We start from the raw sequence: 55417 nt of genomic DNA, 5'->3' as shown, positions 1-55417 counted from the left end.
TGCACAACCTGCGGCGAGCGCACGGTCCTCCCCGAATGGGGACGCGACGGCCTCACCGGGGCACGCTGCGACTCGTGCGGGCAAACGTGGGAAGCGAGAGCCCCATGACCTGGTTCACGTATAGGGAGGCCGCCGCACGCGTCCACCGCTCGACCCGCACCATCAAGCGGTGGCGCCGCGACGGCCTCCCCATGACGTTCGATAAGACCGGCCGCCGCATCGTCGAAGAGCGGACACTCCTCACCGAGTACCGACGACGCCTCGCCGCCGATCCCGTACACCAACAGCGAATCCGCTCTATGACAGGCGACACGCCGTCAGACGAGCTTCTTGACCAGCTCTCGGTGTCACCCCCTACAGTGAGTGTTGAGTAAGTGGGCCGGAACGCAGAAGCGTCCCGGCCCTTTCTCATTCCTTCCAGTACTGACCGTGAGCGCGAGCAAGGGGCCCCACAGCTCGCGCTCACGGTCAGCTACATTTACAGCATGACCGAGCCCACTGCCCCGACCGATCCGGCAGCACCCCAGCACGCGCCCCACCAAGCCCCCACCCCGGCAAAGAAGCCGCGCAAACTACTCATCATCGGCACCATCACAGCCGTGCTGCTCGTCGCAGCCGCCGCGATTACGATCCCCTTACTGATCGCGAATAACGGCCGCGCAGAAGCAATACCCAACGCAGCAGACAAGTGCCTCAACCCGATGACATACCGCCTCCTCGACAACGGCAGCGCAATCCACCACCCCGGCCACGGACCCGACAGCCAAGGCTCCGCCCAGCCCCAAGACATCAACTGCCTACTCACAGCACTCGGAGCCTCCGAAGCCACCATCACAACAATCTGGCAAACCCAAACAACCGACGGCACCCGAGAAACCACCTGGGACGGATACCGCGCCCAATGGAGCTACTCACCCGAAGACGAGAACCTAGACCTCCTCCTCCAACAAACCAACTAACCACCAGAACCCCCTCACACGCCCGCACCACCCCACGGGCCACCATGACCGGGAGGACACCCGCAATGGCCCAAACCGCACCGCGCCCAGACGCTGACGAAACGCGCGCTCGCGTGCGAGAACTACACGGGCAGGGGCTGAGCCGGAATGCGATCGCTAGGGAGCTTGGTGTCTCGCCGTCGACGGTGTCGAAGCGGGCGAAGGAGCTCGGGCTCGGGTTCGATCGCACGAAGACTGCCGTTGCTGTTGCAGCGCAGTCGGTTGACCTCGCTGCGCGTCGCGCGGCCCTGGTGGATCGGATGATGAAGACCGCGGAAGATGCTCTCGACGCGATCGATGCTGGTCGGGTGGAGTTGGCGATGATCACGCAGTCGGGGAAGATCGTGCGCACGAAGCGCGACGTCGATATGACGGACCGGCGCAATGCGGTGACGATCTCCGGAATCGCGGTCGACAAAGCGACGAAGCTGCTCGACCGCGATACCGGTGTGGAATCAGCGACATCGACGCTCGATGCGCTCGAGGCCGCGATCGGGGCGGCTGCGCGCGGGCTACTCGACGGGAACTAGGAATCCGACTTTCGGTTCTCGTTCTCCTGCGTGAAGTGATCGATCGAGACGTCCCCACGGAGCCACCCGAAAACAGCTTCCATCTGTTCGAGGGCGATGTGTTTACGCTCGAAGACGCTCGACTCTTCCCCGAGCCCGAGACCGACTGATTTGACGTACTCAGCGACCGGGCCTTCTCCGGGTTCCAAGGTGGCAACAAACCGAGTCCTGGCACGGTCCTCAACAGCGTGGTGATGCCAGTCGCCAGCGCCCACAGCGTCGACAATCGCTTCGCTCAACTTCTCCGCACGCTGAACCTTCAGATCATGGATCTTCGTTCGACGTGAGGCTTCAGCTTGGGCTCTTTGCCTCTCATCTCTGAGTTTCTCAGCGCGAGCAGGCCCATACACAGATCCCAGAAAGCCGAAGAAGGCGACCAACGCCGTCGCGCAAGCACTGAAAAGCGCGACGAGAGCGACGTCACTCATTGATCAGAATCACCTGGGGAGTGAGCTCCTGGCTAAACGAAGCGACAATCTCCTCCGTCCCCGTGGCTGCATTCAGGACAGTGAAGTGGAAGAAGCCATCAGAAGCCGAGTACTTCTCGGCTTCGACCTCCACGAACCGGTTAGTCAATGGATTCGTTACGACCTTGTACTTGCGAAGCGCCATTGCAGATCTCCTTCTAAGCGATAGAGATTTCGACTCTATCGGGAGGCACGGATGTTGAAGCCAAAAACTCCTGCAGGGGCACAGCCGCTAGGCGGGGTGTTCTCCCCGAAGCAGCTCAAGTTTCTCGCAACCTGGCACCTGAAGAAGCACACGATCCTCTCCGGGGCAGTCTCCGCCGGCAAGACGTTCGTGTCTCTATGGGCCTTCCTCCTCGCGATCAAGCGCGCCCCGAAACACGGCCAGATCATCATGATCGGCCGCACCCTCGGCACGCTCAACACGAACGTGCTGCAGCTCCTCCTCGCCGAGAGCATCTTCGGCCGCCTCGCGCTGCAGATCAAGTACACACCAGGCGCGAAAACCGCTCGCATCCTCGGCCGCACCGTGCACCTCTACGGCGCCGGCGATTCGAACGCGGAAACAAAGATCCGCGGCATGACCGTGTGCCTCGCATACATCGACGAGGCGACACTCCTTCCGGAACCGTTCTGGAACATGCTCATCACCCGCCTCCGCGTCCCCGGCGCGAAGCTCATCGCCACCACGAACCCGGGCGGCCGCAACCACTGGCTCCGCATGAAGTGGATCCTGCGCGCCGAGCAGACCGACACGCAGCACTTCTCGTTCACGATGGACGACAACCCGTCGCTCGAGCCCGACTACATCGCGTTGCAGAAGGCCGCGTTTACGGGCGTCTTCTACGACCGGTTCATCCTCGGCAAGTGGACGGCCGCCGCCGGCGTCATCTACCGCGAGTTCGAAGACCAGCGCCACGTCATCCGGCGCCAGGATCTTCCACCGCTCGAACGGTGCCTATCGATCGGCATCGACTACGGGACAACGAACACGACCGCGGCGGTGCTGCTCGCCCTCACGAAAGAGCGCACGCCCCGCCTGGTCGTGCTCGGTGCGTGGGGCTACAACTCCGCCGATCACCTCGGCGTCACCCTCCCGGACGTCGAGCTCTCCCGCCGGCTACGCGCTTGGGCTGACGACGACGGCGAGAAACCGAAGTTCCATTTGGGAGCGTTCGTCACACCTGAGTATTGGTTCCTCGATCCCTCCGCAGCGTCTCTGCGCGCGCAGCTCGCCGCGGACGAGCAGGTGACCTGGAAGGCCGACAACCGCGTCTTGCCCGGCATCGCCGACATCTCGAACCTGCTCGCGAAGGACCGCCTGCTGTTCGTCGGCGAAACCTGCGAAGGAGTCCTCGAAGAGATCACCGAATACGCGTGGGATCCCAAGGCCGCCGAAGAAGGCGAAGACGCCGTCTTGAAAGTCAACGATCACTACATGGACGCGCTCAGATACGCGATCCGATCAACCCGCGGAGTGTGGGCACCCATCTTGGGGTTCGCTCTCGCGGCATAACCGAGAGAGGGGGCCGCCCGCTATGGCGATGCCGACCGAGAATAGCGCCTGGCCGCCGCCCCAGTGGCTCGCCGCGTACATCGCATATGAGGAGAACAACGCCTGGTGGACGGGCGACCGGACAGCCCTCGCTGGCCTGTACGGCACCGGAGGCGGCAAGCGTCCCGGGGTGACCGGGCGATCCTCGAGCAACGTGATCCGTGCGCTCATGCAGTCCATTCGGGAGCGCGGGCGCACGTTCTTCTGGGGCGGCAAAGGGCAGACCCTCACCGACTCACGCCCGGTTCTGCGCTCCCACATCCCCGCGGCGGCGAACCTCGCGACGCTCTCCTCCGATCTGCAATTCGCGCAGTCGCCCCGGTTCCTGATCCCCGGGGAAGAGTCCGACTCGAAGGACGAGGGCGCGGTGCTGCTGCGTGACCTGATGGACGCGGATCGATCACGCGCGCAACTGAACATCTACGGCGAGACCAAGGCCGCGCTCGGAGCCTCGATCTGCATCCCCATGTGGGATGCAGACCTCGCACCTGGTGAGGTGTGGTGGGAGTCTTTCGGCCCCGATACGGCGATCCCCGAGTTCAGGTCTGGTCGTCTCGCCGCGGTCACGCTCTGGTCTGAGTACCAGGATGACCGCCAGTACTACCGGTTGCTCTCCCATCACGGTGTGGACGGGGGCGCCGGTTACGTCGAGCACGCCCTGTTCCTTGGTACTGAGGACAACCTCGGCAAGCGAGTCCCCCTCCAGGATCATCCGCTCGGGGAGCCGTACGCGGACATGGTCGACGCGGACTCGCGGATCCCGACGGGGCTGCACCGCCTCGACGCCGTGTATGGGGTGAATGCTCCCACCGTGGAGTGGAGGCGCGACCCGTTCCTCCGGTACGCCGGACGCTCCGACTTCGCCCAGCTACACGGCCTGTTCGACGACCTCGACAGGTCATGGTCGTCGTGGATGCGTGACCTCCGCCTCGGTGCGGGGCGCACGTTCATGCCGTCGCAGTACCTCACGAGCCTTGGCCGCGGGAAGGGTGCCACGTTCGATGAGGTCGCCGAGTATGTGACGAAGCTCGACATGCCTGGCGACCTCACCGACGGGAAACTCCCGATCCACCATCAGCAGCACGAGATCCGCGTCGAGCAGCACGAGCGCACCCTCATGGCCGGGTACCGGGAGATCCTGCGCAAGGCGGGCTACAGCCCATCGGCCTGGGGAGACAACGCTGGCGAGGGTGGCGGGCAGATCACCGCGACCGAGATCGAGGACCGCAATGCGGCATCGGAGCGCACCCGGGCGAAGAAGAACGTTCATGACCGGCAGACGCTCGGGGAGCTCGCACGCCTCGTGATGGAGGTCCATTCGGTGCAGTACGGCGGCGGGCTGAAGGTGCTCGACGCCCTTCCGATCGTGGAGTTCCCGGAGATGTCGCAGGAGCCACCTCGCGACCTTGCGGAAACCGTCGGACTGCTCGACGCTGCGGGCGCAATTTCGCTGCTGCAGAAGGTCACCCGGGCGAACCCGGACTGGACCTCGACGCAGGTCACCGAAGAAGTCGAACGCATTCGCGGAGAACGTGGGGAGGGCCCTCTCCCTGACCCGGCCGCGCTCGGCCGTGTCGCCTCCGCGATCGAGGAGCAAGACGACATTGAGGACGACGATGGAGACGATGATGAGCGATAGCTCCGGCCCGACGATGAGTCTGCACGACGCGCTGCAGGGTGTTCTTGACGAGCAGGCCGGCGTCGACGTGAATGGCAGCGGTGTCAGGGTTGCCGGTTATGTGGCCGCAGTCATCTACGCGCGGCCCGACGGCAGCACGGGTCTCACCGTGCTCGCACCCTACCCCGAGGCGGAGACGGTCTACGAGCTGCTCGGACACGCGCGCACGCTCGTGCAGAACGACCTACCCGTGCTGGTCGAAGACCACACCGACACGGACGCGGAGCCGCACCTGACTCGGAGGGAGTGATGCCGTGGCCGCCTGGGAAGGCATGACGCCCGCCGAACTGATCGACGACCTCGGCCACGCGATCGCGGAACGCTACCGGCGCATCGCCGACGCCCTCGAGGACCGCCTACGCACGGTGCTCGAGCAGGCGATCGACGCTCCCCCGGACCTCGTCACACGCCTTCGAGTCGCACGCGAGCTCGAACAGCAGGCCCGCACACTGGTCGAGACGATGAAGCCCGACAAGATCGCCCGAATCGTCACCGAGATCATCTCCGGCGAAGCGTCTGCCGAGATCTCCCGTCAGCTGATGCTGATCCCCTCTCTGAGTGGCTCCGTCGTCACCGCGGGAGGCCTGTACGCGGTCGCCGCGGCCGAGATCGACCTGCGTGACGATCTGCGCGCCCTGAACGCGCGGATCCTGCGAGCCCCTGCCGACCTGTACCAGCGCATGACCGCGACCACCGTCGTCGACGTGCTCATCGGCAGGTCAACCTGGCAGCAGTTGCAGCGCCGCCAAGTCGACCAGTACCTCGCCGGCGGCATCACCGGATTCGTCGACAAGAGCGGGCGGAACTGGCGTATCGGCTCCTACGCAGAGATGGCAACTCGCACTGCTGCGGCACGCGCATGGCGGGACCAGTCGGTCGCATCCATGGCCACGGCTGGGATCGAGACGTTCACCCCGATTATCGGGAACGACGCCTGCGCGAACTGTGCGGCGTGGGCGGGCCGCGTCCTCACTGAGGCCCGCACCGAGGTTCTGAAGATGGTCCCGCATGCAATCACTGGCGAACCCACTGCGCTCCGCATTGACGGGACGCTCGAGCAGGCACGCGCAGCGGGGTGGGGGCACCCAAACTGTCGATGCGTGCTCGGTGCGGCACTCCCCGGCCTCGACCGCAGCAACGCGACCACACATGACCCCGAGAGAGAGGCAGCACGCGACAAGCTGCGAGAGCTCGAACGGGACGTGCGCGAGGCGAAACGAAACGGCACACCCGAAGAGATTGGGGAAGCGCAAGCCGCGCTGAGGAAGCACGTTCAAGACACAGGCGCGACTCGCCGGCCCTTCCGCGAGCAACTGCCATTCGCTGACGGCGGGGACATGAACCCTCGGGGTCGCACAATGCCGACCACTCCTCCCAGGGCTCCTGACGGACCTGGACCTCGGATCTCCACCCCGGGCGACGCCGGCGCGCAGCTCCGTATCGCGCGCAAAGCGATCGAGCGGGTGCACGCTTTCCCGGATGTCCGCGGGCCCGAGGTACAGCTCAAGGTCTTCAGAACGAGGGGGATGCAGGGCAGGTACATGCCTGCGCTCGAACGCATCGAGATCAGTCGCACCGGTATGCACCAGGCGCTCACACTCGTGCACGAGTACGGCCACCACCTCGACCACCTGCTCGGCGGCGCCCAAACGTTGCGGATGGCAAGCAGCGGCGCTCACGTTGGCCCCTGGCGGGACTTTTTCACCGCAGTGAATGCGTCTCCCGAGATTGAGCAGCTTCGCCAGCTCCGCACCGATCCTCGCCTCAATGACGGCCAACGCAAGCACGTCGGCTACCTGTTGCACCGCTCGGAGACGTGGGCTCGAGCGTACGCCCAGTACATTGCTGGGAAGTCGCGAAGCAAATCTCTACGCGATGGCGTACGACGTATGCTCGAGGCAGAGAACCCTCTGACCGCGAACCGGCAATGGTCGAGGGCTAGCTTCGCACCGATCAGCGAGACGATCGACGAGATCCTCAGAGAGGCAGGGTGGTTGAAGTGATGATCCCTACCGGAATCACCGACCCCGACAATGCCAGCGACGAGGAAATCATCAAGGCTGCGATCGCCGACGGGAGCACGCAGGAGGAAGCCGAGGCGCTCCTAGCCGCAATTCGTGGCGAACTAGAAGGCGAATACGACTGAGCCCGCCCCGCACCATTCCCGAAGCCCTGTACTCCGTGCGGGGCTTTTTTCATGCCCGCACGCCGGCCGATTTGGCGTGCCAAGAATCTAGGAGGCACATCACCATGAACAGCATTCGTCAGGTCCGCGGCGCCGAGGTCGCGCCCGGTTGGACGATCGGACGCGCCCCACTCTGGCTGCGCGGCATCCGCTGCGCGGAAGCTGGCGACGGCGGGGGCGGTGGCGAAGGAGGGGCCCCGCCCGCGCCCGTGCCGCCTGCCCCGCCCGCGGTGCAGGTAGTGCACGCTGCGGAGCGACCGGCGCAGGACTGGTACCACCCCGACTATGTTCGGGGCCTTCGAGACGAGGCCAAGGGCCACCGCGAACGTGCTGAAGCCACCACGGCTGAGGTAGCAACTGAGAAGCAGCGTGCGGACGCCGCTGAGGCTCGGGTCGCGGAGTTCGAGGCCAAGGAGGCCGCGCGCGAGCGCACGGACAAGATCAGCACGGCGGCGAAGGACATCGCCAACGTTGATGCACTGCTCGATTCGCAGGCCTTCACCAAGGCGCTCGATGGCGTCGACGTGGCAGACGAGAAGGCTCTCGTTGCCAAGATCCAGGAGTTCGTGGACGCGAACCCCTGGTTCGCTGCTCAGGCCGCCGGCCCCAAGCCGCCGAGCCGCCAGCAGTCCGCGCCCACAGGTGGAGGCGCTACCCCCGGAGCCCCCACGTCGATGGCGGGCGCGATCTCCGCACACTACGCGAACCGCTAACCGGCGGCTCGCACATTTGACACAGGAAGGGGCAAATAATGCCCATCACTCTCGCTGAGGCGAAGAACAACACGCAGATGGATTACGACCCGTTCGTGATCGACGAGTTCCGCAAGGAGTCGCCGATGCTTGACCTCCTCACGTTCGACGACGCGGTGAATCCGTCGCCGGCGGGCGGCACGATGGACTACGGGTATCGGCGTCTGAAGACGCAGGCGACCGCGTCGACCCGTGAGATCAACAAGGAGTACACGCCACAGAACGTGACCACCGAGAAGAAGTCCGTCACTCTCGCGGTGATGGGCGGATCCTTCGAGGTGGATCGCGTCGTCGCGCGCAATCTCGGGACCGGTGCAGGGGCGGCTGTCGAGCTCAACCTCGCGCAGAAGATCAAGTCGACTGTCGCTGAGTTCAACGACCAGGTCGTGAACGGTGACGTCGCGGTCGACGCGAACGGCTTCGACGGTCTCGACAAGGCGCTCACGGGCTCCTCGACTGAGGTCGGAGGAACGACGGTCACCGACTGGTCGGATCTCGATACGGTCCAGTCGACGTCGCACCGGGCGCTCGACACCCTCGATGATCTGTTCGACCTGCTGAACGGGCCAGCCTCGATCGTGCTCGGCAATCGCAAGGCTCTGTCGAAGGTCCGCGCAATCGCCCGTCGGATCGGCATGTACAACCGGGATCCGTTCGAGGGTCTGCTCGACCGCAACGGGCGCCCGGTCGTGCGCGAGACCTACGGCAATGTCACGTTCGTCGACGCCGGCGCGAAGGCTGGCACGGCGACCGACGTGATCCCTGTCGAGTCTCGTACCGTCGGCGGGAACACTGTCACCGGTCTCACGGACCTCTACGCTATCCGGCTCGACCTGCTCGACGGTTTCCACGGTGTTTCGACGGTCGGCTCGCAGCTCGTGGAGACCTGGCTCCCCGATTTCTCGACCGCCAAGGCGGTGAAGACCGGCGAGGTCGAGCTCGGGCCGGTCGCTGTCGCGCTGAAGGCAACCAAGGCAGCCGCCGTGCTGCGGAACATCAAGGTTCAGTAGTTCTGTTCGCGCTGTGAGCCGTGTGGCACCCGCTGCACGGCCCACAGCGCGGCGAAACGACCACGAGCAGAGGAGAATTACCGTGGCAAAGGTTCAGACGCCCGTAAAGGGCTACACGGGCACGATCGTCGGCGTGCATTTCGTCGACGGCGAGGGCTCGACGGACGACCCGCAGGCGCTCGCCTATTTCGCGCGGCAGGGGTACAAGGTCAGCGGCTCGGCCGCGACCGGCAAGCCCGCTGGCGGCGAGGGCGGGACCGGCGACGGCGGAACGTCGAAGGCTGATCTTCAGGCGCGCGCGAAGGAACTCGGCGTTTCGACGTCGGGCACCAAGGGCGAGATTTCGGAGCGCATCGCGGAGGCGGAGCGCGCCGCGGCCGCCGACAAGACCGACAAGGGTGACGGCGGCGACCAGGGCGACAAGCCCGCCGACGGCGAGGGCTCGAGCGTTCGGACGGTCGAGTAATGGCGACCCGGTGGCGCGACACGCGTCCGGCCCGGCCGGCCGGTAAGTATGTGGCGTTCGGTGTCGTGTTCGACGGCGGCGAGGCCGTGCTCGATACCGTGAGCGATCGCAAGCGCGCGGCGTTCTCGGCTGTCGGCATCGTCGAGGTCGGGGAGCTTGCCGAGGCACCCGAGGCGCCCGAGCCCGAGGCACCCGAGCCCGACGAGGCCGAGCCCGCGAAGGCGGCGCCCCGCTCGAAGCGCAAGGGCTGACCGATGGGGCAGCCGATCTACGCGACGCGGGACGATCTGCGCGAGTTCATCGGCGCCGACGCACCCGCAACGATCACTGGCGCGGGTCTTCGCGCCGCATCCGAAGTCGTGGACGAGATCCTACTCACGGCCGTGTACGCGGTCGACGAGCACGAGATCGCGACCGACCCGAAGGTGCGCGATGCGATCAAAGACGCGACGTGCGCTCAGGCGATCCACGCCGACGAGTACGGCGACGAAGCGGAGATCGCCGCTGATGGGGAGGCTGTCAGCCTCGGCCCGCTCACGCTCGGCGGCTCCCGTACCGCGCGCGGCGCGGGATCCTCGAGCGGGATCTCGCACTACTCGCCGCGGGCGGTACGGATCCTGCGGGCGGCCGGGCTCGTCGTGGGGCCGGTGCTGACATGACGCGCCGGATCCCGCGGCGGGCGCTGCCGCACCGCGGGCTCGTCATCGTCGAGCCGCTGCACGGGGCTGGGGCGGGCGGTCGCGCGTTCGGGCCGCCCGTCACGCTCGGCCGCGCGCTGATCGCTGACGGGCTCGCGCTGCGGGGGTCGCAGTACGAGCAGGAAGCCGAGGTGTCAGCGGTCGTGTACTGCGAACGTGCCGAGTTCGGCGCGGACCTGCCGTTTCCCGACTCGAAGGTCACGCTGTGGGCCGGGCAGGCGGGCGAACGGTGGGCGATGGTGAAGCGGTCGGAGCGGTACGAGCACCCGCAGATCGCCGACGTCGTCGTGCTCGTGCTGCGGTGATCGGGGTAACGGTCGAGTGGTTCGGCGACGAGGTAGGGGCGCGCATCGCCGCGGCCGTACCCGACGGGCTGAACTACGCGGCCGAGCTACTGCGAACGTGGTCGGTCGAGGCTGCCCCGATCCGCGACGGCGTGCTGCGCGGCTCGGCGCAGGTGACGCCCGCGAGCGCGGGGAGCCCGGTCGCCTATGTGTCGTTCGACACGGTCTATGCCTGGCGGCAGCACGAGGAGATCGGCTGGAATCACCCGGGCGGCGGCGGCGCGAAGTACCTCGAGGGGCCGCTCGTGTCGCGTGAAGCCGAATTGCTCGAGGCTATCGCCTCACGAATCAGGGGGGTGCTGTGATGCCCGAAGCATACGTGCCACGGAACTACACGGCGCAGGTCATGCACGGCATCGCCGAGGCCGTCGCCGCGGCGGGGCTCGCCGTGTACCGCCCGACCGGGGTCTACCTGCCTGGCGAGCGGGGGATCTATTTCGATCACTCGCCGCCGCTGCCAGACACGACGCCCGAGGAGACGTTCGTGATCACGCCCTACCTGCCGCAGTCGGGCGATGTGTGGGTCGAGCACACGCGGGTGCAGCTGCGCGCCCGGCATGTGAACCGGCACCCGCTTTGGGTGCGCGATTTCCTCGACGACGTGCGCGCCCTGTTCCCCGAGCGAACGCCACTCATGTTCGGCGGGCACCTGTTCGATCGCGCGACTCAGGCGTCGTCGACGACATGGGGCGAGGAGGACCGGCCGACGGTGCTCGAAACGACCCAGAACATTCGGCTACGCGGCAACAGGTACGCGCCCTAACCGGGGCGTGACCATTCCCAACCATTCATGCCCGGCGCGACGTCGGGCGCACACGAAAGCGAGAAACGACTATGGCAAAGCCGGTCGACATTGCGCCCACTCGGGGCGCGAACGCAAGTTCCTACGAGTGGATCCTCGACGTCGGGATCCGCCCGACGAACCCGAGCGATCCCGTGCAGTACCTCACGATTCCCGACATTACGGCGCTGCAGCCCAACGCGAGCCCGAAGACGTCGGACGGATCGACCTACGCCAACAAGGGCCAGGACGATCAGGTGACCGTCGGCGAGGGGTTCAACCTGGCGGTGAACGTCAAGGTGGTGACCGACGCGCAGGGCGAGCCGATCCCGGGCCTCGCGCTGCTCATCGAGGCCGCAAACGCGATGCTGGACCAGGACCGGGCCGGGGACCGCGTGATCTCCGTCCGCTACTACCACTACAAGATCGCGAACCTCGCCTACGAGTTCACCGCGGAGGTGAACTGGACACGAGCGAACACGGGCAACGCCGATAACGAGTTCCTGTCGTTCACGCTCACCTCGAAGGGTGACCGTAAGCCGATCACGAACCCGGCGCTCGCGCCCGTGACGGCACCCTCGATCACGTCGGCCGAGCCCGCAGGGGTCACGGCGGGCGGCATCGTGCGCGTCGGCGGCGAGGGCGTCGCCCGCGCAACGGGCGTCACCGTCGGCGGAGAGGCGGCGACCTCGATCCCGGCAGGCGGCGCCCTGTACGTCACGATGCCCGCAGGCACCGCAGGGTCGGCGCCGATCATCGTCACGTCGTCGGCGGGCGCGTCGGCACCGTTCGACTACACGCGCGGTTAGTCGCGCCATAACGGGCCGGGGCGCTCGCCCTCACGGGTGGCCGCCCCGGCCCGTTCCGCGTTTCGGCGCGGTAATCCACAGACTCACTTTGACGAAGGAACTCATCATGGGAATGACAGCATTCGAGCAGAATCGGCATCTGCATATCGACCTCGGCGACGGCACCGTGTTTCGGGTGCCGCCCGTGCCCGGCGCGGTCGGCATCACGATGCTCGCCAATCTCGTAAAGGTGTCGTTTGGCACGGACCTGCCGAACGCCGAAACCGACGCGCAGGGGCTCGCCCGCGCCGCACTCGGCGAGTCCGAAGAAGGCTGGGAGGAGCGCGAAGCACTCTATGAGTCGCTGCGCGCATCCGAGCAGACCAGGGTCGCGCAGGCCGCGATCCTGTGGAACGTGCAGGGCGGCTCGATCGACGCCGTTCACGACCTGCTGAACACGGAGGCGGGCGAAGCGTACCCAAAAGCCCTCGGTCGCGTGATGCGATCCTGCGGGCTGGGAATGCCGTTCGCACAGCTGACGACATGGCTCAATGGGGCGTCGGCGAGCCCGGGCCAGACGGGGTCTTCCGCACCTACGAGTGGCCCGACTGGTACCTCGAATACAAGCGCATCCGAGCCGAGGACGGCGACGCCGCCGACGGCGTAGACGGGCGCGAACTCTGGCGGCACGCGCTCGAGCACTGGACCGACGCCGTGCTGCCGGATCTCAGCCGTTTCTACTCGATCGACACGTTCGACGAAGAAACGCTATACGCCCGCCCGTGGTGGTGGCTGCGCGCGCACGTTCAAGCGCTGTTCGGGATCCGCGGGAGCCTGACCGGCGCCCTGTTCCCGAGGAAGGAAAACGAAGATGAGTGAAGTGGGGCGTCTGGCAGCGTCGCTGCGCCTCGACGGTGCCGAGCAATTTCAGCGGCAGCTGCAGAGCGTCGGGCAGCAGTTCCAAGAGGCCGGGAATCAGGGCCGGTCGTTCGGGCAGAAGGGCGCCGACGCGTTCAAGGTCGCGGCCGGTGCCACAACTCAGCTGACGGCGGCCGCGGGCGCGTATCTCTCGATCCTCGCGAAAACGGGCGTCGAATATAACTCACTGCAGCAGAACAGCCGGGCCGCCCTGAAGGTGATGATGGGCGGCGCCGAGCAGGCGAACGCCCAAATGGACAAGCTCGACGCGTTCGCGCGGAACTCGCCGTTCGCGAAAGACATGTTCATACAGTCCCAGCAGCAGATGCTCGGGTTCGGCATCGAGGCGCAGAAGGTGCTGCCGTACCTCGATGCGATTCAAAACGCGGTAGCGGCGACTGGCGGCAACTCGCACAAGATCGCCGAATTGTCGACGATCATGTCTCAGATCCAATCGTCGGCGAAGATCACAGCCGGGGATCTGCGCGAGTTCGGCAACCGAGGCATCGACGCCGCCGCGCTCATCGGCTCACAGATGGGCAAGACGGCGACACAGATCCGCGACGAGATCGGATCGGGCACGATCGATGCCGGGGCCGCGCTCGACGCACTCGCCGCAGGCATGACGGAGAAATTCGGCGGAACGACCGAACTCGTCAAACAGCAGTGGTCGGGCGCCGTCGACCGCATCAAGGCCGCAAACCGAGACATTGGCGCGGTGATCGCTGAACCGTTCGTGTCGAAGAACGGCGGCGGCATGGCGGTGACGTGGGGCAATCAGGTTGCCGATGTGCTGCGCGCGATCGAGGGTCAGGCGAAACCTGTAATGGAGATCCTGACCTCGAGGGGCTCGGGTATGTTCGCCGCGCTCACGACGGGGCTCGATCAGGCGGCCGCATCGATCAATAGGTGGAACCCGGCCGCGCTCGAGACGTCGCTGAACCGGCTCGAGGGGCACGCGCCCGCGATCGGAGCGCTGACGGGCGTGATCATTGCGCTCGGCTCGTCGGTGGGGCCGCTCGGGTCGGCACTGTCGATGCTTGGGCTGTCGATTAATCCGGTCGTGGCCGCGTTCGTCGGGCTCGCCGCGGCGTCGCCTGAGGTGCGCGACGCGTTCGGGCAGGTGCTCGAGGCAGGTAAGCCGCTGCTGCCGCTCGTCGGCGAGATCGCGGGGATCCTGTCGGGCACGCTGTCGTCGGCGATGCCGGTCGTCGCGGAAGGTGTCGGGCTCGTCGTGTCGGTGCTCGAGCCGATGGTCGACCTGATCTCTCAGATCCCGGCGCCCGTGCTGATCGGGGCGGCCGCGTTCCTCGCGCTGCACAACTCAATGTCGCCGCTTGCGGGCGGGATCGGGAAGCTCGCTGAGGGGTTCAAGCGGTTCGGCGAAAACGCGCAGCTACAGGCCGCACTCGGCGACACGTCGCTGCAGATCGGCGCACTGTCGGCCGCGTCGATGGGCGCTCAGGGCGCCGTGCGCGGGCTCGGGAACGCGATGAAAACGGCGTTCCTGTCGAACCCGGTCGGGATCGCGCTCACGGTCGTTTCGGCCGCGATCGCGCTATGGGCCGGTGCGAACGCCGAGGCCGAGGCGAAGGTGCAGGAGCACAATGCGCGGGTGGCTGCGCTGCGGGACACGCTGAATGCGACGTCTGGCGCGCTCACGGAGTCGACCGGGGCAATGGTCGCATCGAATCTGGAACAGACCCGTGCGGCGACTCTCGCCGAGGAAATGGGGATCAAGTACAGCGATATTCAAGATGCGATCATGGGCAACGCTGCGGCTCAGGAGCGCGTGCAGAAGGGCATGACGAAGCACTGGGAGGAAAACGCCGTCACGCTGAAAGAGTCTGACGACGCACTCAATTCATGGTCGGCTAGCGCCGTGAACGCGCGCAATCGCGGGACCGAGCTAACCGAGATCATGGACGAGCAGCGGGCATCACTCGAGGATGCTCAGGCGGCGCAGCGCGCGAAGGTGCAGGCCGATCGTGAAGCGGCGGCGGCGATGACCGACGCGGCCCGCTCGAATCAGGCGTTTAACGACGCACTGCAGGTCGCGAACGATGCCACGCAGGACGCCGAGACGCGGCTGCGAGCCCTAAAACAGGCGCTCGACGAACTCGACGGCGGTAGCCGGACGGCGCGCCAGTCGCAGACCGATCTCGCCGAGACGGCGCTCAACCTGAAGGATGCGCTGAGCGCGGTCGACGAGAACGGCGCGAGGGTGTGGCAGTCGTTTATCGACGGGGCCGGGGCGATCCAAACGGGCACCCGTGAAGGGATCGCGTTTGAGCGAATGCTCGACGGCGCCAACGACAAGATGCTGCAGGCCATGCAGGCCGCGAGTGATGATGCTATGGCGCACAACGACCGGGCCGGGGCGATGCGCGATGCGATTGCGGTCGGTCACGAGCACATCGCCGCCCTCGAGGGGGAGATGCGCGCTGCCGGGCTGAGCGAGGAGGCGATCGCAGCGCTCGTCGATCAGTACTTCGCGATGCCGGAACTCGTCGCAACGACGTTCCAACTGGACGGGCTCACGGAGGCCGGTCAGCAGATCGTGCAGATCCTCGACGATCTCGCGCTGGTGCCCGAGGGCAAGACGATCACGATCGCAAACGAGGGCGGTGAGGAGACGGCGCAGATCCTCAGGGATCTCGGCTACGAGGTGACCACGACCGACGACTACAAGACGATCACGGTCACGTCGCAGGGCGCCGACGTCGTCACGCAGCAGCTGCAGGACATCGGCAATCAGCAGGTGCCGGAGAAGATCTTTAAGGTCGACGCCGACGTCGCATCGGCGTATGCCGGGCTGCAGGGCGTCGAGGTCGTGAAGATCAACGACAAATATTCCTACGTCTACGGCAACAACTCGGACGCGCTCAGCAAGATCGAGGGCGTCAACAAGAAACAGCCCGACGGGAAGGTTGTCACGATCGGCGCCGACGACTCGGGGTTCTGGGGCGCGTGGGGCCGCATCGCGGGCGCGGCTATGTCGAAGATCGTCGGCATCGGCGGCGGCGCGAGCAACTACGGCGGCGGCCTGTACGAGCCGAGCGGGAAACAGTTCTACGGCGGCGGAATAGTCGGCGCACAGCACTATGCAGGCGGCGGCTACCCGTCGGGCCTGTATACGGGCGTGCAGGGCGGGCTATGGCGCATGGGGCTCGACGGCGTGCCGCACAATTTCGCGGAGGCGGAACACGGCGTGCCGTGGGAGGTCTACATTTCGGGCAAGTCGGGAAGCCGTATGGCGAACGTCGGCTACGCGCTCGAGGCGCTCAGGCGGCTAGGGTTCCCGGCGATCCCGCTCGCGGCGCTCGCCGGGACCGGGTATCGAGGGTTCGACGGTGGTGGGCTGGTCGGCGCACAGGCGCCGGGCTACAGCACGCCCGCTGCGAACGTGCCGCGCTCGTCGCCGATGGTCGGGCAGATCATCCTCGGCGACACGAACCGAAATCAGTTCACAGAGTTGCAGCGGCGGCTCGAGGACATAGATCGGAGAAGCGATGTTCGGTGATTGGACACTCACCTATCCGAGCAGCACCTACGCGTTCGGCCCGCCCGGCCGCCCGGTCAGGCTCGTGTCGTGGACATTCGCGGGCGACGCGTACCGTGCGGAGGACACGCAGCTAGCCGACCTCGACGGGATCCTGTTCGGTCGGGATCTCGTCGAGGCTGGCGAACTCACGGTCGACATTCGGATCGACTATTCCGATCGGCCGCTGCCCGCGGCGGATCGGGCTCGCATGGCGTGGGCGGCTCGGCAAGAGTTCGCCCGCGCCTGGCGGGGTGACGAGATCCGGCGTTCGCCGCTCGCGGTCGCAATGCTCAATCTCGGGGGCGAGTTCGCGATCGAGGGCCGCGGACGCCGCGTCACCTGGAACGACGACCGGCAGAACCGAGGCATCATTACCGGCACGGCTGTGTTCGTACCCGCGGGCACGGGGGTGTTCGCGGTCGTCGACGGCGGGATCCCGTGGCGGCGCGTCGAGGTCGGGCTCGGGGCGCCGACGTCGGGCGGTTGGCGGTTCCCGCTGCGGTTCCCGCTGCGGAACATGAACCCGGCCATACGGTCGACGTCGTTCGAGGTCGGAGGCGAGGCGACGGTTTCGCCGCTCGTGCATGTCACGGGGCCGATCGCCGCGGGCGCATCGCTGCAGGTCGGGAGCGCGTTCGAGGTCGTCACGAATCGGCGACTTGCCCACGACGAGACGGCGGTCGCTGACGGGCGCCACGGGCACGCGCTGCTCAGCGTGAACGGGCGCCCCGAGAATTGGCTCGCCCCGTCGTCGGCGAAGCTGTCGTCGCTGCGCCTGACCCCGGGAACCTATCAGATCGCGCTGCGGGGGATCTCGCCCGAAGGAACAGCGCGCGCCGCGATCGAGTGGCAAGAAAAGAAAGCGAGTTGATCCTATGGGATGGGCACTAGATGGGCCGGTCGATACGCCGGTCGCAGACGGCCGACGGATGCTGTATACCGCAACGGGCGGCGCCGAAGGTGTGGGGAGTGCAAGCGACCTGAAGGTCGTCCCGCTCGAAACGCCTGCAGCCGGGGTTCGGGTGCTGACCGGGACCGCGCTCATGCGTTCGCGGTACGGGTCGGCTGGTAACGAGTCATACCAGGGCGCAGTGAGCACGCAGCGCACTCTCGCGACGACGCCGACGCAGTCGACGCCGACGACGGGGCGCTCGGATCTCGTCGTGATGCGGGTGAAAGATCCGTGGGGCGAGAACTCGCCGTGGCCGGAGCCGAGCGACCCCGCAACGTATGACGGGTTCCCGGTCGAGATCATCGAGGGCGTCGACAAGAATGTGCGTCGTCTGCAAGATGTGCCGGGGCACCAGAACGACACGGGGATCGCGCTCGCCCGGATTGATTTCAAGCCGTCGACTGGGACCGTGAACACGGCGATGATCGTCGATCTCCGAAACGTGGCGCGGCCGCGGCGCGAAACGCTCATGCGAACGCTTGCACTCGTGGGCAGCGACGAACAGGCGATCACGGCACAGTCGGGTTACCCGGCCGGCGGGCAGACGTGGCCGGTCGCAGCCGAAACGGCGTGGGGTGAGCTGTTCATCCCTGAGTGGGCTACGCGAATGAAGATCGTGATGACGTGGGCCGGGGTGTCGAGCCTGAACAACTCGTGGGGGCAAGTTTGGGTGCAGGTCGGGCCGACGATCAACCCGCACAACGTCAAGACGCAGGCGGTCGTGTGGGATCAGCAGAACGCAGCCGGGTGGGCGAGATCCGTGATCATCGCCGCCGATGAGATCCCGATCCCGGCGCAGCTGCGCGGCACAACGCAGGTGTTCTACCCTCGCGCCATGCGTGACGCGGCGAGCCCGGGCGGCAGCATTACGAAGCTCGATTACGGGTCAGCGATGGTGCTGCAGGTCGAGTTCATGGAAAAGGCCGACTAATGCGGTGGGCGGCGCAACGGTTCGGCACATGGCGCTGGCTCGACTACGAGGTGCCGCTCGTCGTGAAAGAGGGGCCGGAATGGGGGCGTTCGGAGTACGGGATCGTGCGCGCGAGCGTCCCCTCGCCCGTCGTCGTGCCGCTTGCCGACGACGGGCGCGACATGTTCGAGGAGTGGGGCACATTCCTACATCACGAGGAGGAGGGCGCCGACGGGACAGTGATCCGGGAGTGGACCGGGATTGTGCGACAGGCGACTCTCGACGCGGCGGGCTGGGATCTCACGATCGTAGAGTTCCCGGGGTACCTCGATGACCTGCCCTATGAGGGGCTGGCGCGGGCGACCGGCACGGATCCGGCAGCGCTCGTGCGGCAGATCGTCGCCGACGTGCAGTCCGTGCCGAACGGCTGGCACGGGGTCACAGTCGAGGGGTCAACGCCGTACAAGCTCGGCACGACGTTCGATAACGACGTCGCCGCGGCGCGCGCGGTGATGGATGCTCGAAAGCGCACTTATGACGCGCTCACGCAGTCGAAGAACGATGCGGCGAAGGAAATGCAGGATCTCGGGTCGACGCTCGGCGACGAGGTCGCGACGGCGCGCGCGCTGCTCAACGATGCGAACGCCGCCCTAGCGGCGCTGCTCGCGGCCGGGGCTGACCGGGCGCAAGTCGAGTCGCAACGGGCCGCTATCGCCGCGCGTCGGGCCGTGTACGACACGGCGCTCGCGGGCTACAACAACGAGCTTGCGGCGGGCCGGTGGGCGCTGTCGGCGGCGAAGGGCAACAAGGATGCGGCGAAGGTCGCATATGACGACGCCCGGGCGGCATACGACGCGATGAAGAAACTACGGCAGGACCGCGGCGGCGCGCACGAGGTCGGCGGCGACGATCTGCCGAACGCATATCGGGCGATCACTGAGATAGCTGAAACGTGCGGGTTCGAGTGGCGCACGCGCTCGAGGTACTCGGAGGGGGCGCCGGATCTCGCAATCGTGATCGAGGCGCCCCGTGTCGGCGTTCGTCGATCAGATCTCGTGTTCGATACGGCGGTCAATATCGTGTCGGAGTTGAAGCTCACGACGCCCGGGAAGTATGCGAACGCCGCCGTGGGGGTCGGTGCCGGTGAAGGCGCGAAGGCGCTGCGCCGGTCTATGTCGACGCCCTCACAGCGGATGCGCCGAACGATCGTGGTCGACGACAAGGGCGCAAAGACGGCGGCGACGCTCGACGCGGCGATGCGGCGCAAGATCCGCATTGCTCAGGCGCCGCCGTACCCGTCAGAGATCGAAGTGATCTCGCACCCGAACTGCCCAATCGGGGCGTGGGGTGTCGGCGACACGATCGAAGTCGTTGACGAGACGAACCCGGCGCGCCCGTATCGCGGCCTGCTCAGGATCGCGTCGTGGCAGCGCGTCGGCCGCGACCGCGCAAAACTCAGGCTCGAGCCGGACACGAACTAGGGGGTTCCTCATGGATCCAATCAGTGAGATAGCGCGGCGGATCGTCGGCCTCGAGCGCAGCGTGACAGCAGGGCACAGGACCGCACAGCTGCCGCACACGTCGGTGACGCTCGCCGACGGCACCGACGTTGGGATCGACGAGAGTGTCGAGCAGGCCCGCGACGCGCAGGAACTCGGCACCGTACAGGCGGGCGTCGTCGATCGGGTGTCGGATCTCGTCGACGGGAACGCCGTCGATGCGACGCATCAGCCCGACGGGCACGACGTGACGCAGGTCGGAACGGATGCCGGGGTCGAAGCGGGGTTCGTTGCATGGGAGCTCGCGCAACAGGCGAAAGACGAGGCGGCCGGGGCGGCGCGGGTTCCTGCCCGCGTCACGGGGCTCGCGCTGGCGGGCAACGTCGGGCAGTGGGGCGTAACGGCCGAAGCGGCGATCGCACTCGAGTGGGATCCGGTCGGCGCCGACGTCGACGGGGATCCGCTGCCGGGCGTCGCCTATGAGGTATTCGACGGCGACGCGATCGCCGCGACGGTGTCGGATGCTCACGCGAGCGTCGTCGCCGCGGCGGGCACGTCGCACACATACCGGGTTCGGGCGCGCTCGGCGGCTGGCGTCGTCGGTGACGTGTCGGAGCCCGTCACGGTCACGGCCGCAACGCCCGCCGCGTCGACGCTCACGCCGTCGGCGCCGACCATGAAAACGGGGTTCGGTGTCGTCGTCGTCTCGTGGGACGGCACCTATACGGTGCCGGGCAGCGCTGGCGCGTTCGCTGTGCGCGTCGAGGTGGCCGACGGCTCGACATGGCGGCCGCAGGGAGCCGCGCTGCAGGGAGCCGGGAGTGTGACGGTACCGGGCAAGGCCGGGGCCGACGTGACGGCGCGGCTTGTAGCTGTCGACAAGCTCGGCCGCCCGACCGGCACCTCGGCGCCCGCCTCGATCACGGTCGTTGCACTCAGCGGCGACGACCTCGACGCGGAGAGCATCTGGGCGAACGAGGCGTGGCTGAACCTGCTGCGCGCGGGCGTGATCGAGGCCGACATGCTGAAACCGAACGTCGGGCAAACACTGAACCTGTCGGCGAACGAGGCGATCGTGCTGATCGCCGGGCGGCAAGACTCGCAGGACACGGCGATCGCGGAGGCGAAAGAGCAGGCTGACACGGCCGCCGCCGACGCGAGTAACGCGGGCCTGACAGCGAGCGCCGCGCAGGCACACGCGGAGGCCGCCGAGGGTGCCGCGCTCGTCGCACAGAATCGCGCCGATCAAGCCAACGAGCGGCTAACCGATCATCAGGCCGTGTTCAAGGTCACGCCGACGGGAGCTGTCGTTTCGACGCCCGACGGGTCGCAGGAACTCAGACTGAACCCGGGATATGCCGCGCTGGCGCAGAACGGCGTCGAAGTGTCGCGCTGGGAGGCGGGCCGATTGATCGTCAACGAGGCGGTTGTGAACCGTGCCCGGGTCGGGGCTCACCTGTTCGAGAAACATTCGGCCGGGCGAACGATCGTCAGACCGATCTAACAGCGGCCGGACGGCCGGGGAAGGGGTGACCTATGGCCGTGTTCTATTCGCCCTGGCAAAACCATTTCAGGCTGAGAACACACGTCGATGTAATGTCGCAGAACGTCGCCGCGAACACGTCGACGATCCGCACGCTCAGCTACATCGAGGCGGAGCCCGGCTGGTGGTTTAGCGGGGCGTGGATCAACGCGTCGGTGTGGATGAACGGCGGGCAAGTCGCGGCCGACAACGCGAGCCGATCCGTGGGGAACGGCGGCGAGGTCGCGGTCGTCGAGTATTGGCGCACCGTGTCGCACGCCGCCGACGGCACACTGTCGGTCAGTTTCTCGACGAACGCTGTCGCAACGAGCATCATCTCGTTCAATCAGTGGGCGGGCGGCACGATCACAGCGCCGACGATCCCGCGCGCGACGTCGCCAAGCTGGTCGGGTGCGTTCACCGCGGGCGCCGCGAAAACGATCAGCCTGCTACGCGCGTCGTCGTCGTTCACTCACGACGTCACCTATCAATTCGGCGAGGTTCGCGGCACGATCGCGACGGGCGCCGGGGTGTCGGCATCGTGGACGCCGCCGTTATCGCTGCTCGAAGTGATCCCGAAGGACGTGACGGGCACGGGCACGATCACAGTCGTGACGAAGAGCGGCTCGACCGTGATCGGCACGAAGTCGGCGCGGTTCGATCTAAACGCCGCGGCAAACGTCGTGCCCGAGGTTAACGCCGTGACGTGGGCCGATACGAACTCGACTATCGCGACCGCGATTGGCGCGTTCGTGCAAGGGCTGTCAGCGGTGCGGGCCACGATCGCCGCGTCGGGTGTGTACGGGTCGACGATCACGACGCGACGCGTGCGGATCGGCACGGCCGTGTTCCCGGACGGCGCCGCTATCGCCGTCGACGGGGCGGGCACGATCGCCGCAAAGGGTGAGGCGGTCGATACCCGCGCCCGGGTCGGCGTGCTCGACGCACCGCTCGACGTGCTGCCGTACTCGCCGCCCACGATCGTTGGGTTCAAGGTGTCGCGGGCGAACTCGGCTGGTGCGCCGCTCGAGGGCGGGACTTATCTGCTCATGGATCTCGAATCGGCCGCGCAATCGCTGATCGTCGGTGCCGAAAAGAACGCGATGCGGATTGTCGTGAAAACGCGCACGGGAACGGGCGCATGGGTGACGCGGCAGACGATCACGCCGGGGCTCACCTACGACGCCGCGGTACTCGTCGGCGGCGGTGGAGTCTATCTGCCGACGTCGTCCTACGACGTTCGGGTCGAGATCACCGATAACACAGGAACGACCGCGGTCGCGGAAACGACAGTGCCGACTGGTGTTGTGACGATCGACATGAAGGGGAACCGGGTCGGGGTCGGCAAATACCACGAATACGGCGGGCTCGACGTCGCCGAGCAGATAAACGACCGCGGCGGGATCACGTCGCCGGTTGGCGCCGTGCTCGAGTTCGCGGGGGCGACCGCGCCGCGCGGGTGGCTCATTTGCGACGGATCCGAGGTATCGCGCACGGGCTATGCCGACCTGTTCGCTGTGATCGGCGAAGCGTTCGGGGCCGGTGACGGGTCGACGACGTTCCGCCTACCCGATCACCGCGGCCGCGTCGGCGTCGGCCTGTCGGCTGATGCCGAGTTCAATGTGCTCGGCAAAACGGGCGGCGCGAAAACGCACACGCTCACGACCGCAGAGATGCCAAATCACGAGCACCGCACGCTGAACACGGGTGACGTGTGGGTCTACCAGGGAACGGCGTCACTCGCCGGCGGTACGCCGCACGGTGGGCGCACTGTCGCCAATCAGATGACCGGCAAAACGGGCGGCGGCGGGGCGCACAACAACCTCCAGCCGTATATCGCCGTCAACTACATCATCCGTTACTAGGAAAGGGGCCGACGTGGCAATTCCACTCAACGCTGCCGCGAACGTCGTCGTGCAGGCGCAGTCTGTCGTCGCGGATCTCACGACACAGATCAGTGAACTGCACGCCGCGCGCGAGCGGCAAATCGCAATCGTCGAGGCCATGCTGCCCGCGGCGACATGGGGGGAACCTCCACCGCTCGATCCGCCGACAACCAGCAGTCCAGAAAGCCCTTCCCCGTGAGGGGCTCAACTATTTTAAGGAGGGCTCATGGGCTTCTCGCCACTCGCAAACACGAGTAGACGCATCCCAGACGTTGGCCGTTCAGTGCCGCGCGAGGCACGGGTGACCGGCCTAGGGCTGCACCACAACGCAGGCGTTGACGCGTACGGGCAGGCGACTGCTGCCGGACGTGAAGTGTCAGCGAACTACTGGATCGCGAACGACGGCACGATCATCCCGAACATTGATGAGACGCGGCGCGCGTTTACCTCTGGTGCTGCTGGGTATCCGGATGGTGCGCAGGCCGATCATCGCAACATCACGGTCGAGATTTCGAACAGTCCCGAAGGGGTCAGGTCGGGGTCGTGGGCGATCTCGAATGCTGCCCGCGCAGCACTAGTCGCATTGATCGCTGACGTATACCGACGTTACGGGTTGGGTACGGTGCGCCGTTCCCCGACGTCGGGCGTCGGCGTTCATCAGGACTGGGTGCCTACCGCGTGCCCCGGACCTTACGTGATGGCAGAACTGCCGTCGATCATCGCCGAAGCAAACGCGAAAGCTAACCATGCGGGGGGTACCCCCACCAACGATGAAGGAGAAGAAGACATGCGCGGAATCATCTACCGCTCCACCCAGCACGGCAAGTTCGGCTGCTACGCCGGCCCGACGGGCGGGTTCGTCATCCTCGCAAACGAGGAGGAGTTTAAGAACCTCACCGCGATCGGCACCCCGGTCGTGTGGCTGACCCCGAAAACACTGCAGGAGCTCATCAGCGACGCACGGAAGATGCAGCAGAGGTAGTCCGATGGGTGCCACCGCTCTCACGCTCGCTGCTTGCGGTGTCGCTCTCGCCTGTTTGGGCGCCGCCATCGCGATCCACTGTCTCATCGAGAGGAGTCGCGAGTGAAGCAAGAGGTCCTCCTCGCGCTCCTCGCGCTCGGCGGAGTCGCTCTCACCGTCACTGGCGCCTGGGTCGGGGCGTGGCTCACCCGACGCTCCTCGAAGGAAGCGACCGAGGTGCAGGCACACGCGCAGAAGAAGTCGTCGGAACACCTCATGATCGACCAGCTCCAAGAGGAGTTGGCCGGGCATCGTGAGGAGACGAAGGAGCGGGCCCGCCTCGCCGACGAGCGCGCAACCGCACAGGATGCCCGCATGAACCGGCTCGAGCTCTACTCTGACGGCTACCGTTCGCACGCCCACGAGCTGCGCTCCTGGATCTGGGATGGCAAGCCGCCGCCCCCACCACCGTGGCCTGAGGGCCTACCGAAGTAGGAGAGGGGGTGAACATTGGCACGACATGCAATCGTCCCCGCCCCGGAGTATCCGGCCAAGCGGACCTTGCGTACGGGGCTCGCGGTCGCGATCCCCGCGGTCATCGCCCTTGTCGGGGTGCTGCCCGAGATTCTGCAGATCGTGGTCGACGAGCTCGGCGGTCACCTTCCAGATGGGATCCGGCTGTGGCTGCTGGGTGCGGCCGCGGTCCTGACTGCTGTTGCGATGGCGGTCACCCGGATCATGGCGATCCCGATCGTCAATGACTGGTTGTCTCGGCATTCCCCGTTCGGTTCTGAACCGTCTTATGTTGCGCGTTCTCGCGAGTGATGTTTCGCCCCCTTCTGGCTTCGGCCGGGAGGGGGCGATTCTTGCATTTCAGAGGGCTAACGACCAGACGCTCGCGACTGTCGAGAGGAAGCCGCCTGTCAGACCGAGCCAAGCTGTCGGCCGATTCGCTCTTGCCACATGCCGGATTGCGCTTGCGAGCAGTTTGCTCCCGTCGGATTCGAACTCGGCCCCGATAGTGATGGGGACGTCGAGCTCCCTTGCTCTCTCACGAATCTCGTCATCCACGTCACGTTCGATCTGGGAGTGTCGGCCAGCCTGTTCGTCGGGTGGTAGGTCGCGAATTTCCTGCACTCTCCGACGTTTCTCTTCGCGGCGCCAATCCCAAAGCTCTTTCATTTCTCGCTGCATCTTCCCAATGGCGTTCGGCGTGACCTTGGACGCCACAAAGATGCTCAAGACGACTAGGCCAAACCCGATGGAATAGAGCACCCCAACAACGACCGACATGAAAACCTCTGTGTTCTACTCGAGCTCTTGACGGTCGCTGTTCTAGCAACGACCGTCACCTAAAGATAGCGAAAAGCGAGCTGCAGATCGTGGTAACTGCACCCCAAAACGCTCCTCGATGGGGAGGTGCCGCTGCGACCAGTTCCGCCAGGTCACGACGGCCGCGTCCTCGAGCGTTTCGAAGTAGCCAACGAGCTCCCGCTCGCGCGGGTCGTGGTCGCCGGTGACGGATCGCCACGACGTCGTCGCGGGCTTCCCGAGCCGGGTGATCCTGACGGGACGGATGATGGCGACCCGGATGGGGCCGTCCCACATGTGCCGTTCCTGGTTGGGGCCGGGACGGAGTGAGTGCATCGGGTGCCACGGCATGGACATGCGGGTCAGCTTAGGCGCCACCTCTGACGCGCACAGGATGCTCTGGATCGGGCAGGCGGGCGATACCGCAGTAGGGGCACTCCCACCAGTCGGCGCACGGCAGCATGATCGTGAGCGGGCAGCATGGGCAGGCCGGGTTCATCGCCAGCCATGCTGTTTTTGGGACTCGATAACGATCGCATACTCGGCCGTTACGGCGCCGGCTTCGTCGTTCCCGAGCGCGCGCATGCGCCTCCGCCCCCTCGCCCCAAGCCGGCGCAGGGCGGCCGCGGTCCGTGACGGCGCCCAGAGCAGCCACGCATACGCGCTCCGAGCACGCCCGCGCAGCCGCGCAACTGATCTTGGCTTCTCCGCCGCCCAGCCCCGGCTGCCTGGCGCGGTGTCGGCCTCCTCCGGCTGCGCCGCATTCGTGCCGGTGCGCAGACGTCGCCCCTGGTCCGCAACGATCTCCAAGCGGGTCATGTGGTGTCCTCCTCGTGTGTAAACGGTTGATCTGCACGGCCCGGCGGCTGCCGGTCCCCCTATGGTCGCGGGCTTCCCCAGCCCGCGTGCTGGGGCCCTTCGTATCTGTGGAGAACACTCGCGATCCGCCGTATCCACAGGTCGGATCCCCACGTTCGCGTTCAGAGACCACCGAACATCGAGATCACGACGGGCACCACCCCGAGCAGGAGAAATGCCGGGAGCACGCACACCCCGAGCGGCAGCAGGATCCGCACCGCGAGCCGTTCGGCGTCCCGCTCGAGCTCCGAGTGCACGCCCGCACGCTTCTGGGTCGCTTCAGACAGCAGGAGGGAGCGGAGCGGAATCCCCGAGCGCATCGCCGCGTCGATCACCGCCGCAAGCGGGGCCTCCCGCGTGAAGCTGTCGAACTGAACCCACTCGGCCGCGAAGTCGTCCACGGCATCCACCACCCGTTTCACGGCCGCGGGAGGCGCGGCTCCCCCGCCGAGCGCCACCCAGGTGAGCTCGAACTCCAGGCCCTCGACGACGTCGCTCCCGGCGACGGCGCTCTGCAGACGCTGCGACCACCGCATCCCGCCGAGCAGGAGCCCGAGCCCGAGCAGGAACAGCACCGCGCCCGTCGGGCCGAAGAGCACGGAAAACGGGTCGAAGCCGAGCCCCCAGCCCACGGCGACGGCGACGGGCGGCAGCGCAAGGATCGTCCGCGAGGTCGCCCGAGGGCCCGCGAGCAACACCTCCCGCCGCATGCGCAGGCGTTCGAGCTCCTGCAGCCCCTCCCCGATGCGCTCGAGCGCGGGAGCGAGCGGTGAGCCGCTCTCCTCGGCGAGCCGCCAGGCTACGGCGAGCACCCGCCAGTCCGGCCCGCCCACCGACGCGATGGCCGGCCCCGCGCGCTCACCCGCGGCGAGCGCATCGCCGATCAGACTCGCGGCCTCCCTCGGGCTGTCGGCATCCCTCCGACTGGCGACCTCCCTCGGCGTCTCGGCGGAGCCAGCCTGGAGAGCGTCGCCCGGCTCTGCCGAAGCGGGGCCGCCGCCGAGCGCGGCGAAGACGTCCCTGACCGACACGCCCCCGCGCAGGAGCGCCGCCGCGCGCACCGCAAGCACTCCGGCCCCCTGCCCCGTTCGTCCGTCGGGCCGCCCGAAGAGTCTGCGCAAACGCGCGACGACGCCCTCCAGCCCTCGCCCGCCCCGGCCTCGCGTCGCCCTCACGCGCCCGGTTCGGCACCGTGATCGGGGCGCCCGCCCACCTTCCGCTTCGCACCACCGTCGGGCCGCACGGAGGAGCCCCTCCTCGGGAGAAGCTGCGCCCGAGCCGGCTCCTTCGTGCGCAGGACCTGGACGCTGAGCATGCCGCGCTCATCGAGCCCGAGCGCGCCGAGCGCCGCGACCCTGTGCACCCCGCCGCGCTTCTCGAGGTGCACGATCGCGTGCACGGCGGACACCGCCTGGCGCGCGAGCGCCACGGGCGCGAGACCCCCCAGGGCGCCGAGCGCCTCGAGGCGCGTCGGCACCTCGCCGAGGGCGCTCGCGTGGATCGTGCCGGCACCACCGTCGTGCCCCGTGTTCAGCGCGGCAAGCATGGTCACGACCTCGGCTCCTCGGCACTCCCCGAGCACGATCCGGTCCGGGCGCATCCTGAGCGCCTCGCGCAGCAGCCGGTCCAGTTCGAATCCGCCGATCCCGTCGGCGTTCGGCTGCCGCGATTCGAGGGCGACGACGTTCTCGTGCGCGAGCCGGAGCTCGGCGACATCCTCGATCGTCACGATGCGCTCGCCCGCCCCGGCGAGATCGAGGAGGGCGGCGAGGAGCGTCGTCTTCCCGGATCCGGTCCCGCCGCTGATCAGGATGTTCTTGCGCCCCGTCACGGCCTCCGCGAGCCATTCGGCCTGCTCGGCCGAGCACAGACCGCCGGCGACCAGCTCCTCGAAGCCGCGCACCGTCTGGGACGGCACCCGAATCGAGACGGCCGCGCCCGAGGCGGCCACGGGCGGCAGCACAGCATGCACGCGGATCCCCTCACCCAGCGAGACATCGGCCGCCGGGGCGAGCTCGTCAAGGTGGCGCCCGCCCGCCGCGATGAGGTCGCGCGCGAAGCGCTCGACCGCCTCGGCCCCCGTGCTCCAACCCTCGACCCGCGACAGCCCGCCGCCGCGATCCACCCAGAGCGAGCCGCGCCCCTGCCGGACCTGCACGTGCAGATCGCGGAGCACCGGATCGTCGAGCAGCGGGAGCAGCCCGCCGAGGGCGCGCCGCGCCGCGATCCCGAGCCGCGACGACCTCGGTTCCCGGCCCGGATCCGCGTGGGCCGGGTCGAGTGCAACCAGCCCGCTCCCTCGCAGCGGGTCGCCCCGCACATCAGGGCCCCGCAGATCGGCATCGCGCAACCCCGAAGCCCGCACTCCCGAAGCGCGCAACCCCGAAGCGGGCAACCCCGAAGCGCGCGGCTCGGAACCACCAGTACTCAGCGCAGCGAGAGAAGTCATGCGTCCATCCCAGCGCCGCCGCGGGCACCGCGGGCCCCGGATCCGGAATCTGTGGACAAACTGCACGCGCAGCGCCCAGCGGCCGCGCCTGTGAGCGAAGATCCCCGCCGAAGGAGACACGATCACACGGCTGCCCTCACCCCCACCCTCCTCTTTGGAGGGTACGGGATGAGCAACTCGCCAAGACGGCTCGCACCAGGAGGTATAGCCTGGAAGAGCACTCGGTGTCCCCCACATCGGCGCAGCAGCCGTGGGGCGCGAGTCGGCACCGACCACACTCGAACGGATAAGGGCGTCCATGACAGATCACAGCGGAACCATCGAAAGCCATCCTCTGCAGGCCGGCGGCGATCCGGTCTCGTACCCGCCGAGCGACGAGTTTCGGGCGCAGGCGAATGTGAACGATCCGTCCGTCTACTGGCGGGCTGCGGAGGATCCGGAAGCGTACTGGGCGTCTCGCGCGCAGCAGCTCCAGTGGACCAAGCCGTTCACGGAGACACTCGACTGGTCCAATCCCCCGTTCGCGAAGTGGTTCGCCGACGGCGAGCTGAACGTCGCGGCGAACTGCCTCGACCGCCACGTCGCGGCGGGCCTCGGCGACCGGGTCGCGATCCACTTCGAGGGCGAGCCGGGCGACACCCGCTCCATCACCTACGCGGAGCTCACCCACGAGGTGAAGCGCGCGGCCAACATGCTGACGAGCCTCGGCGTGGAGGCGGGCGACCGCGTCGCGATCTACATGCCGATGATCCCCGAGGCCGTGATCGCGATGCTCGCGGTCGTGCGGCTCGGGGCGGCCCACTCGGTCATCTTCGGCGGCTTCAGCGCGGAGAGCCTGCGCGCCCGGATCGACGACGCGAAGGCGGAGCTCGTGATCACCGCGGACGGAGGCTACCGCAAGGGCCGCGTCTCGGCGCTCAAGCCCACGGTCGACGACGCGCTCAACCTCCACGGCGGCGGCTCGACCGTCGAGCGCGTGCTCGTGGTGCAGCGCGGCGAGAACGACGTCGAGATGCAGCCGGGCCGCGACCTGTGGTGGCACGAGGAGATCACCGCGTTCGACGGCGATCACACGGCGAAGGGCTTCCCGGCGGAGAACCCCCTGTTCATCCTCTACACCTCCGGCACCACCGGGCGGCCGAAGGGGATCCTGCACACGAGCGGCGGCTACCTGACGCAGGCGGCGGCGACCCACAGCGACGTCTTCGACCTGAAGCCGGAGAGCGACGTCTACTGGTGCACGGCCGACATCGGCTGGATCACGGGTCACAGTTACGTCGTCTACGGCCCGCTCGCGAACGGGGCGACGCAGGTCATCTACGAGGGCACGCCCGAGACCCCGGACTGGGGCCGCTGGTGGTCCATCATCCAGAAGTACGGCGTCTCCATCTTCTACACCGCGCCCACTGCGATCCGCGCCTGCATGAAGGTCGGCCGCCAGGTCCCCGAGCAGTACGACCTCTCGTCAATCCGCGTGCTCGGCTCCGTGGGCGAGCCCATCAACCCCGAGGCGTGGCGCTGGTACCGCGAAGTCATCGGCGCGGGATCCGCCCCCATCGTCGACACCTGGTGGCAGACCGAGACGGGGGCGATCATGATCTCGCCGCTCCCGGGTCTCACGAGCCTGAAGCCCGGCAGTGCGCAGGCCGCGCAGCCCGGGATCCGAGTGAACGTCGTCGATGAGGCGGGCAACCGCGTGGATCGCGGCCATGGCGGCCTGCTCACGATCCAGCACCCGTGGCCGTCGATGGTTCGCAACATCTGGGGCGACCCTGATCGCTTCATCGACACCTACTGGGCGAAGTTCGGCGACATGTACTTTGCGGGCGACGGTGCGCGCGTCGACGAGGACGGCGACGTCTGGCTGCTCGGCCGCGTCGACGACGTCATGAACGTGTCGGGTCACCGCCTGTCGACCGCGGAGATCGAGTCGGCGCTCGTCGAGCACCACGCGGTCGCTGAGTCCGCCGTGGTCGGCGCGGACGACGAGACGACCGGCCAGGCCGTCGTGGCGTTCGTGATCCTGAAGTCGCAGCAGAAGCTGCTGACCGCGGAGGAGGCCGAGGTCGAGCTCAAGAAGCACGTCGCCCAGCAGATCGGCGCGATCGCCCGGCCCCGCCAGGTCTTCGTCGTCACGGAACTGCCGAAGACCCGGTCGGGCAAGATCATGCGCCGCCTCCTGAAGGACGCCGCAGAGGGCAAGGAGATCGGCGACACGACGACGCTCGCCGACACCGCCGTCATGCAGACGATCTCGGCGCGCATGCGCGGCGAGAAGCAGTAGGCTCGAGCCCCAACGCGAAGGGGGCCGGATCCCGATCGGATCCGGCCCCCTCTGCGCGTGTGGGGCCCGCGACGCGGCCCCGCTGTTTAGCCCTCGATCTTGAAGACGAACTCGATCTCGACGGGGGCGTCGAGCGGCAGCACCGAGACGCCGACCGCCGAGCGGACGTGGATCCCGAGGTCGCCGAACACGCGGCCGAGGAACACGGAGGCGCCGTTCGCGACCCCGGGCTGGCCCGTGAACGAGGGGTCGGAGGCGACGAACGCCGTCACCTTGACCACCTGGGAGATCTTGTCGAGCGAGCCGATGACGCCCCGCACCGCCGCGAGCGCGTTGAGCGCGCACAGCTGCGCGAGCTCCTCAGCCTGCGCGGGAGACACGAGCCCCTCGCCCTCGCCGACCTTGCCGGTCGCGGGGAGCTTGCCGTCGACGAACGGGAGCTGGCCCGCCGTGTAGACGTAGTTCCCATCGCGGAGCGCGGGAACGTACGCGGCGACCGCTGCGGCCACCTCGGGGATCTCGAATCCGAGCTCGCGCAGGCGATCCTCGATAACTGACGCCATGTCAGGCCTTCCTCTTCAAATATGCGACGTTGCCACCGGCAGGGCCCTCGATGATCTGCACGAGTTCCCAGCCCTGCTGGCCCCAGTTATTCAGGATCTGCGCCTCGTTATGGAGCAGCAGCGGTGTGACGAAGTATTCCCAGCGGGGGGCTTCGGCGGAATCGCTCACGTGTTGATCTCCTCGGTATCAGGCCGAATGGCGGGCGACATTGGCGCGCACTGACAGCGTGCGCGTCGCTGATTGCCAGCAAAGTCGCTTACCCTTGATTCTATGACCCGTCAGACTTCAGCGTCTTCTCGCGTGCGCTCGTTCAAGCCGCGGACCGCGGGAGGGGCCCTCGGAGGCATCCTCGGCGCGCTCGCCATGAGCGTGATCGCCGGCGTGCTCGTCACCGCAGCCGTCACCCCCGTCGTCGCCCTGAGCGGCACGGCGACGAGCTCGACCATCGGCATCTTCCAGAAGCTCCCGAATCACCTGAACCCCGGCCGCCTCGCGGAGCCCTCGACGCTCTACGCGAAGCAGGGCGAGGACTACGTGAAGCTCGCCGAGTTCTACGACCAGGATCGCGAGACCGTCGGCTGGGATCAGGTCTCCCAGTTCGTGAAGGACGCGGCGGTCGCGGAGGAGGATCCGCGCTTCTACACGCACGGCGGCGTCGACATGCTCGCCACCAGCCGCGCCGTGCTGCAGAACGCGACGGGCAGCGGTTTCTCCGGCGCCTCGACGATCACGATGCAGTACGTGCGCAACGTGCTCATCCAGGACGCGATCGCGATTCCGGATAAGGAAGAGCAGAAGAAGGCGTACGAGAACGCCATGCGCCAGGACGTCGACCGCAAGCTCAAGGAGATGAAGCTCGCGATCAGCGTCGAGAAGAAGTACCCGAAGGACGACATCCTCCTGGGCTACCTCAACATCGCGCTCTACGGCCGCCAGATCTACGGCATCGAGTCGGCCGCGCACTACTACTACAACAAGTCCGCGAAGGACGTCACGCTCGCGGAGGCCGCGAGCCTCGTCGCGATCGTGAACAACCCGAGCAAGCTCCAGATCGACGTCGAGGAGAACATCCCGGCGAACAAGGAGCGCCGCGACAAGATCCTCGGCTCGATGCTGCGCACGGGGAAGATCACGCAAGCCCAGCACGACGAGGCCGTCGAGACCCCGGTCACGCCGGCCATCACCCCCCGCGTCGCGGGCTGCAACGTCGCCGAGGCGAACTACGGCCTCGGCCACTTCTGCGACTTCGTGCAGCGCTACATCAAGAACGACCCGAACTTCGGTGAGAATCCGACGGATCGGGAGTTTAACTTCAGCCGGGGCGGCTACTCGATCTACACCACGATCGACCTCGACATGCAGGCCGCAGGCCTCCAGGCGACCCACGACACGGTCCCGGCGGCGATGCCTGGCATCGACGTCGGCTCCGCCTCGTCGAGCGTGGAGGTGGGCACCGGCAGAGTGCTCGCGATGGTCCAGAACAAACCGTTCAACAACGCGGAGGACTTCCTCAAGGACCACCCTGAGTACACCACGGTGAACTACAACACCGACTTCGACATGGGCGGCTCGAGCGGCTTCCAGATCGGTTCGACGTTCAAGCCGGTCACGCTTGCGGAGTGGATCAAGACCGGGCACTCCGTGCGCGACATCGTGAACGTCAACGGCCGCACCGTGCAGGAGAGCTCGATCAAGGCGTCCTGCATGCCCGACGGCGTCTACGGCTTCGGCAGCTTCACCTTCTCGAACGACAACCTCGGCACGAAGGGCAACCAGCCCGTGCTCACGGCGATCGCGCAGTCGGTCAACGGCGGCCTCGTGTCGATGCAGCAGAAGATGGACCTCTGCGGCACCTTCGACACGGCGAAGAAGCTCGGCCTGCACCGGGCGAGCGTCGCGACGAACGAGGATCTCCCGAACTACGGCACGACCGACCTCACGATGGTGCCGTCGAACGTCTACGGCGGCATCGACGAGATCGCGCCGATCTCGGTCGCAACCGCGTACGCGGCATTCGCAGGCGACGGCAAGGTCTGCACGCCGGTACCGATCGACAGCATCGTCGACTCCGACGGGGCGCAGGTACCGTTCACGAAGAGCGAGTGCTCCGAGGGAATCTCCCCCGAGGTTGCCGCGGGCGTGGCCTACGCGCTCCAGTACACCGTAAACAACGGCCTCGCGCGCCACGCGCAGTCGAGCATGGGCGTGCCCCATCTCGCGAAGACCGGTACGACCGACGACGTCGTCGACAACTGGACCGCGGGCGCGAGCACGCGCGTCGCGACCGCGACCTGGGTCGGCAACGCCGGACCGGTGCAGATGGCCGACGGCCGGTGGAGCCGCGTGTCGACGCAGCCCTTCGGCGGACTCATGTACGCCGATCAGACGATCTGGCCCGCGCTCATGAATACCGCCGACGCCAAGTACGGCGGCGACCGTTTCCGCGAGCCATCGAACACGGCGATCCAGCAGACGATGGTCGGCGTGCCGGACCTCAAGGGCAAGTCCTTCGAGGAAGCGACCGCGGCGCTCACGAACCTCGGCTTCTCCGTCTCCGACGGCGGCGAGGTCGACTCCGCGGTGGCGAAGGGCATGGTCGCGCGCACGGATCCCGCTGGCGGCTCCTCCGCGGGCCTGGGATCGGCCGTGACGGTCTACCGAAGCAACGGCGAGGGCGCCACCGTGCCCGACGGGCTCATCGGCGCGACCGGCGAGGCCGCGCGGAAGACGCTGACGGGCGCCGGGTTCTCGAACGTCGACTTCGCCTGTGACGCGGGCGACAAGGCCTTCCCGAAGAAGGACAAGGTCGTCTCGGTCAGCCCGGAGAGCGGTTCCGAGGCGAAGACGAACTCGACGATCACCCTGACCCTCAACTGCGGGAAGGGCGAAGGCTGACCCCGTGGCAGTAGCATCACCGCGCCCGGCCGCGGCAGCCCTCGGGCTCGCCGCGGCCGGCGTCATCACCTGGTCCACCGTGATCGAGCGTCGGCTCTTCACGATCCGCCGCCACACGCTGCCGCTCCTCCCCGAGGGCGCGGCGCCGATCCGGATCCTGCAGCTCTCCGACCTGCACCTCGCGCCGTGGCAGACCAACAAGGTCAACTGGGTGCGCTCGCTCGCGGAACTCCGGCCGGACCTCGTGGTACTCACGGGCGACCTGATGGGGCACATACAGGCCCGGCCGATGCTGCTGAGCGCCCTCGAGCCGCTCGCTGCCGCCGCCCCGACCGTGTTCGTGCACGGCTCGAACGATTACTACGGCCCGATCTTGAAGAACCCGCTGAAGTACCTTGCCGAGCCGAGTCGCAAGAGCACCCGCGAGCCCGACATCGACAACGCGGCGCTCACCGCCGGGCTCGAGGCCATCGGCTGCGTGAACCTCAACAACTCGGCGGCCCGCCTCGAGCTGCGCGGAACGAGCGTCGAGCTCCTGGGGCTGAACGACCCGCACATCCGCTACGACGATGTCGAGGCCATGCGCTCCGAGCTCGCCGCGCTGACGGCGGAGGACGACAGCGACGGCGCCGAAGCAGCGAGCGACGAGCGGCTCCGGATCGGCGTCGTGCACGCCCCCTACCAGCAGGTGCTCGGCGAGTTCCTCGACGACGGCGCGGATCTGATCCTCGCGGGCCACACCCACGGCGGCCAGGTGCGTGTTCCCGGCGTTGGGGCCCTCACCTCGAACTGCGACCTGCCGACCGCGCAGGCCCGCGGCTTGAGCGTCTGGTACGACGCGCACCGCGCGGCGTTCCTCAACGTGAGCGCGGGCCTCGGCAACTCGATCTACGCGCCCGTGCGCTTCGCGTGCCGGCCCGAGGCGACCCTCATCACGCTCGAGTCGCCGCGCGGCTAGCGGGGCGACCGGGTCGCGGGATCCGGAACATCGTTCCCGGTCGCATCGATTTTCGCGACGTACACTGGCACTATGCCTGGCAACGTCATCATCCTCACTGGCCCGCCCGGGGCGGGCAAGTCGACGATCGCGCGCCGCATCGCGAGCCTGCGCGCAAGCGGGGTGCACCTGCACACCGACGACTACTGGAGCGCGATCATCGCGGGCGGGATCCCCGCCTACCTGCCCGAGGCCGACGAGCAGAACCAGACCGTCCTCCGGGCGATCGCGGCCGCGGCGTTCGAGTTCGCGTACGGCGGCTTCGACGTGGTCGTTGACGGAATCGTCGGTCCCTGGATGCTGCACCACTTCGCCGAGGCCCGCCGGGTGCACCCGAGTGTCGACGTCAGCTACACGGTGCTGCGGCCCGACCGCGCCGTGACGCTGTCGCGCGCCATCGCCCGCACCTCTCCCGACGCGCTCATCGATCCGGATCCGGTGCTCGCGATGTGGGATCAGTTCGCGCACCTCGGGGCGCTCGAGCGGCACGTGCTCGAGACGAGCGACGAGGACGCGGACACGACGGTCGTGCGCGTGACGCAGGTGCTCGCGGCCGGAGAGCACCTCCTCAGCCACTCCCCGGCGGGTTAGTGGGTAGTTGTTAGCGATTTCGGGGCTTCGCGGGGCCCGGAAGCCCCGAAATCGCTAACAACCTCCGGCGGGGGCGGGGCTAGGCGCCGAGCTTCTGCTGCGCGACGAGCTCCGCGATCTGCACCGTGTTGAGGGCGGCGCCCTTGCGCAGGTTGTCGTTCGAGACGAAGAACGTCAGGCCGCGGCCCGCGGGCGCCGACTGGTCCTCGCGGATGCGGCCGACGAAGGAGGGATCCTGCCCCGCCGCCTCGAGGGGCGTCGGCACGTCGCTCAGCTCAACGCCGGGAGCCTCGGCGAGCACCTCGCGGGCGCGGTCGGCCGAGATCGGGCGGGCGAACTCCGCGTTGATCGCGAGCGAGTGGCCCGTGAACACGGGGACGCGCACGCACGTGCCCGAGACGAGCAACTCGGGGAGCTCGAGGATCTTGCGGCTCTCGTTGCGGAGCTTCTTCTCCTCGTCGGTCTCGCCCTGACCGTCGTCGACGATGGATCCGGCGAGCGGCAGCACGTCGAACGCGATCGTCTTCGTGTACACCTCTGGCGCCTTGAAGTCGATGGCCGCGCCGTCGTGCACAAGGCCCTCGATGCCGCCGGTCTCGACCGCCGCCGTGACCTGGCCCGAAAGCTCCTTAGCGCCGGCGAGTCCGGATCCGGAGACCGCCTGGAAGGTCGTGACGATGAGGCGTTCGAGCCCGGCCTCGGCGTCGAGCGCCTTCATCACGGGCATCGCGGCCATGGTCGTGCAGTTCGGGTTCGCGATGATGCCCTTCTTGGCCTCGGCGATCGCGTGCGGGTTGACCTCGCTCACGACGAGCGGGACCTCGGGGTCGAGGCGCCACGCACTCGAGTTGTCGACGACGACCGCGCCGGCCTCGGCGAACTGAGGAGCATACTTCTTCGAGGCGGCGCCGCCCGCGGAGAAAAGCGCGATGTCGATGCCGCTCTTGTCGGCCGTGTCGACGTCCTCCACGACGATGTCCTCGCCGCGGAACTCGAGCGTCGTGCCCGCCGAGCGCGCGCTCGAGAAGAAGCGCACGCTCCGGATCGGGAACTCGCGCTCGACGAGGAGCTTGCGCATGACGGCGCCGACCTGCCCGGTGGCGCCGACGACGGCGACGGAAAGACCCTGCTGTTCAGCCATCTTCGTGTGGGTTCCTTTGGTTCTGGGGCGCGCGGCCTAGCGGCCGGTGCCCGCGTAGACGGTTGCGTCGGTGTCGGAGTCGAGCCCGAACGCCGTGTGGAGCACGCGCACGGCCTTCTCCATGAGGTCGGCGCGGGTGACCACGGAGATCCGGATCTCGGAGGTCGAGATCATCTCGATGTTGATGTCGGCCTCGTAGAGGGCGCGGAAGAGCTGGGCCGAGACGCCCGTGCTGGTGCGCATGCCGGCGCCGACCACTGCGACCTTCGCGATCTGGTCGTCGTACTGCAGCGTCTCGAACTCGAGCACCTCGCGCTCCGCCTCGAGCGCCTGGATCACGCGGCGGCCGTCGCCGAGCGGGACCGTGAAGGAGATGTCGGTGCGGTTCGTGTCGGCGGCCGACACATTCTGCACGATCATGTCGATGTTGGCGTGGGTCTTCGCGACGATCTCGAAGATCTGAGCGGCCTTGCCCGGGACGTCGGGGACGCCTCCGACGGTGACCTTGGCCTCGCTCTTCTCGGCCGCGATTCCGGTGATGATCGGCTCTTCCACCTGATCTCCCTTCGGGTGCCCCTTGGCGGGGTCGTAGACGATGGTCCCGAGCTCGTCCGAGAAGGACGAGCGGACGTGGAGCACGACGCCGTGGCGGCGCGCATATTCGACGGCGCGCAGGTGCAGCACCTTCGCGCCGGAGGCGGCGAGCTCGAGCATCTCCTCGGCCGTGATCGCGTCGATCTTCTTCGCCTTGGGGACGATGCGCGGGTCGGTCGTGAATACGCCGTCGACGTCGGTGTAGATCTCGCACACGTCTGCGCCGAGTGCGGCCGCGAGCGCTACCGCGGTCGTGTCGGATCCGCCCCGGCCGAGCGTCGTGATGTCGCGCGAGTCGCGGCTGAAGCCCTGGAATCCCGCGACGATCGCGATCGCGCCCTGGTCGAGCGCCTCGCGCACGCGGCCCGGGGTGACATCGACGATCTTCGCGGCGCCGTGCTCGGAGGTCGTGATCATGCCGGCCTGGCTGCCCGTGAAGGAGAGCGCCTCGAGGCCCATGCCCTTGATCGTCATGGCGAGGAGCGCCATGGAGATGCGCTCGCCCGCGGTGAGAAGCATGTCGAGTTCGCGGGGCGCCGGGATCGGAGTGCACTCCGCGGCGAGGTCGAGGAGTTCGTCGGTCGTGTCGCCCATGGCGCTCACCGCCACGACGACCTCGTTGCCCGCGCGGCGGGCCTCGACGATGCGCTTTGCGACGCGCTTGATGCTCTCCGCATCCGCAACGGACGAGCCCCCGAACTTCTGCACGATCAACGCCACGCGGGTTCCTCCTCAAATTGCTACGCGATCCCTCAGTCTACCGGAATCGACATGCCCGTATCCGCCCGCGGACACGGGCCGTAACGGGGAAGCGCCGAACGCGCGGGCGGCTGCCCGCGGCCGGCCTACTCGACGACGCGCCGCCCCTCGAAGGCGCGGCCGAGCGTCACCTCGTCGGCGAACTCCAGGTCGCCGCCGACCGGGAGGCCCGAGGCGAGGCGCGAGACGGGCACCTCGATGGTCGTGAGGAGGCGCGAGAGGTAGGCGGCCGTGGCCTCACCCTCCAGGTTCGGATCGGTCGCGATGATGACCTCCTTGACCTCGCCCTCGCCGAGGCGTCGCATGAGCGCCGGGATGCTGAGGTCGTCCGGGCCGATGCCGTCGATCGGGCTGATCGCGCCGCCGAGCACGTGATAGAGGCCCCGGAACTGGCGGGTGCGCTCGATCGCGACCACGTCCTTCGGCTCCTCGACGACGCAGATGAGCGAGTGGTCGCGGCGGGGATCGCGGCAGATCGAGCAGCGCTCTTGCTCGGTGATGTTGCCACAGACCTCGCAGAACCGGACCTTCTCGCGCACCTCACTGAGGAGCTCCGCGAGGCGCGACACGTCGAAGTTCTGGGTCTGCAGAATGTGGAACGCGATCCGCTGCGCCGACTTCGGACCGATGCCGGGAAGGCGCCCGAACTCGTCGATCAGGTCCTGGACGATGCCGTCGTACAAGGGTGCTGCCTCCAAGGGATCACGTGGGACGATCAGGGGGTCCCGCGAACTCCCCCAAGTCTACGCCGGGCTACTGACGCGGCAGCGGACGTTCCTCGACGAAGCGCGCCCCGAACACCTCGCGCACGACCGCCTCCCCGTAGCGGGTGAACGCTGGCGCCGAGCTCTTCTTCTTGGCGGCGGCGGGCGCCTCCTGCACCGGCTCGGGATCGTGCGCCTCGGCGGGTGCGGGTGCGGATACCGGTGCCGGTGCCGGTGCCGGTGCCGGTGCCGGTGCCGGTGCCGGGTCCTGCGGGCGGGCCGGCGCCGTCTCCAGATCTGCGCCGCTGGCGTAGGGGTCGCCAGACGCGTAGGGGTCATCGTCGGGGTAGTCTCCGCCCGTCGGGCCATCGCCCGCGCCGGGGTCGCCCGCGTACGGATCGTCGTCGTGGCGCGCGTCAGGCGACTCGCCGCCGCCGTTCTGCCGTTCCGGATCCGGGGCCCGTTCCTCGGCCGGAGCCTCCGCCGCCGGGGCCTCCGCAGCCGGGGCCTCCGCAGCCGGAGCCTCCGCAGCCGGGGACTCCGGCGCGCTCTTCTCCGCCCGCGGCCGATCCGGTGTCGGTTGAGCCGGCGCTGGATCCGCCCACGCCGGGGCGGCGAGCGCCGGACCGAGCGCGCTCAGCCGCTTGGCCGCGCGCTGCATCGGATCGTCGGAGGGCTCTTGCTCAGGCTCCTCGGGGTCGGAGCTCGGCCCCGTCTCGCGCGCGGCGCCCGGCGGGGTCTGCCCCGCCGGCAGCTCCTTCGGGACGTACTTCACGCTGATGCCAACCGCAGAGAGGATCGCCTCGCGGAGCGGGCCAGCGCCGGCCGTCTTGAACACGTTGAGGTCGGAGACCGACTGGAAGCCCAGGTAGAGGATGTCGTCCTTGAGTGCGAGCGGCGTCGTGTTGCGCACGGCGTTCCACGCCTCACGGTCCTGCTCGAGGATCTCCTCCATCAGGTCGGGCCAGAGCTCGACGAGATCGTCGAAGCCGCCCTGCGGGGCCCCGTCGTCGCCGTCGACCTGCTCGGTCTCGGGCTCGGGGGCCTGAACAGAGGGCGGATCGCTCGGCGCCGCGCCCGGGCCCTCGCCCTGCTGCGGACCAGCGGCGGGCGCCTGTGGCTGAGCAGCCGGGGCCGGGGCCGCGGCTGGTGCCGGTGCCGCTGCCGGCTCGGGCCTCTCGGCGCCGATGCTCTCGATCTGGGCGGCGCTCAGCACGTCGGAGATCGGCCGGCCAAAGCCCGCTGCCCCCGCGTTCGGGTGCGGCTGACCGGCCAGTTCCTCGCGACGCTGCTCCGGAGCCGACTGTGCAGCCTGCCGTGGGGCCGACGCCGCGGGCTGAACAGGTGCCTCTGCCCGCGTGGCGGGCTCGGACGGCGCGTTGTCGTTCCGCAAGAACTCCCTGATCGAGGCCGCCGTCTCGGCGGCATTCGGCGCAGGCTCGCGCACGGGCTGCACGGGCTGAGCGGGCTGCTGCACCGGCTGAGCCGGCTGCTGCACGGGCTGGGAAGGCTGCTGCGGCGCGGACTGCGCGGGCCGAGCTTGCTGCTGCGGTGCCGCCGGAGCCGCCTGAGCGGCCGGAGCGACGGCCGCCGCCTGCTCGGCGCCCACGAGCGCGCGGGCGATCATGAGTTCGAGCTGCAGCTTCGGCGCCGTCGCGCCCGCCATCGAGTCGAGGGCCTCGCTCACGATGTCGGCGAGGCGCGAGAGCTCGCCGCGGGCGAAGCCGCGCGACTGCTCGAACATGCGGTCGAGCTGGTCCTGCGGCACCCCGCGGAACACCGCGGCCGCGCCGTCGACCGTGGTCGCGCCGACCACGATGAGGTCGCGCAGGCGCTCGAGCAGGTCCTCGACGAATCGGCGCGGATCCTGGCCCGTCTGCACAACCCGGTCGGTCGCGCGGAACGCCGCGGCCGGATCCTGCGCCGCGAAGGCGTTGACCACATCATCGAGCAGCTCCGTGTGCGTGAAGCCGAGGAGTCCGGCGGCGCGCTCGCGCGTCACGAGGTCGCCCTCGGAGCCCGCGATGAGCTGGTCGAGGATCGACAGCGTGTCGCGCACCGATCCGCCGCCCGAGCGCACGACGAGCGGGAGCACGCCCGGCTCGACCTGCACGCCCTCGCTGTCACACAGCGACTGCACGTAATCGATGAGCGTGCCCGGCGCGATCAGGCGGAACGGGTAGTGGTGGGTGCGCGAACGGATCGTGCCGATCACCTTGTCCGGCTCCGTCGTCGCGAAGACGAACTTCACGTGCGGCGGCGGCTCCTCCACGATCTTGAGCAGCGCGTTGAAGCCGCCGGGCGTCACCATGTGCGCCTCGTCGATGATGAAGATCTTGAAGCGATCCCGCGCGGGGGCGAAGACCGCCCGCTCGCGCAGGTCGCGCGCGTCGTCGACGCCACCGTGGCTCGCGGCGTCGATCTCGACGACGTCGAGCGACCCACCGCCGTCGCGGCTCAGCTCGACGCAGCTCGGGCACACGCCGCACGGCGTGTCTGTGGGGCCCTCGGCACAGTTGAGGCAGCGCGCGAGGATGCGCGCCGACGTGGTCTTGCCGCAGCCGCGAGGCCCACTGAACAGGTAGGCGTGGCCGATCCGGCCCGTGCGAAGGGCCGTCATGAGCGGATCAGTCACCTGGGACTGACCGATCATCTCGGAGAAGGCTTCTGGCCGGTAACGGCGATAGAGTGCGGCAACCACGGGCTCAATGCTACCCGCGACCACTGACATTCACGGGGGCGGCAGCGAAAGCCGCGCTACCCCGCGACGAGCTCCCAGGCCTGCCGGGCGATCTCGGCCTCCTCGTCGGTCGGCACGACGAGCACCGCGATCCGCGAGTCGTCCGTGCTGATCAGGCGCGCCTCCCGCGACGGCGCCTCGTTCCGATCCGGATCGATCCGCACCCCGAACCACTCGAGGTCTGCGCACACCTCCGCGCGCACGGCCGCGTTGTTCTCGCCGACGCCCGCCGTGAAGACGATCGTGTCGGCCCCGTCGAGGTCGACGAGGTACGCGCCGATGTAGTGCCTGATCCGGTGCACATAGACGGCGAGCGCGAGCCGTGCGTCCGCGTCGCCGGCGTCGGCCGCTGCCCGCACGTCGCGGAAGTCGTTCGTGCCCGCGAAGCCGAGGAGCCCCGAGCGCTGGTTGAGGAGCTTGTCGAGCTCGTCGACGCTGTAGCCCGCGCGGAGGAGGTGGAGGAGCGCGCCCGGGTCGATGTCGCCGCTGCGCGTGCCCATCACGAGCCCGGCGAGCGGGGTGAGACCCATCGACGTGTCGACGGAGCGGCCGCCGTCGATCGCGCACGCCGAGGCGCCGTTGCCGAGGTGCAGCACGATCTGCTTGAGCGATTCGAGCGGTCGCCCGAGGAACTCGGCCGCGCGCCGCGAGACGACCTGGTGCGAGATGCCGTGGAAGCCGTATCGCCTGATCCCGTGCACCGAAGCAACCGCGGGATCGATCGCGTACCGGTACGCGGACTCTGGCATCGTCTGGTGGAACGCCGTGTCGAACACCGCGACGTGCGGAAGGTCGGGGAAGAGCGCCCGCGCCGCAACGATCGCCTGGTAGTGGCCGGGATTGTGGAGCGGGGCGAGCTCACCGAGCTCGTGGATCCGGTCGGCGACCACGTCGTCGAGGAGCGTCGGCTCGATGAAGTCGCCGCCGCCCTGCACGATGCGGTGGCCGAGCGCGGAGATCCCGAGCTCGTCGACGGGCGTCCCCGTCTCCTCGAACGCGCGCACCATCTCGGCGAAACCCGCCGTGTGATCGGGGACGGGGAGCTCGCGGGAGACCTCGGAGCCGTCGGCGCCGCGGTGCACGATGCGGCCGAGCGGCTCGCCGATGCGCTCGACGAGCCCGGAGGCCAGCCGCTCCCCCGTCGCCGCCTCGACGACCTGGTACTTGATCGAGGATGAACCGCTGTTCACCACAAGGATCCGGGTCACTCGGCCGCCTCCTTCGCCTCGCCGCTCTGCACGGCCGTGATCGCGACCGTGTTCAGGATGTCCTCGACGGTCGCCCCCCGCGAGAGGTCGTTCACGGGCTTGTTCAGGCCCTGCAGCACGGGGCCGACGGCGACCGCGCCCGCCGAGCGCTGCACCGCCTTGTAGGTGTTGTTGCCCGTGTTGAGGTCGGGGAAGATGAACACGGTCGCGCGCCCCGCGACCGAGGAGCCGGGCAGCTTCGCGGCCCCCGTCGCGGGGTCGCTCGCCGCGTCGTACTGGATCGGCCCCTCGATCAGGAGATCCGGGCGCGCCGCCCGGGCGAGGAGCGTCGCCTCACGCACCTTGTCGACGTCGGCTCCGGATCCGGACTCCCCCGTCGAATACGACAGCATCGCGACGCGCGGCTCGACGCCGAACTGCGCCGCGGTCTCCGCCGAGGAGATCGCGATATCGGCGAGCTGCGCCGCCGTGGGATCGGGGTTGACGGCGCAGTCGCCGTAGACGAGCACGCGATCGGCGAGGGCCATGAAGAAGACGCTCGACACGACCGAGACCCCGGGACGCGTCTTGATGAATTCGAGGCTCGGGCGGATCGTGTGCGCCGTCGTGTTCGCTGCGCCGGACACCATACCGTCGGCGAGGCCGAGGTGCACCATCATCGTGCCGAAATAGCTGCCATCGCCCATGACCTCGCGCGCCCGCTCGAGCGTGACGCCCTTGTGTGCGCGGAGCCGCGCGTACTCGGCCGCGAACTGCTCGCGCAGCGGCGAGGTCGCCGGATCGACGACCTCGGCTGCGTCGAGCGTGAGCCCGAGCTCGCCGCCGCGCTTGCGCACCGCGTCCTCCGCGCCGAGAAGCGTCAGTCGCACGACCCCGCGCGCGAGCAGCGTGCTCGCGGCCCGCAGGATGCGGTCGTCGCCGCCCTCGGGCAGCACGATGTGCGCGTCGGCCGCGGTCGCCCGCTCGAAGAGCTCGTAGGCGAACATGACGGGCGTGCGCACGCCGCCTCGGTGGAGGCGCAGGCGCTCGCGCAGCACCTCGCCGTCGACGTGCTGCTCGAAGAGCGCGAGCGCCGTGTCGAACTTCGCGGGCGACTCCTCCGTGAGCAGGCCGCGCGCGCGGGTGATCCGGCGCACCGTGTCGAAGGTGCCGAAGGCCGTGCGCACGACGGGGAGCGTCGAGTCGATGCCGTCGAGCAGCCGCTCGACGGCGGGCGGCAGCGCGAAATCGCCGTTCAGCACGACCGCGGCGATCGTCGGGAACGTGGGGGCCTCGTGCGCCATCGTGACGGCGAGGAGCGTCTCGGCGCGGTCGGCGGCGATCACGACGGCCGAGCCCTCGAGGAGCCTGGGCAGCACGTTCTCCATCGACATCCCCGCGACGACCACGTCGCGCACCTCGCGCGCGAGGAGCTCGGCGTCGCCGCGCACGAGCTCGCCGCGCACCTCCTCCACCACGGCGGAGACGGGCGGGGCGACGAGCAGCAGCGCCTCGGGCACCGCCCAGACCGGGGTCGCCGCAGGCAGCACCGCCGCGACCGCCTCCGTGATCTCGGTGAGCCGCTCCGGATCCGCACGGTTCACGAGCGCCGCGAGCACCGTCGCGTGCTCGGCGCGGAGCTCCGCGAGGCCGAGCTCCGCGATCTGCGCGACGTCGCCCGGGGTGCGCGCCAGCTGCTGGCCCAGGTGCTCGGGCTCCTCGTTCGACCGGCCGCCGATCACGAGCAGCACGGGCGCGTCGAGGTTCGCCGCGATCCGCGCGTTGAACGCGAGCTCGGTGGGCGCCGCGACGTCCGTGAAGTCGGATCCGACGACGACGACCGCGTCGCACTGCGCGCTGAGGGCGCGGAACACGGAGACGATCCGGGTCATCGCGGCGTCCGGATCGGCGTGCGCCTCCTCGTAGGTGACGCCGACGCAGGCCTCGTAGGGCACGTCGGCCGTCGCGCGTGCGCGCAGCGTCTCGAGCACCCGGTCGCGTTCCTCACCGGAGCGGATCAGGGGACGGAACACTCCGACACGGGGGGCGTCCGCGAGCAGCGCATCGAGAACCCCCAGCGCGATCGCGCTCTTCCCGGTCCTGCCCTCGGCCGACGTCAAGTAGATGCATGCAGCCACGAGCCAACCTTACCGTTCGGCGCGTAATGTTCCGTGGTGCGCGCGAGTTCGCGGCGAGCTCCTGACGGTCTCTGAGCCGTCTCCGAGGCGGCTCAGCTAAGGCCGAGGGGCGGCCCCTCCAGCCCGTACTCGTGGCGGAGCGCCGAGAGGGCCGCGTACCAGCCGCTCAGGCCGTGCACGCCCGGGCCGGGCGGCGTCGACGACGAGGCGAGGTAGATCCCCCGCGCCGGGGTGCGCCAGGGATCCGGGCCCACGGTCGGGCGCGCGAGGAGTTGCGGCAGCGTGACGGCGCCCGCGCTGAAGTCGCCGCCGTGGTAGTTCATGTTGTAGTCGGCGAGCTGCGCCGCCGTGGTGACGCGGTAGTCGCGGATCCGGTCCCGGAATCCCGGCGCGAAGCGCTCGATCTGCGCAATCACCTCGGCCGAGACGTCGCGACTCGATCCGCTCGGCACGTGGGTGTAACTCCAGATGGCGTGGGTGCCCGCAGGGTTCCGGCCGGGGTCGAAGTCGGCCGTTTGCGCGAGCAGGACGTAGGGCCTGCGCGGGTGCCTGCCGCGCGCGACCTCGAGCTCGGCGGCGGCGCCCTCCGCGCGGGATCCCCCGAGATGCACGGTGGGGGCGGCGGCGACCCGCGGATCCCGCCACGGGATCGGGCCGTCGAGCACGAAGTCGACCTTCGTGGCGCCGTCGCCGTAGCGGAAGCGGGCGAGCCTGCGCGCGTAGGGCCGCGGCAGGCGGCGCCCGGCGATCCGGAGCAGCCCGCGCGCCGAGGTGTCGAAGAGCTTGACGCGGAAGTCGCCCAGCTCGTCGACGCTCGAAATCGGGTTCGCGGTCTCGATCCGGCCCCCGTGCTCGATGAGGTCTGCGGCGAGCGCGTCCGAGATGGCGCGGGATCCCCCGACCGGGACCGGCCAGCCGCGCGCGTGCCCGAGCGTGCCGAGCACGACGCCGACGCCGCCCGTGGCGAGGTTCGGCATGCGGCCGATGCTGTGGGCCGCGACGCCGGAGACGAGGGCGCGCGCCGCCTGCCCGCGGAAGCGGAGATTCCAGAGCGGGCTGCCCTGCTCGAGCGTGCGGAGCCCCGTGAGCGCGGCCGCGAGCGGGTCGCGCGGGATCCGGAGCATCGCGCCGCCGAGCGCGAAGTCCGTGACGGCTTCGACGCGCCTGACGAGCGGGCGGTAGAAGCGGGCGTAGGCCGCGCCGTCGCGGCCGAGCTCGTCGGCGGTGCGGGCGAGGTCGCGGTAGGCGATCGCGGCGCGGCCGTCCGGGCTCGCGGCGCCGTCGAGCGGGTTCGCGTAGGAGGCCTCCGGCACCACGAAGCGCATCCGCTTCTCGAGCTCGAACGCGCGAAAGAACCCGGTCGCGAGCGCCATCGGGTGGATCGCGGAGCAGACGTCGTGGAGCACGCCCGGCTCGACGAGCTCGGTCGTGCGGGTGCCGCCGCCGATCGTCTCGGCCGCCTCGAACACGGTGACCGGGATCCCGGCCCGCGCGAGCGTCACCGCTGCCGCGAGCCCGTTGGGGCCCGCGCCGACGACCGCCGCTGCATGGGAGCTCACCATGCGACTGATAGTAACGGTGCCGCGGTGCCGTTAGGTGGCGCCAGGGCCCGATTCAGTGCCGGAAACGAAAAGACTCCCCACGCACCCGCTAGAGCCCAGGTACCCTTGCTGCATTTCTGCCCTGGGGGAGTTCCCTGAGATAGCGCCACGTGGGGAGCCGTACCAGTCTAGCGGATCCGGAGCCCGCCCGATGACCGGGGCGTGCGCCCCCCCTCTCCCCGGGTGTTGAGCTGACCCAAAGTGACGCATTCTGCGCTCCAGGGGACACTTTGGGTCAACTCTTCGGAGGGGGCGGGGCCGAGCGCGCTGGCCCCCGGCTTGAGTTGACCCAAAGTTTCGCATTCTGCACTCCAGGGGACACTTTGGGTCAACTCTTCGGAGGCGCGAGGCGCAGCGGCGCCACACCCCGGCTTGAGTTGACCCAAAGTGACGCATTCTGCGTTCCAGGGGATACTTTGGGTCAACTCTTCGCGGGGCCGGGGGAGGAGGACGGAGGGGCGCGGGAGCCGGGGGCTACTCCGCCGGGGCCGGATCCGGGCCCGGATCCTGCGCCGGAGGCTGCGTGGCGACCGGGGCCGTCGCGGCGGAGAGCTCGAGCGCCTCCTCCTCCACGGCGGCGCCCGCGAACTGGGCCTCGTAGAGCGCGAAGTAAGCCCCGCGCCTCTCGAGCAGCTCCTCGTGCGTACCCTGCTCCACGATGCGGCCGTTCTCCATCATGAGGATGGTGTCGGCGTCGCGAATCGTGGAGAGCCGGTGCGCGATCACGAACGACGTGCGGTCGCTGCGGAGCGCCCGCATCGCCTGCTGCACGAGCACCTCGGTGCGGGTGTCCACCGACGAGGTCGCCTCGTCGAGGATCAGCAGCGACGGGTTCGCGATGAACGCGCGCGCTATCGTGAGCAGCTGGCGCTCGCCGGCCGAAAGCGACGAGGCGTTCTCCGAGATCACCGTGTCGTAGCCGTCCGGCAGCTGGCGCACAAAGCGGTCAACCATGGTCGCCTGCGCGGCCTCGATGACCTCCTCGTCGCTCGCGTCGAGCCGGCCGTAACGGATGTTCTCCCTGATCGTGCCGTCGAAAAGCCAGGCGTCCTGGAGCACCATCCCGACGTGCCCGCGGAGCTCCGCCCGCGACAGCTTCGTGATGTCGACATCGTCGAGCAGGATCCGCCCGGCGTCGAGCTCGTAGAACCGCATCACGAGGTTCACGAGCGTCGTCTTGCCCGCCCCCGTCGGGCCAACGATCGCGACGGTGTGACCCGGGCGCGCCTCGAGCGAGAGGTCCTCAATGAGGGGGCGATCCGGCTCGTAGCTGAAGCTCACGCGGTCGAACACGACGTGCCCGTCGGTGCGCTCGGGGAGCGTCGCCTCGGCGGTGTCCGGATCCTGCTCCTCCGCGTCGAGCAGCTCGAACGTGCGCTCCGCCGACGCGACGCCGGACTGCAGCATGTTCGCCATACCCGCCATCTCGCCGATCGGCTGCGAGAACTCGCGCGAGTACTGGATGAACGCGGTCACGTCGCCGAGCGTCATCTGCCCGGCCGTCACGCGGAGCGCGCCGACGACGGCGATGAGCACGTAGCTCAGGTACTGCACGAACTGCATGGCCGGCATGATGGTGCCGGAGAGCGCCTGCGCCTTGTAGGCCGCGGTGAAGAGGCCCTCGTTGCGGCGGTCGAACTCCTCCGTCATCTCGGCATCCCGGTTGAAGATGCGTACGAGCTCGTGACCCGTGAACGACTCCTCGATGTGGCCGTTCAGGTCGCCCGTGTGCTTCCACTGCGCCACGAAGAGCTTCTGGGCGCGCACGCCGACGACGCCCGCGATGATCCCGGACAGCGGCAGCGCGATGAGCGCGATGAGCGCGAGCTGCCACGAGACGATGAACATCATCGCCGCGATGCCGATCACGGTCAGCAGCGACTGCACGAGCTGCGAGAACGCCTGCTGCAGGGCCTGCTGGATGTTGTCGACGTCGTTCGTCACGCGCGAGAGCACGTCGCCGCGCTGGCGCCCGTCGAAGTAGCCGAGCGGCAGGCGGTTGATCTTCGCCTCGATGTCCCGACGGAGCTTGTAGATGATCCGCATCACGAGCTTGTTGAGCAGGAAGCCCTGCAGCCACATGAGGAACGACGCGACCAAATAGAGGCCGAGCACGGTCAGGATCAGCCGGCCGAGCAGGTCGAAGTCGATCCCTTGGCCGGGCACGACGTTCGCACCCTCGAGCATGTCTGCGAACTGGTTCTCGCCGCGCGAGCGCGCGAGCTTGATGACCTCGTCGACGGGCACGCCGGCCGGCAGCTGCTGGCCGAGGATGCCGTTGAAGATCACGTCCATCGCCTGGCCGAGCACCTTCGGCGCGATGACCGTGAGCACCACGGATCCCACGACGAGCAGCACGACGAACGAGAACAGTCCGGCCTCGGGCTTGAGGAGCCCCATGAGGCGCTTCGCCGCCGGCCAGAAGTGCTTCGCCTTCTTCGCCGGGGCGCCGCCCATCCAGTCGTCGCCGCTTGGCTGGTAGTCGGCCGGCAGCTCGTCGGCCGCGAGATCCTGCGCCTTCCCGGTGCCACCGCCGTCCGGGCCGGCGGGAGCAGTCTGCTTCTTCCTTGCCATCAGGCCGCCTCCGCCTCTTCCATCTGCGATCGCACGATCTCCTGGTACACCTCGTTCGAGTCGAGCAGCTCGTCGTGCGTGCCGCGGCCGACGATCTCACCCGCCTCGACGACGAGGATCTGGTCCGCCTCGGTGATCGTCGAGACGCGCTGGGCGACGATGATCGTCGTCGCCCCCTCCGTCGCCTCGGGGAGCGCGGCCCGCAGGCGCGCGTCGGTCGCGACGTCGAGCGCCGAGAACGAGTCGTCGAAGAGGTAGACGAGCGGCTTCGCGACGAGGGCGCGCGCGATCGAGAGCCGCTGGCGCTGCCCGCCGGACACGCTCGTGCCGCCCTGCGAGATCGGCTCCTCCAGCCCGTGCTCCTTCTCGCGCACGAAGTCGTCGCCCTGGGCGACGCGCAGCGCCTCCCACAGCTCCTCGTCCGTCGCGTCGCTCCGCCCGAACCTGAGGTTCGACGCGATCGTGCCGGAGAACAGGTACGGGCGCTGCGGCACGAGACTCAGCGACGACGCGAGCTGCTCACGGGTGAGCATGTCGACGGGCTGCCCGTCGACCGTGATCCGGCCCGCCTGCGGGTCGTAGAGCCGCAGCATGAGGTTGAGCAGCACGGTCTTGCCCGCGCCGGTCGAGCCGATGATCGCGGTCGTGCGGCCGGGCTCGGCCGTGAAGCTGACGTTCCGGATCACGGGCTCCTCGGCGCCCGGGAACCCGAAGGTCACGCCCTCGAAGCTGACGCGGCCCTGCTGGGGCGTCTGCACGCGCTCGGAGCGCGGGAATTCCAGCTCCGACTTGGAATCGAGGAGCTCGGCGATGCGCTCAGAACAGACCACGGCGCGCGGGATCATCATCGTCATGAACACGCCCATCATGACGGCCATGAGGATCTGCAGCAGGTACTGCAGGAAGGCCGTGAGCGAGCCGACCTCGACGAGACCGGCGTCGACGCGGTGCCCGCCGAACCACAGCACCGCGGCGGTCGCGAAGTGCAGCACCATCATGATGACCGGGAACATCAGCACGAAGACCTGGCCGACGCGGACCGACACCTGCGTGATGTTCCGGTTCGCGACGTCGTAGCGATCCGTCTCGAAGTCCTCGCGCACGAACGCGCGCACGACGCGGATGCCCATGATCTGCTCGCGGAGCACGCCGTTGATCGCGTCGACGCGATCCTGCATCGTCCGGAACAGGGGAAGCAACAGCCACACGAGGAAGCTCACGATCACCGCGAGCACGGCCACCGAGGCCCAAACGAGCCACGACATGCCCGCGTCTTCGCGGAGCGCCATGATGATGCCGCCGACCGCCATGATCGGCGCGGTCACCATGAAGTTCAGGGTCATGAGCACGAGCATCTGCACCTGCTGCACGTCGTTCGTGCCGCGGGTGATCAGGGTGCCGGCGCCGAACTTCGTCGCCTCGAGGGTGCTCAGCGAGTCGACCTTGCGGTACACCTCGCGGCGGAGATCGCGGCCGATCCCCATGGCGGCGCGCGCGCCGCAGTAGACGGCGATGACCGCGGTGACGACCTGACCGAGCGACATGAGGAGCATGATCCCGCCCGTGCTCCAGATGAACTCGGTATCGCCCTTCGCGATGCCCTTATCGATGATCTGGGCGTTCAGGCTGGGGAGCCAGAGCGCGGCGATCGTCGACAGCAGCTGCATCACGAGCACGGCCGCGATGAACGGCCAGTATCGCTTCGCGTGTCGAAGAGTGAGTTGGATGAGGGCCACGAGGATCCTTTCTTGATGGTCCTGGCGCCAGGGATCAGCCGGGCGAGGGTGGTCCCAGAATGATCCGAACAGCCGGGCAACAGTAGCAGGTCACGGACCAAATATCCATATGGGACCCAGGAAACACGGGCCCCGGTGCGGGGATGCGAAAGGGCGGCCCTCCCGAAGGAGAGCCGCCCCGAATTCGCTGAAGCGAAGAGCTTAGACGAGCTTGACGCCCGCGCCTGCCTCCTCGAGCTTGGCCTTTGCCTCCTCGGCGGCCTCCTTCTTCGCACCCTCGAGCACGTTCTTGGGAGCCTCCTCGACGAGGGACTTCGCCTCGCCAAGGCCGAGGCCGGTCAGCTCGCGCACGACCTTGATGACCTGGATCTTCTTGTCGCCAGCCGACTCGAGGACGACGTCGAACTCGTCCTTCTCCTCGACGGCCTCAGCGGCGCCACCGGCGGCCGGGGCAGCGGCAACGGCGACCGGAGCGGCAGCCGAAACGTCGAAGGTCTCCTCGAACGCCTTGACGAACTCCGAGAGCTCGATGAGGGTGAGCTCCTTGAACTGCTCGAGCAGCTCTTCAGTCGAAAGCTTAGCCATAGTGTTTCTCCTTGATGTGTGCCCTCAGCGAGTGAGGGCGGGTCTTCTTGTTGAACGGATCCGGCCGGGGCCGGAGCTTACGCGTCCTGCTTCTCCTGCAGCGCGCCGAAGCCGCGTGCGGCCTTGGCGGGCAGTGCGTTGAACAGCTGAGCCGCACCGACGAGGGCAGCCTGCATGGCGCCGGCGGCCTTGGCCAGCAGCACCTCGCGGCTCTCCAGGTCGGCAAGCTTGCCTACCTCAGCGGCGGTCAGGGCGTTGCCATCGAAGTAGCCCGCCTTCACCACCAAAAGAGGGTTTGCCTTGGCGAAGTCACGCAGAGCCTTGGCGACCGCGACGGTGTCACCGTGCACGAAGGCGAGGGCCGAGGGACCGGCGAGCTCGTCATCGAATGCGGTGATCCCGGCGTTGTTGGCCGCAATCTTGGTCAGCGTGTTCTTCGCCACAGCGTACGTCGCGTGCTCGCGGATGCTGTTGCGGAGTTCCCGCAGCTGGGCAACCGTGAGACCGCGGTACTCAGTCAGCAGAACGGCGTCCGACTCTTCAAACTTGCGCTGAAGATCGGCGACCGTAGCGTCCTTCGTAGCCATGGCGCTCCCTAGCTTGTCGTACCCGCGCGACGGACGTCGCACAGGGGCCGCGCCGCACGGAATCTCCCCTGAAACGGAAAGAAGCTCCGGCGCGCACGCACGGAGCTTCGAAAGTTCGGGATCGTGATCCCCCACTCAAGGAGTTCGTACCTGCGCTGGTCTTCGCGGGTGCGAACGTTACGGGATCCTCGCGGATCCTACCGGCGGTCTTGGGCCAGGGAAGAGAATATCACACTCTTCCCGGCCTAAGAAACCGCCGGTAGACGCGTGAGCTATTGCCCGGCCGGCTTCATCATGTAGCCGGCACCGCGGACGGTGTGGAGCATGGGGGCGCGACCGCTGTCGATCTTCTTGCGCAGGTACGAGATGTAGAGCTCGACCACGGTCGACTTGCCCGTGAAGTCGTACGCCCAGACCCGGTCGAGGATCTGCGCCTTCGAGAGCACCCGATTCGGGTTGCGCATGAGGAAGCGGAGCAGCTCGAACTCGGTGTTCGTCACCGTGATCGGCTGGCCCGCGCGCTCGACCTCGTAGCTGTCCTCGTTGAGGGTGAGGTCGCCGACGCGGAGCACGGGATCCGACTGCTGCGCCTGAGCCATCTGCGAGCGGCGCACCAGGCCGCGGAGTCGCGCGATGAGCTCCTCGAGGCTAAAGGGCTTGACCACGTAGTCGTCGCCCCCAGCGGTGAGACCAATCACGCGATCCTCGACCGCGTCGAGCGCGGTGAGGAACAGGACGGGGAAGGTCTCCCCGGTCGCGCGGGTGCGCGCGAGCAGCTGCAGGCCGTCGAAGTCGGGCAGCATGATGTCGAGCACCGCGACATCGGGCGCTGAAACGCGGATCTTCTCGAGGGCCTCGGCGCCGGTCGAAGCCGTGTCAACCTCCCAGCCCTCGTACCGCAGCGCCATCGCGATCAGCTGTGTGATCGACTCCTCGTCATCGACTACGAGTGCGCGGATCTTTCCCCCGCTCGTGCGTTCCAGTTTCTGCGCGTGCATGCTGTACCGTGTGCTCCTCTCGGCGATTGATACGGTGTGCGTTGAGGGAGTCGAGGTGTATCGGGGGCCCCCGCCCGTGCCCCGCTACGCCGAAGCGCATTTCCCCGCGGGACTCACTAGCCACAGCATAGCGTCCCTGGGTGACTTTACGCAGCACTTGTCACGCCTTCCATCGGCTGCTGCACAGCGGGCGGCTAGGTGCAGGATCGCCAGATAGCGCCGGCACACGGGCGTGCTGACGCCTGCTCAGGCCGCGAACGTGCGAGACTTGAGCGGTGTCCGCAGCTCCTCTCCCGCACCTCCAGCGCATCGTCACCGACGGCTCGGACCGCATGGCCTGGATGCGCGCGCGAGCGAGGGGAATCACCGCGACCGACGTCGCGAAGCTGTCGACCCCGCGCTCCATTGAGGCCGCAGCACACGAAAAACTGTTCGGCAGCCGCTTCACGGGCAACGCCTTCACCGAGCACGGCAAGGCCAGGGAACCCGAGATCGCCGCATGGGTGCTCCGCGAGTACGGGATCGCCCCGAGCCAGGCGCTCTTCCACTCCGAATGGGATCGCCGCCACCTCGCCACCCCCGACGGGGTGACGGAGCGGGAGACCGGCTCGCTCGAACTCGCGGAAATCAAAACGACCAATAAGGAGTGGCGCTCGATCCCGCGCAACTATCTGCGCCAGGTCTGGTGGCAGCAGTACGTGCTCGGAGCCGAGCGCACCCTCATGGTGTGGGAGCGGCACGAGAACTTCGTCCCCGTCGGCGACCCCGAGTGCCGGTGGATCGACCGGGACGAGAGCGAGATCGAGCGCCTCGTGGGCCTTGCCGGCAAGCTCATCGAGGTGCTCTACACGCGCACGAGCTGACCGCGCGGGGTCCGGATCCTGATCCGGGCCCGGATCACCAGGAGTTCGGGTCGAAGAAGCCCTGCGAGTCCTGCTGGGCCTGCTGCGGCTGCTGGAACTGCTGCTGCGGAAAATGCTGCTGCTGCGGCTGCGGGGTCTGCGCGAAGTTGCGCTCCATGAGCTCCTGCAGCGCCTCGGCGACCCGGGTCACGCCGGGGACGTCCTCGAGCCGCATGGCCTCGGCGCCGTAGAGCAGCTCGATGTCGCCGGCGCCGCGCATCCGCTGGCCGGGGCCCCGCTTCGTGCGCACCTCGCGCACCCGGCCGAGCGGCACCTCCGAGCGGCGGTGCACGAAGAGGCCGTGGCGCACGATCACCCGGCGGCTCGTGACGGTCGTGCGGTGCGAGAGCCAGGCGAGCACGGGCAGGATCCCGAGCAGCAGCGCGAGCACCGCGGCGCCGATGCCGGCGAGGAGGTTCTCCCACGCGGCCGGGAAGCCCCCGACGAAGTATCCGGCGAGCCCCGCGATGGCGACGAGCGCGATGACGGGCAGCACCAGCCGGCGGCCGTGCCTGCCGAAGCGCAGCACGACCACCTCCGGTTGCGCATAGCTCGACGGGGCGGGGCCGAGCACGGAGTCGACCTCTTCCGTCACTGAGCGCGGGACGCGAGGGGGCATGCCCCTATTCTGCACCGTTCAGCGGGGATCCCGCGGAGCCCGAGAGCCCGTCGGCCGCGCGCCGCGCGGCGTTCTCGGCGGCCTCGGCCGCGGATCCGGCGGCGTCGAGCGCCCCCGAGG

At 68.4% G+C, this 55417-nt stretch carries 58 protein-coding genes, 1 other RNA gene and 1 pseudogene (2 of these 60 only partly in view); 36 read left to right on the top strand and 24 right to left on the bottom strand.

Annotated features, from left to right (window positions below; genetic code table 11):
• The 5 genes and pseudogenes from ACOPJ3_RS04095 to ACOPJ3_RS04075 all read left to right on the top strand — a co-directional run.
• Window positions 1-108, top strand: the final stretch of a protein-coding gene (locus ACOPJ3_RS04095; RefSeq protein WP_427870560.1) for a hypothetical protein. The gene continues 498 nt to the left of window position 1, outside the view; 108 of the gene's 606 nt are visible here — the last part of the coding sequence; the start codon falls outside the window, past its left edge; the stop codon is at window positions 106-108.
• A complete protein-coding gene (locus tag ACOPJ3_RS04090) occupies window positions 105-374 on the top strand; it encodes a hypothetical protein (protein WP_427870559.1) in 270 nt (89 codons plus the stop codon). The genes ACOPJ3_RS04095 and ACOPJ3_RS04090 overlap by 4 nt, the downstream gene beginning before the upstream one ends.
• Before the next feature lie 111 nt (window positions 375-485).
• On the top strand, window positions 486-959 hold the full coding sequence (locus tag ACOPJ3_RS04085; RefSeq protein WP_427870558.1) for a hypothetical protein: 474 nt from the start codon (window positions 486-488) through the stop codon (window positions 957-959).
• A pseudogene (locus tag ACOPJ3_RS04080) lies at window positions 902-1135 on the top strand (hypothetical protein); the annotation flags it as partial. The gene ACOPJ3_RS04085 and the pseudogene ACOPJ3_RS04080, both read left to right, overlap by 58 nt.
• 126 nt (window positions 1136-1261) lie before the next feature.
• Window positions 1262-1528, top strand: coding sequence for a hypothetical protein (locus ACOPJ3_RS04075; protein ID WP_427871252.1), 267 nt, complete (start codon window positions 1262-1264; stop codon window positions 1526-1528).
• Here ACOPJ3_RS04075 and ACOPJ3_RS04070 read toward each other — a convergent pair.
• Window positions 1525-1995, bottom strand: a complete 471-nt coding sequence (locus tag ACOPJ3_RS04070; protein WP_427870557.1) for a hypothetical protein — start codon at window positions 1993-1995, stop codon at window positions 1525-1527. The genes ACOPJ3_RS04075 and ACOPJ3_RS04070 overlap by 4 nt on opposite strands.
• On the bottom strand, window positions 1988-2179 hold the full coding sequence (locus tag ACOPJ3_RS04065; RefSeq protein ID WP_427870556.1) for a hypothetical protein: 192 nt from the start codon (window positions 2177-2179) through the stop codon (window positions 1988-1990). The genes ACOPJ3_RS04070 and ACOPJ3_RS04065 overlap by 8 nt, the downstream gene beginning before the upstream one ends.
• Window positions 2180-2275: 96 nt before the next feature.
• On the opposite strand from ACOPJ3_RS04065, the gene ACOPJ3_RS04060 reads away from it, so the two are divergent.
• The 26 genes from ACOPJ3_RS04060 to ACOPJ3_RS03935 all read left to right on the top strand — a co-directional run bounded on the left by ACOPJ3_RS04060 (window position 2276) and on the right by ACOPJ3_RS03935 (window position 25308).
• Complete coding sequence (locus ACOPJ3_RS04060) at window positions 2276-3550, top strand: PBSX family phage terminase large subunit (protein WP_427870555.1); 1275 nt, start codon at window positions 2276-2278, stop codon at window positions 3548-3550.
• A 28-nt stretch (window positions 3551-3578) separates the two neighbouring features.
• A complete protein-coding gene (locus tag ACOPJ3_RS04055; RefSeq protein WP_427870554.1) occupies window positions 3579-5228 on the top strand; it encodes a hypothetical protein in 1650 nt (549 codons plus the stop codon).
• Window positions 5218-5517 carry a hypothetical protein gene (locus ACOPJ3_RS04050; RefSeq protein WP_427870553.1) on the top strand — a complete coding sequence of 100 codons (300 nt, stop codon included), beginning with the start codon at window positions 5218-5220 and terminating at the stop codon, window positions 5515-5517. The genes ACOPJ3_RS04055 and ACOPJ3_RS04050 overlap by 11 nt, the downstream gene beginning before the upstream one ends.
• A 4-nt stretch (window positions 5518-5521) precedes the next feature.
• Window positions 5522-7270, top strand: coding sequence for a phage minor capsid protein (locus ACOPJ3_RS04045; protein ID WP_427870552.1), 1749 nt, complete (start codon window positions 5522-5524; stop codon window positions 7268-7270).
• Entirely contained in the window at window positions 7267-7413 is a 147-nt protein-coding gene (locus tag ACOPJ3_RS04040) for a hypothetical protein (protein WP_427870551.1), read from the top strand. The genes ACOPJ3_RS04045 and ACOPJ3_RS04040 overlap by 4 nt, the downstream gene beginning before the upstream one ends.
• A 104-nt stretch (window positions 7414-7517) precedes the next feature.
• Window positions 7518-8165 (top strand): hypothetical protein, encoded by a 648-nt coding sequence (locus ACOPJ3_RS04035; protein ID WP_427870550.1) that lies wholly within the window; start codon window positions 7518-7520, stop codon window positions 8163-8165.
• Window positions 8166-8203: 38 nt separating this feature from the next.
• Window positions 8204-9214 (top strand): major capsid protein, encoded by a 1011-nt coding sequence (locus ACOPJ3_RS04030; RefSeq protein WP_427870549.1) that lies wholly within the window; start codon window positions 8204-8206, stop codon window positions 9212-9214.
• An 82-nt stretch (window positions 9215-9296) separates the two neighbouring features.
• Complete coding sequence (locus tag ACOPJ3_RS04025) at window positions 9297-9680, top strand: hypothetical protein (RefSeq protein WP_427870548.1); 384 nt, start codon at window positions 9297-9299, stop codon at window positions 9678-9680.
• Window positions 9680-9931, top strand: coding sequence for a hypothetical protein (locus ACOPJ3_RS04020; protein WP_427870547.1), 252 nt, complete (start codon window positions 9680-9682; stop codon window positions 9929-9931). Before ACOPJ3_RS04025 ends, ACOPJ3_RS04020 begins: the two co-directional genes overlap by 1 nt.
• A 3-nt stretch (window positions 9932-9934) precedes the next feature.
• Window positions 9935-10339: a hypothetical protein gene (locus ACOPJ3_RS04015; protein ID WP_427870546.1), complete on the top strand. Its 405-nt coding sequence runs from the start codon at window positions 9935-9937 to the stop codon at window positions 10337-10339.
• Window positions 10336-10683 carry a hypothetical protein gene (locus ACOPJ3_RS04010; RefSeq protein ID WP_427870545.1) on the top strand — a complete coding sequence of 116 codons (348 nt, stop codon included), beginning with the start codon at window positions 10336-10338 and terminating at the stop codon, window positions 10681-10683. The genes ACOPJ3_RS04015 and ACOPJ3_RS04010 overlap by 4 nt, the downstream gene beginning before the upstream one ends.
• Entirely contained in the window at window positions 10680-11027 is a 348-nt protein-coding gene (locus ACOPJ3_RS04005) for a hypothetical protein (RefSeq protein WP_427870544.1), read from the top strand. Before ACOPJ3_RS04010 ends, ACOPJ3_RS04005 begins: the two co-directional genes overlap by 4 nt.
• Window positions 11027-11485 (top strand): hypothetical protein, encoded by a 459-nt coding sequence (locus ACOPJ3_RS04000; RefSeq protein WP_427870543.1) that lies wholly within the window; start codon window positions 11027-11029, stop codon window positions 11483-11485. The genes ACOPJ3_RS04005 and ACOPJ3_RS04000 overlap by 1 nt, the downstream gene beginning before the upstream one ends.
• A gap of 71 nt (window positions 11486-11556) precedes the next feature.
• Window positions 11557-12312 carry a phage tail tube protein gene (locus ACOPJ3_RS03995; RefSeq protein ID WP_427870542.1) on the top strand — a complete coding sequence of 252 codons (756 nt, stop codon included), beginning with the start codon at window positions 11557-11559 and terminating at the stop codon, window positions 12310-12312.
• Window positions 12313-12400: 88 nt separating this feature from the next.
• Entirely contained in the window at window positions 12401-12958 is a 558-nt protein-coding gene (locus ACOPJ3_RS03990; protein ID WP_427870541.1) for a hypothetical protein, read from the top strand.
• A gap of 47 nt (window positions 12959-13005) precedes the next feature.
• Complete coding sequence (locus tag ACOPJ3_RS03985) at window positions 13006-13170, top strand: hypothetical protein (protein ID WP_427870540.1); 165 nt, start codon at window positions 13006-13008, stop codon at window positions 13168-13170.
• On the top strand, window positions 13163-16732 hold the full coding sequence (locus ACOPJ3_RS03980; RefSeq protein WP_427870539.1) for a tape measure protein: 3570 nt from the start codon (window positions 13163-13165) through the stop codon (window positions 16730-16732). The genes ACOPJ3_RS03985 and ACOPJ3_RS03980 overlap by 8 nt, the downstream gene beginning before the upstream one ends.
• Window positions 16722-17624, top strand: coding sequence for a hypothetical protein (locus tag ACOPJ3_RS03975; protein ID WP_427870538.1), 903 nt, complete (start codon window positions 16722-16724; stop codon window positions 17622-17624). The genes ACOPJ3_RS03980 and ACOPJ3_RS03975 overlap by 11 nt, the downstream gene beginning before the upstream one ends.
• A gap of 220 nt (window positions 17625-17844) precedes the next feature.
• Window positions 17845-18636: a hypothetical protein gene (locus tag ACOPJ3_RS03970; protein ID WP_427870537.1), complete on the top strand. Its 792-nt coding sequence runs from the start codon at window positions 17845-17847 to the stop codon at window positions 18634-18636.
• On the top strand, window positions 18636-20096 hold the full coding sequence (locus tag ACOPJ3_RS03965; protein ID WP_427870536.1) for a hypothetical protein: 1461 nt from the start codon (window positions 18636-18638) through the stop codon (window positions 20094-20096). The genes ACOPJ3_RS03970 and ACOPJ3_RS03965 overlap by 1 nt, the downstream gene beginning before the upstream one ends.
• 10 nt (window positions 20097-20106) lie before the next feature.
• Window positions 20107-21618, top strand: a complete 1512-nt coding sequence (locus ACOPJ3_RS03960) for a hypothetical protein (RefSeq protein ID WP_427870535.1) — start codon at window positions 20107-20109, stop codon at window positions 21616-21618.
• Window positions 21619-21650: 32 nt separating this feature from the next.
• A complete protein-coding gene (locus ACOPJ3_RS03955; RefSeq protein WP_427870534.1) occupies window positions 21651-23501 on the top strand; it encodes a DUF859 family phage minor structural protein in 1851 nt (616 codons plus the stop codon).
• Between the two features lie 13 nt (window positions 23502-23514).
• Window positions 23515-23721 (top strand): hypothetical protein, encoded by a 207-nt coding sequence (locus ACOPJ3_RS03950; protein WP_427870533.1) that lies wholly within the window; start codon window positions 23515-23517, stop codon window positions 23719-23721.
• A gap of 27 nt (window positions 23722-23748) precedes the next feature.
• Entirely contained in the window at window positions 23749-24504 is a 756-nt protein-coding gene (locus ACOPJ3_RS03945) for a peptidoglycan recognition protein family protein (RefSeq protein ID WP_427870532.1), read from the top strand.
• Between the two features lie 102 nt (window positions 24505-24606).
• Entirely contained in the window at window positions 24607-24978 is a 372-nt protein-coding gene (locus ACOPJ3_RS03940) for a hypothetical protein (protein WP_427870531.1), read from the top strand.
• Between the two features lie 15 nt (window positions 24979-24993).
• Entirely contained in the window at window positions 24994-25308 is a 315-nt protein-coding gene (locus tag ACOPJ3_RS03935) for a hypothetical protein (RefSeq protein ID WP_427870530.1), read from the top strand.
• Between the two features lie 48 nt (window positions 25309-25356).
• Here the strand turns inward: ACOPJ3_RS03935 and ACOPJ3_RS03930 are convergent, their stop codons facing one another.
• The 5 genes from ACOPJ3_RS03930 to ACOPJ3_RS03910 all read right to left on the bottom strand — a co-directional run bounded on the left by ACOPJ3_RS03930 (window position 25357) and on the right by ACOPJ3_RS03910 (window position 29002).
• Window positions 25357-25776 carry a hypothetical protein gene (locus ACOPJ3_RS03930; protein ID WP_427870529.1) on the bottom strand — a complete coding sequence of 140 codons (420 nt, stop codon included), beginning with the start codon at window positions 25774-25776 and terminating at the stop codon, window positions 25357-25359.
• A gap of 42 nt (window positions 25777-25818) precedes the next feature.
• Window positions 25819-26151: a hypothetical protein gene (locus ACOPJ3_RS03925; RefSeq protein WP_427870528.1), complete on the bottom strand. Its 333-nt coding sequence runs from the start codon at window positions 26149-26151 to the stop codon at window positions 25819-25821.
• Between the two features lie 138 nt (window positions 26152-26289).
• Window positions 26290-26613 carry a hypothetical protein gene (locus ACOPJ3_RS03920; RefSeq protein WP_427870527.1) on the bottom strand — a complete coding sequence of 108 codons (324 nt, stop codon included), beginning with the start codon at window positions 26611-26613 and terminating at the stop codon, window positions 26290-26292.
• Window positions 26614-26774: 161 nt separating this feature from the next.
• Window positions 26775-27722, bottom strand: a complete 948-nt coding sequence (locus ACOPJ3_RS03915; protein ID WP_427870526.1) for a type II secretion system F family protein — start codon at window positions 27720-27722, stop codon at window positions 26775-26777.
• Between the two features lie 101 nt (window positions 27723-27823).
• Window positions 27824-29002 carry a CpaF family protein gene (locus tag ACOPJ3_RS03910; protein WP_427870525.1) on the bottom strand — a complete coding sequence of 393 codons (1179 nt, stop codon included), beginning with the start codon at window positions 29000-29002 and terminating at the stop codon, window positions 27824-27826.
• 397 nt (window positions 29003-29399) lie between these two features.
• Between ACOPJ3_RS03910 and acs the strand changes: the two genes are divergently transcribed.
• Window positions 29400-31385, top strand: coding sequence for an acetate--CoA ligase (acs, locus tag ACOPJ3_RS03905; protein WP_427870524.1), 1986 nt, complete (start codon window positions 29400-29402; stop codon window positions 31383-31385).
• Window positions 31386-31471: 86 nt separating this feature from the next.
• Here the strand turns inward: acs and ACOPJ3_RS03900 are convergent, their stop codons facing one another.
• Together ACOPJ3_RS03900 and ACOPJ3_RS03895 are read right to left on the bottom strand one after the other, a co-directional pair.
• A complete protein-coding gene (locus ACOPJ3_RS03900) occupies window positions 31472-31948 on the bottom strand; it encodes a RidA family protein (RefSeq protein ID WP_427870523.1) in 477 nt (158 codons plus the stop codon).
• A gap of 1 nt (window position 31949) precedes the next feature.
• A complete protein-coding gene (locus tag ACOPJ3_RS03895) occupies window positions 31950-32117 on the bottom strand; it encodes a DUF4177 domain-containing protein (RefSeq protein WP_427870522.1) in 168 nt (55 codons plus the stop codon).
• Window positions 32118-32219: 102 nt separating this feature from the next.
• Here ACOPJ3_RS03895 and ACOPJ3_RS03890 point away from each other — a divergent pair, with 102 nt between their 5' ends.
• The 3 genes from ACOPJ3_RS03890 (at window position 32220) to ACOPJ3_RS03880 (ending at window position 36432) form a co-directional block, all read left to right on the top strand.
• The gene (locus ACOPJ3_RS03890) at window positions 32220-34844 is read left to right on the top strand and encodes a transglycosylase domain-containing protein (RefSeq protein WP_427870521.1); all 2625 of its coding nucleotides are present in this window, start codon (window positions 32220-32222) and stop codon (window positions 34842-34844) included.
• Window positions 34845-34848: 4 nt separating this feature from the next.
• Window positions 34849-35802, top strand: a complete 954-nt coding sequence (locus tag ACOPJ3_RS03885; RefSeq protein ID WP_427870520.1) for a metallophosphoesterase — start codon at window positions 34849-34851, stop codon at window positions 35800-35802.
• A 72-nt stretch (window positions 35803-35874) separates the two neighbouring features.
• Window positions 35875-36432, top strand: coding sequence for an AAA family ATPase (locus ACOPJ3_RS03880; protein ID WP_427870519.1), 558 nt, complete (start codon window positions 35875-35877; stop codon window positions 36430-36432).
• 79 nt (window positions 36433-36511) lie between these two features.
• On the opposite strand, the gene ACOPJ3_RS03875 is transcribed toward ACOPJ3_RS03880, so the two are convergent.
• The 13 genes from ACOPJ3_RS03875 to ACOPJ3_RS03815 all read right to left on the bottom strand — a co-directional run bounded on the left by ACOPJ3_RS03875 (window position 36512) and on the right by ACOPJ3_RS03815 (window position 53776).
• On the bottom strand, window positions 36512-37573 hold the full coding sequence (locus ACOPJ3_RS03875) for an aspartate-semialdehyde dehydrogenase (protein WP_427870518.1): 1062 nt from the start codon (window positions 37571-37573) through the stop codon (window positions 36512-36514).
• 36 nt (window positions 37574-37609) lie between these two features.
• Window positions 37610-38887 (bottom strand): aspartate kinase, encoded by a 1278-nt coding sequence (locus ACOPJ3_RS03870; protein WP_427870517.1) that lies wholly within the window; start codon window positions 38885-38887, stop codon window positions 37610-37612.
• Window positions 38888-39012: 125 nt separating this feature from the next.
• Entirely contained in the window at window positions 39013-39609 is a 597-nt protein-coding gene (recR, locus tag ACOPJ3_RS03865; protein WP_427870516.1) for a recombination mediator RecR, read from the bottom strand.
• 70 nt (window positions 39610-39679) lie between these two features.
• The gene (locus ACOPJ3_RS03860) at window positions 39680-42331 is read right to left on the bottom strand and encodes a DNA polymerase III subunit gamma and tau (RefSeq protein WP_427870515.1); all 2652 of its coding nucleotides are present in this window, start codon (window positions 42329-42331) and stop codon (window positions 39680-39682) included.
• 56 nt (window positions 42332-42387) lie between these two features.
• Window positions 42388-43578, bottom strand: a complete 1191-nt coding sequence (locus ACOPJ3_RS03855; RefSeq protein ID WP_427870514.1) for an acetate/propionate family kinase — start codon at window positions 43576-43578, stop codon at window positions 42388-42390.
• Complete coding sequence (gene pta / locus ACOPJ3_RS03850) at window positions 43575-45695, bottom strand: phosphate acetyltransferase (protein WP_427870513.1); 2121 nt, start codon at window positions 45693-45695, stop codon at window positions 43575-43577. Before pta ends, ACOPJ3_RS03855 begins: the two co-directional genes overlap by 4 nt.
• 92 nt (window positions 45696-45787) lie before the next feature.
• A complete protein-coding gene (locus ACOPJ3_RS03845) occupies window positions 45788-47257 on the bottom strand; it encodes a phytoene desaturase family protein (protein ID WP_427870512.1) in 1470 nt (489 codons plus the stop codon).
• Window positions 47258-47322: 65 nt separating this feature from the next.
• Window positions 47323-47419: signal recognition particle sRNA small type (ffs, locus tag ACOPJ3_RS03840), an RNA gene on the bottom strand.
• Window positions 47420-47770: 351 nt separating this feature from the next.
• Window positions 47771-49870, bottom strand: coding sequence for an ABC transporter ATP-binding protein (locus ACOPJ3_RS03835; protein ID WP_427870511.1), 2100 nt, complete (start codon window positions 49868-49870; stop codon window positions 47771-47773).
• The gene (locus ACOPJ3_RS03830) at window positions 49870-51606 is read right to left on the bottom strand and encodes an ABC transporter ATP-binding protein (protein ID WP_427870510.1); all 1737 of its coding nucleotides are present in this window, start codon (window positions 51604-51606) and stop codon (window positions 49870-49872) included. The genes ACOPJ3_RS03835 and ACOPJ3_RS03830 overlap by 1 nt, the downstream gene beginning before the upstream one ends.
• A 201-nt stretch (window positions 51607-51807) precedes the next feature.
• On the bottom strand, window positions 51808-52191 hold the full coding sequence (gene rplL / locus ACOPJ3_RS03825; protein WP_427870509.1) for a 50S ribosomal protein L7/L12: 384 nt from the start codon (window positions 52189-52191) through the stop codon (window positions 51808-51810).
• A 77-nt stretch (window positions 52192-52268) separates the two neighbouring features.
• On the bottom strand, window positions 52269-52778 hold the full coding sequence (gene rplJ, locus ACOPJ3_RS03820; RefSeq protein WP_427870508.1) for a 50S ribosomal protein L10: 510 nt from the start codon (window positions 52776-52778) through the stop codon (window positions 52269-52271).
• A gap of 272 nt (window positions 52779-53050) precedes the next feature.
• A complete protein-coding gene (locus ACOPJ3_RS03815) occupies window positions 53051-53776 on the bottom strand; it encodes a response regulator transcription factor (protein WP_427870507.1) in 726 nt (241 codons plus the stop codon).
• A gap of 332 nt (window positions 53777-54108) precedes the next feature.
• On the opposite strand from ACOPJ3_RS03815, the gene ACOPJ3_RS03810 reads away from it, so the two are divergent.
• Window positions 54109-54639 carry a YqaJ viral recombinase family protein gene (locus ACOPJ3_RS03810; RefSeq protein WP_427871170.1) on the top strand — a complete coding sequence of 177 codons (531 nt, stop codon included), beginning with the start codon at window positions 54109-54111 and terminating at the stop codon, window positions 54637-54639.
• A gap of 34 nt (window positions 54640-54673) precedes the next feature.
• Here the strand turns inward: ACOPJ3_RS03810 and ACOPJ3_RS03805 are convergent, their stop codons facing one another.
• Both ACOPJ3_RS03805 and ACOPJ3_RS03800 read right to left on the bottom strand, forming a co-directional pair.
• The gene (locus ACOPJ3_RS03805) at window positions 54674-55297 is read right to left on the bottom strand and encodes a PH domain-containing protein (RefSeq protein WP_427870506.1); all 624 of its coding nucleotides are present in this window, start codon (window positions 55295-55297) and stop codon (window positions 54674-54676) included.
• Between the two features lie 4 nt (window positions 55298-55301).
• Window positions 55302-55417 carry the 3' end of a flotillin family protein gene (locus tag ACOPJ3_RS03800; protein WP_427870505.1) on the bottom strand. The gene runs 1642 nt beyond the window's last position, so 116 of the gene's 1758 nt are visible here — the last part of the coding sequence; the start codon falls outside the window, past its right edge; the stop codon is at window positions 55302-55304.

This window comes from Leucobacter luti (genome assembly GCF_050310065.1).
GTDB classification, from domain to species: Bacteria; Actinomycetota; Actinomycetes; order Actinomycetales; family Microbacteriaceae; genus Leucobacter; species Leucobacter luti_B.
This window is presented reverse-complemented; position numbering and strand designations above follow the sequence as displayed.

Excerpts from the sequence above, each read along its gene's own strand:
- acs (WP_427870524.1), top strand. The coding sequence starts at position 29,400 with ATGACAGATCACAGCGGAACCATCGAAAGCCATCCTCTGCAGGCCGGC.
- ACOPJ3_RS03945 (WP_427870532.1), top strand. The coding sequence starts at position 23,749 with ATGGGCTTCTCGCCACTCGCAAACACGAGTAGACGCATCCCAGACGTT.
- ACOPJ3_RS04000 (WP_427870543.1), top strand. The coding sequence starts at position 11,027 with ATGCCCGAAGCATACGTGCCACGGAACTACACGGCGCAGGTCATGCAC.
- ACOPJ3_RS03875 (WP_427870518.1), bottom strand. The coding sequence starts at position 37,573 with ATGGCTGAACAGCAGGGTCTTTCCGTCGCCGTCGTCGGCGCCACCGGG.
- ACOPJ3_RS04030 (WP_427870549.1), top strand. The coding sequence starts at position 8,204 with ATGCCCATCACTCTCGCTGAGGCGAAGAACAACACGCAGATGGATTAC.
- ACOPJ3_RS03955 (WP_427870534.1), top strand. The coding sequence starts at position 21,651 with ATGGCCGTGTTCTATTCGCCCTGGCAAAACCATTTCAGGCTGAGAACA.
- ACOPJ3_RS04050 (WP_427870553.1), top strand. The coding sequence starts at position 5,218 with ATGAGCGATAGCTCCGGCCCGACGATGAGTCTGCACGACGCGCTGCAG.
- ACOPJ3_RS04010 (WP_427870545.1), top strand. The coding sequence starts at position 10,336 with ATGACGCGCCGGATCCCGCGGCGGGCGCTGCCGCACCGCGGGCTCGTC.
- rplL (WP_427870509.1), bottom strand. The coding sequence starts at position 52,191 with ATGGCTAAGCTTTCGACTGAAGAGCTGCTCGAGCAGTTCAAGGAGCTC.
- ACOPJ3_RS03845 (WP_427870512.1), bottom strand. The coding sequence starts at position 47,257 with ATGGTGAGCTCCCATGCAGCGGCGGTCGTCGGCGCGGGCCCCAACGGG.
- ACOPJ3_RS03815 (WP_427870507.1), bottom strand. The coding sequence starts at position 53,776 with ATGCACGCGCAGAAACTGGAACGCACGAGCGGGGGAAAGATCCGCGCA.
- ACOPJ3_RS03810 (WP_427871170.1), top strand. The coding sequence starts at position 54,109 with ATGGCCTGGATGCGCGCGCGAGCGAGGGGAATCACCGCGACCGACGTC.
- ACOPJ3_RS03900 (WP_427870523.1), bottom strand. The coding sequence starts at position 31,948 with ATGGCGTCAGTTATCGAGGATCGCCTGCGCGAGCTCGGATTCGAGATC.
- ACOPJ3_RS03925 (WP_427870528.1), bottom strand. The coding sequence starts at position 26,151 with ATGTCCATGCCGTGGCACCCGATGCACTCACTCCGTCCCGGCCCCAAC.
- ACOPJ3_RS03995 (WP_427870542.1), top strand. The coding sequence starts at position 11,557 with ATGGCAAAGCCGGTCGACATTGCGCCCACTCGGGGCGCGAACGCAAGT.
- ACOPJ3_RS04055 (WP_427870554.1), top strand. The coding sequence starts at position 3,579 with ATGCCGACCGAGAATAGCGCCTGGCCGCCGCCCCAGTGGCTCGCCGCG.
- ACOPJ3_RS04090 (WP_427870559.1), top strand. The coding sequence starts at position 105 with ATGACCTGGTTCACGTATAGGGAGGCCGCCGCACGCGTCCACCGCTCG.
- ACOPJ3_RS03880 (WP_427870519.1), top strand. The coding sequence starts at position 35,875 with ATGCCTGGCAACGTCATCATCCTCACTGGCCCGCCCGGGGCGGGCAAG.
- ACOPJ3_RS03835 (WP_427870511.1), bottom strand. The coding sequence starts at position 49,870 with ATGGCAAGGAAGAAGCAGACTGCTCCCGCCGGCCCGGACGGCGGTGGC.
- ACOPJ3_RS03930 (WP_427870529.1), bottom strand. The coding sequence starts at position 25,776 with ATGTCGGTCGTTGTTGGGGTGCTCTATTCCATCGGGTTTGGCCTAGTC.
- ACOPJ3_RS03920 (WP_427870527.1), bottom strand. The coding sequence starts at position 26,613 with ATGACCCGCTTGGAGATCGTTGCGGACCAGGGGCGACGTCTGCGCACC.
- ACOPJ3_RS04075 (WP_427871252.1), top strand. The coding sequence starts at position 1,262 with ATGAAGACCGCGGAAGATGCTCTCGACGCGATCGATGCTGGTCGGGTG.
- ACOPJ3_RS04020 (WP_427870547.1), top strand. The coding sequence starts at position 9,680 with ATGGCGACCCGGTGGCGCGACACGCGTCCGGCCCGGCCGGCCGGTAAG.
- ACOPJ3_RS04085 (WP_427870558.1), top strand. The coding sequence starts at position 486 with ATGACCGAGCCCACTGCCCCGACCGATCCGGCAGCACCCCAGCACGCG.
- ACOPJ3_RS04065 (WP_427870556.1), bottom strand. The coding sequence starts at position 2,179 with ATGGCGCTTCGCAAGTACAAGGTCGTAACGAATCCATTGACTAACCGG.
- ACOPJ3_RS04070 (WP_427870557.1), bottom strand. The coding sequence starts at position 1,995 with ATGAGTGACGTCGCTCTCGTCGCGCTTTTCAGTGCTTGCGCGACGGCG.
- ACOPJ3_RS03890 (WP_427870521.1), top strand. The coding sequence starts at position 32,220 with ATGACCCGTCAGACTTCAGCGTCTTCTCGCGTGCGCTCGTTCAAGCCG.
- rplJ (WP_427870508.1), bottom strand. The coding sequence starts at position 52,778 with ATGGCTACGAAGGACGCTACGGTCGCCGATCTTCAGCGCAAGTTTGAA.
- ACOPJ3_RS03980 (WP_427870539.1), top strand. The coding sequence starts at position 13,163 with ATGAGTGAAGTGGGGCGTCTGGCAGCGTCGCTGCGCCTCGACGGTGCC.
- ACOPJ3_RS03975 (WP_427870538.1), top strand. The coding sequence starts at position 16,722 with ATGTTCGGTGATTGGACACTCACCTATCCGAGCAGCACCTACGCGTTC.
- ACOPJ3_RS03805 (WP_427870506.1), bottom strand. The coding sequence starts at position 55,297 with ATGCCCCCTCGCGTCCCGCGCTCAGTGACGGAAGAGGTCGACTCCGTG.
- ACOPJ3_RS03960 (WP_427870535.1), top strand. The coding sequence starts at position 20,107 with ATGGATCCAATCAGTGAGATAGCGCGGCGGATCGTCGGCCTCGAGCGC.
- ACOPJ3_RS04035 (WP_427870550.1), top strand. The coding sequence starts at position 7,518 with ATGAACAGCATTCGTCAGGTCCGCGGCGCCGAGGTCGCGCCCGGTTGG.
- ACOPJ3_RS04015 (WP_427870546.1), top strand. The coding sequence starts at position 9,935 with ATGGGGCAGCCGATCTACGCGACGCGGGACGATCTGCGCGAGTTCATC.
- ACOPJ3_RS03965 (WP_427870536.1), top strand. The coding sequence starts at position 18,636 with ATGCGGTGGGCGGCGCAACGGTTCGGCACATGGCGCTGGCTCGACTAC.